Here is a 56,005-nt window from a genome sequence, read left to right as displayed (position 1 = left end):
CGCTGGACCGGGCGAAGGCCGCCGTCGCCGAGACCACGGGCACGCCCGCCGACCGGATCCGCGCCGGAGTGGCGGCCCTCATCGTCGAACTCACCGACGATCCGCGACGCGCGAAAGTGGCGTTCGCCCAGACCTACGGCGACGAGGCGCTCATGCGCAGCCGGTTCGCGGGCATGCGCCAGGTCGCCGACGTCATCATCGAGCAGACCCGCCTGGTGCTCGAGCTGCCCGAAGGGCAGGACACCGCGATCGCCGCGACTTCCCAGCTGATCACCGGCGGCGCGGCGGAGCTGGTTCTCGTCTGGCTGGACGGGGGGCTCGACGTCGACCGCGACGGGCTGATCACGCTGCTGGCCGATTTCACCGTGGCGATGCTGGATCGGCTGCCCGCGGTCGCCGGACGACTGTCCGGCCGCACACCAGATTCCTGATCAGCGACGACATCAGCGGCTCGCGCAATCCGGCCAGCGCGGCGAAGTCCCCTGCGACGACGCGGTTGGTCGCCAGCGAGACGACCGCGCCGATCACCGCCTCGCCCGCCAGCTGCTGATGCGGGCGCGTCGCGCCGAGCGCCTCGGCGAAACCGTCCACCAAAGCCGCCTGGGTCGCCAACCGCCGCTCCAGCACCGGCCTTCCCGCCGCGTACACCTCCACCAGGAAGACCTTCGCCACCTGTGGTTCTTGCGCGAGGGTGGAGAAGTAGGCGTCGAGTGCCCGATCGATCCGCTCGAGCGGCGTGCCGTCAGCGGCGAGCGCGCCCGTGATCCTGGTCATCACGATCTCCACGGCCATGTCGTAGGCGGCGAGGAAGCACGCCTCCTTGTTCGCGAAGTGCTGGTAGAAGGTCATCCTGGACACCTCGGCCCGCTTCAGCACGTCCGCCACCGTCGCCGCCGCGTAGCCCTTGTCCGCGGCCGCTTCGATCATCGCCACCAGCATGCGGGCCCGCTGCGCGGCCACCACCTCTTCCGGCGCGATCCCGTGATTGCCGCCGTGCAGTTTCCCGCCGGCCCGAGCCTTCAGCAACGATCCTCGCTCCACAATCCGATGCTATGCGTGCGTGCGCCGCTCGCGTGCCGGGTCGACACGCGACGCCGTGCCGCGCGATCGAACCGCGAACGCCGACGAACGGGGCACAATGACCGTCCGAGAGTGCTCGATTCGACGAAGAAGGAGCGTGATCGGCAGTGCGAAACAGGCAGTTGGTCGGACGAAGCGCCCTGATCGCGGCGCTGTGCGTCGGCGGGTTCGCGGCGTCGGCGGGTCCCGCGACCGCGGACGAACCCGCATTCGTGAACATCGGAGTCATCCGCACCTTCGGCGACACCTGCTACGGCGAAGGCCGAGCGGGCGTCTCCTCGCCCGCCGGAATGCCCGGGGCGGCCCGTTTCGGCATCAGCTTCGTCAGCGACACGCCGATGGGCATGCCGTGCACCTTCACGGCGTTCGCCAATTGGCGCAACCTCGACACCGGCGCGGCAGGCACGGTGGCCGTGCCCGTCAGCGACAAGACCGCTCGGAATCAGCCGGCCGCGACCGTCTTCGCCGCCCTGCCCACCGGCCCGGGTCGAGTGCGGGTCGACGTGACCACCGACTATCCGCATGTAGCGGCTCCGCCGGTCGAGATACGGATCAGCTGAGCGGCGGTTGCGCCCGCCACGTCCCCGCTTCACCGCCGCGTCCGATATCGCGACAAGATCAGCCTCGGAGCCCTGCGCAGCAAGACCCTCGGACTCTGCCGTCTGCCCGGCTGATCAGCACCCTGCGCCCGCTTTTCCTGCCTCCATGTTCCGTGAACCGAGGCGGAAGATGCCGATGCGCGGGCGGTGCCCGGCTCCTAGACTGGGGAACTGCGGCACGGTCGACCGTAGAAGCGCCAGGGCGATTCCGCGATCGGCACACCACGAAGTCCCGATCCAGCAAAGGGCCGTCTACTCACGGCCCGTCCCGATGGAGGAGGGCCGCATGCCCGATTCGTTCCACATGCGTGTCTGTCTGCTCGGCCAGGGCTGCGTCTGCCCGACGGTCACCCTGTTCCTCGCCCCGGAGCCACTGATTCCCGGCGGCAACATGCTGCACCTGCTCGAACAAACCCCGATCGCCGAGGACACCGGAACACCGAGCGTCGATCCCGAACTGATCGACGTGGTCGAGAGCGAGCCCGCCGGTCCAGCGCTGCGCGCCGAAGTCCACCGATTCCGCTCCGGCCGCCCCGACCCGCACCGGATCCACGACATCCTGCACGACCACCACATCACCGACGCCGCACCGATGGGCCTGGAAGTCACCGATCCCACCGAACTCACCCGCCTGGAGCTGCTGCCCGAGCACCCGATCGGGTACCGCCGCATCGACGACTTCCAGCAGGAAGCGACCGCCCGCGCCATGCTCGCGGTCTATCGCCTCTTCGAAGTCGATCAGCGAGTGCGCCTGATGTACCACGGCTACGCCGACCCCGGCACGGGATGGTTCGCACTGCGAACCGCCACCGCCTGAGACGGCAGGCAGGCGCGGGATTCCTCGGCGCGAGCAGGCTGCCCGGTATCAGAACCACCTCGTCCACGAGCGCGCCTTCTTGGGCGCTTCCCTCGGACGAGTCGCGGCGGAAGGTGGTTCGCGGTGCGGGCGGCGGGTCACCAACCGGTCCAAGTCGGCGCTGATCGAGTCGCAGAAGGTACCGGGTGCTACCGGGTCGTATCCGCGATCGCCCCGTTCCATCGCCACCACGTGCTCGACGGCTCGACTCTGGCGCACGAGGTCAGCATGCCTTCGTTCCAGGCCGTGAATTCCCAGCCGCGTCCTCGGACAAGTGGTCCCTGGCCGTTTCCAACGACTTCCGCAACACTCCGGCCTGCACGACAACGGTTCCCGCGACGCGATCGACCAGGGAGCGGCGACTCGAACCGAAGACGCACACCGCGTTGATCACCAAGACGACGATCGCGATCAGCCACAGCACGAAGGACAGAAGGAACCGGCCCGCCAATAGCGCGATGCACGCGCACGAGTACAGCCCGACGTCGGTCATCGTGCCCACGAAAGCGCGCCGCGCCGCCTGCCCCCGCCCCAGTCGGTCCTCGCCGCCGCGCACCGACCCCACTCGGAGATCGAGCAGGGCTTTGCCCAAAGTCCGTCCTTGCCAAGCCAATCCAGCGAACTGATAAGCGAACGTTGCCACGATCAACGCGCCGAATGCTTCGATGATGAAGACGAGCACCGTATGCACGACTTCCATACCGAACGTCTTGCCTGCCCCACCCCAGTTCCCATTCGACTGAATCACATCCCACACGCCGGTCCCAGCGAGATCCGCCCAGCCCGAAAGGTAATCGGCGGTCCGATAGTGCGTCACCGCTCCCAACAACACCGCCAACCCCAGCACGAGACCGAAATCCACCCACCAAGCCGCCGCCCGCCGCCCTGCCGGAACCAGGTCCCCAGCCCCCTGCCCGTCGGCCATCCCGAGCACCTCCATCCCGAATCGACACGGCACCCGCTCCGGGGCGACTCCGGCACGAATCGTCGCAGCTCACAACGTTGTTCCGGTATCCATCGTTCGACCGACGGTCAGCGAGCCGCCCCGGTTCGATCGCGTTTCGACCTGCCGCCCATGGGGCCCGACGGCGGCTCCCGACGCACTGCGCATCTCCGAGAACGACAAGCGCCGAACGTTATTCGTGCGCAGACTGTCGGCCGACCTCGGTGAGTGATCTCGATTCCGACGCCGGTGAGACCTGCGGACGGCACTTTGTGGAGCGGATCACCAAGGCCCGTCTCGAGTGGTACCCCGACGTACCCCTTGGTAGGTTTCGGCTTGTTCGCGCAGCGTCGCGCACCACCTCCAGCCTTTGACTCGCGGAACCTTCCTTCGATCCACAGTTCGCACGCCTCTTCCGTCATGGAAGGAGGCGGGAATCGTCATCCCCACGGCATGCCGTCATGCCTGCCACCCTGCCCCGCAGGCGTGGCCGTCCGTCCCATCAAGCCTTGGAGCACCGGTGATTACTGCCCTACCGCACCAGTCCGTGGAACTCGACGCGGTCATCTTCGACTACAACGGCGTCATCGGCCTGCAGCCCACTGTTCCCATGTGGAGCGAGCTCGCCGAACTCGCCGGATGGCACGCAGACCAGCTCGAGCTCTTCCAAAATGTCTTCTGGAGCGCCCGCGAACCCTACGACTCCGGCGACTTCGACGACGCGGACTTCTGGACCACCGTGCTCGGCCATCGCCCGGACCCGGAACTGCTCACCCAGTTGCGCGCCGTCGACACCGCGCTGTGGACCCGGACCGACGACCGCGTCGTAGCCCTCCTCCACCATGCCCGTCGGGCAGATCTCCCGATGGTGCTGCTCTCCAACGCACCCCACCCGGTCGGCGACGCCCTCGACGCCTCCGACTGGCGCACCCTGATGACCGACGCCCTCTACTCGGCCCGCCTCGGCATGAACAAACCCCACCCCGACACCTACCGAAACGCCCTCGCCGCGACCGGAGTTCGCGACCCCAGCCGCGTCCTGTTCGTCGACGACCGCGCCGACAACTGCCAAGCCGCCGCAAGCCTCGGCCTACGCACCCTCCACTACACCGGCTCCCCCACCGATATCGAGGCGCACCTCCGCGTCACCACCATCGCCGCGTAGGTCCTGCGGGTTCACACAGCATCGCCGGGATCGGCACAACACCGATGCCGCTCGGTGGTGGACACGAGCCCGGCCAGACGCCACACAGAAACAAAAAGGCGAGTGCTCTACCCGAGCACTCGCCTTTGGTGGGCCTAATGCTGCACAACCCGAACCTGCTGACGGTCGCAGGGCCGGCTATTCGAATCACACCAGTAGGTACTCGGCGAATGTGAGCGGTCGTGTGCCAGGGCGCGCCGCGGGCCAGGTCGTAGGCGGCAAGAAAGCACGCCATCGACCCATCAGACCTTCACCAACCGCATTCGACGCACGATACCTCGCATCGGCTGCTGCCGATGCGGCGCGGAACGAGTGGCACGAAATCCCCTTGGAAAGTACGCTTCTCGAAGTTGCAGCAATGGTTCGGCGACCGAAAACAGGGATGCGCCGAAGACCGCGTCCCCAAAACAGCACACACGAACATCTGGAGCACCATTCTTGAGTACGCCACGGTCCCGACTGGAAACCCCGGCCTGTCCAGTCGTCCACGGCTCGCCGATGGCTACCGAAGGTCCGAGGGTGTCGCTGTACTCGTCGGAATTCGCCGCGGATCCGCACCGTGTTTACGACGAAATGCGAGCACAATACGGCTCTTTGGCTCCGGTTGAGCTGGCGCCGGGCGTGCCGGCCACGTTGGTGGTCGGGTATGACACCGCGCTGCGGATCCTCAACGATCCCGAGCACTTCCCTGTCGATCCGCGCACCTGGCAGCAGAACATCCCGGCCGACTGCCCCGTCCTGCCGCTTATGGAGTGGCGCCCCACCGGGAGTCGAAGCGACGGAGCGGCCCTACAGCGCTACCGGCAGGCAATCACCACGAGTATCAACGCGGTGGATCTGTACGCTCTCGATGCCACGGTGGAGAAGATCGCCCTCCCGCTGATCAACACCTTTTGCCAGGCCGGTACAGCCGATCTGATCAGTCAGTACGCGTTGCCGCTCGCATTCGCGGTCACCGATGCTCTGCTGGGCTGCCCGCCGGAAATCGGACAGCGGGTCGCCGCGGGCATGGCCGCGATGTTCGAGGGGATCGATGCCGAGGACGGCAACAAGATGATCATCGAGGCGCTGCTGGAACTGCTGGCCCTCAAACGGACCCATCCTGGCAACGACATCACCTCGCTACTACTGCGGCATCCGGCCGAACTCGATGAACTGGAGATGATCCACCAACTGAACAGCGTCTACGGCGCCGGGATCGAACTGCAACAGAACCTGATCGGCAACACCCTGCTGCTGATCCTTACCGACGAACGCTTCGGCGGAAGTGTCGTCGGCGGGAACCTGTCCACCCGAGACGCCTTGGACGAAGTCTTGTTCAAGAACCCGCCGCTGGCGAACCTCCTCACCACCTACCCCCGTCAGCCGATCCTCATCGACGACGTCTGGCTGCCCGCGCACCAGCCGATCCTCATCAGCATGGCCGGCTGCAACAACGACCCCAAGATCCGGACCGAGACTCACACAGGCAATCGCTCCCATCTGGCGTGGGGCATCGGCCCACATGCCTGCCCCGCGCAGTCGGTGGCCTACCTGCTCGCTCAAAACGCCATCGATCAGCTTCTCGATGCGCTGCCCGAGATCCAGCTGGCCATACCGGCCGACGCACCGACCTGGCGGCCTGGCCCCTTCCACCGGTCCTTGGCGGCTCTACCGGTCACCTTTCCCCCCTCTGCTCCGTTGAACGAGTACTGAGAATCTCGCAATCTCCCACGCGCGTCGGAAGCGACTGAGCGACCGTCTCGATGGCCCGCAGTGATACCCGCCGCAGGCCAGCGACCTGAATTCCGTGGAGCGCAGTTGGAAACGACTCGTCCTGCCGCGGCTCGGTGCGGTGATCCACCACTGATCCGTGTGGAGGACGGCCGATGACTGAACCGCCGCAGGGTGTTCGCACAATGCCCAAAAACAGCGAAGCCACAGGCCAATGACCTGCGGCTTCGCCATTCAGTGGAGCTAAGGGGAATCGAACCCCTGACCTTCTCGATGCGAACGAGACGCGCTACCAACTGCGCTATAGCCCCGTGCGGTTCCGGGGAACCGCGCTGTGACACTGTATCAGGCCAGCCCCCTAGACTCCGAATCGGTATCCTGACCTGCGGAAATGCGATGCACTACGCGCCCGCCGCGCGGCGGATGTCGCCGCTGGTGCGGGTGCGCAGGGCGCGGGCGGTGGCCGGGTCGAAGGGGTCGAGGTGGGCGAACATGGGGTCTTCGTCGTCGGGCTCGATCAGGGTGGAGCGGCGACGGATGGCGCGGGCGGTGTCGCGGTCCATGGTGCCGCGCCCGGCGCGGCCCCGGCGCGCGCGTGGATCGGCTTCGTCTTGGTGGCCGCGGTTGAGGCGGGCCGCCCGGTTACGGCGGATCTCCTCCTCCATCCGCACCTGCTTGCGAAGGTAGGCCAGATAGGTCGCCAACACCGTGAGGGCGAGTCCGCAACCCCACCACAGCATGGGGGTGAACACGAACGCGAGGGCGCCGAAGAGGATGGCGGTGAGCAGCAGGCCGAGCACGGCGCGCTGCCGGAAGGTGTAGCGGGCCGCGCGGGCGATGGCGTCGGCCTCGGGATCGTAGCCGCCACGACCACGGCGGCTGGGGACGAAATCCGGCTCGTCCGGGCCCGCGTCGTCGTAGTCGTCGTACTCGTCGTAGTCCACGATGGCGGGCGCGGTGGAGCGCGCAGGCGGGATTCTGGCCGCGACCGGCTCGGGGTGGTGTGCGCCCACGCGGTCATCATCGGTCCCCGCGTCGATCTTCGCAGCGACTTCGGCGGCTTCGTCGTCGTCCGGCTCGTCGTAACGCGTCTCGCGGTCCTCCGCTTCGTCCTCCTCCGGTGTGGCGGAGGCGAAGTCGTCGATCTCGATGTCGTCCGTTTCGGCGGCAGCGATGTCGGATGCCACGGCGTCGTCGGCCGCGGGTGTGTTCTCCTCGTCGGTCTCGGTGACGGGCTCGTCGGCCGGTGTCGTCATCCGGTCCTCCGCATCATCGCTGTGGGGATACTCTCTCGGTACGCGGCGTCCATCGTGTCGCCCACGGGGCCGCCAGTTCGGATCGGTTTCGTGCCCGGCGGCCGGGCCTTTCTTGAGACGCCGTTTGCCGCCGCCGCGGTGCAGGACCCTGGTTGCCAGCGCGGCGTCGGTGGTCCGGCGGATTCTGGGGTGACGGTCGGCGAGGATCGGGAACAGGACGAAGACCCAGAGCACGACCAGACCGATCCACAGGATCGAATTCGGCATCGCGTCAACACCTCCGTCCCGCCTGGATTTCCTCCGGCTCGGCCCGCCAGCGGCGCGTCACACGCCCCGCGCTCGGCCGGCCCCCGTCCGACGCGACGGCGCGGACGCCGATCCCCTCGCAGGCTCACTGCCGATGGCACAAGACGCACCATCGACGTCCGTAGGCTAATTCCGGGTAGCACCAAGTTCCGGCAGGCGCGCCGTGCACATCCGCCACACCTGTCACATTCCCACCAATGTCACCGCGATCCGGTGGCCGGTTCTACAGCAGGGTGACGCGCCCCTCTCGCACCAGCCGGTCCAGGACCGTTCCGGCGAGTTCCTCGACGGTCATGCCGACCAGCAGGTGATCCCGCCAGGCGCCGTCCACGTCGAGGTAGCGCCGCAGCAGCCCCTCTTCCCGGAAACCGACATTGCGCAACACCGCCTGGCTGGCCAGATTCTCGGGTCGAACGGTCGCCTCCACCCGATGCAGGCCGACCGGCCCGAAGCAGTGGTCGAGACCGAGCGCCAGCGCCGCCGTCGCGACGCCTTGCCCACTGAGATCCTTGGCCACCCAATAGCCGATCCAGGCCGAGCGCAGTGCGCCGCGCACGATATTGCCAACGGTCAGCTGCCCGCCGAACGCGCCGTCGACTTCGATCACCAACGGGATCATCGCGCCGCGCCTGGCCTCCGCCTTCAGGCTCGACCACAGCGACGGCCAGTTGGAGGCGTGGTTGCGCGCCTCCCACGCCCCGCGGCCGGTGGGCTCCCACGGCTCGAGATGCGCTCTGTCCCGCAACCGGATCCGGCTCCAGGCCGCCGCGTCGCGCAGCCGCACCGGACGCAAGGTCACCTGCCCCGCCGCCACCCGAACCGGGCCGAGTCGCGCGGGCCAACCCGGATGCTGCGTGGCCCGGAAAACGTTCATAGCTTCCACGTCTCAGCCGCGCTGTGCGAGAAAGGCGACCTGGACTTCGTCACCGGTGCGGATGTCGGTGTCGTCCGGGTCTATCACGATCAGGCTGTTCGCTTCGGCGAGCGTGGCGAGCAGGTGCGAGGACGAGTTCCCGTTGCCGAGCGGCTGCACGAGGTATTCGCCGGTGGCTTCGTCTCGCATGAGCTGCGCGCGCAGGTACCCCTTGCGCCCCTCCATGGAACTGATCGGCGTGATGGTTCGCGCGCTGATGATCCGGCGCATGGGATGCCTGCGCCCCAACGCGATTCGGATCAAAGGCCGCACCATCACCTCGAACACCACCAGCGCACCCACCGGGTTGGAGGGCAGCAGGAACGTCGGCACCTCGTCGCGGCCGAGCCGCCCGAAGCCCTGCACCGAGCCGGGATGCATGGCCACGCGGGTGATTTCGAGCTCGCCGAGGCCTTCCAGCGCCTCTCGGACCTGTTCGGAAGCCCAGCCGCCGACCGCGCCCGCGATGACGACCACCTCGGAGCGCACCAGCTGCCCCTCGACCACGTCGCGCAGCCTGCGCGGATCGGAACTCACGATGCCCACACGGTTGACGTCCGCGCCCGCATCCCGCGCGGCCGCGGCCAGCGCGTAGGAGTTCACGTCGTAGACCTGGCCGGGGCCCGGGGTGCGGTCGATATCGATCAGCTCGCCGCCCACGGAGAGCACCGATAGTCGCGGACGCGGGTGCACCAGCACTTTGTCTTGACCGACCGCGGCGAGCAGCCCGACCTGCGCTGCGCCGATGATGGTTCCCGCACGCACCGCCACATCGCCCGGCTGGACGTCGTCACCGATCCGCCGCACGTAGTCGCCGGAGCGCACCGGCTCGTACACCTTGATCCTGGCCCGCCCGCCATCGGTGAAATCCAGCGGGAGCACGGCGTCGGCGAGCGTCGGCATCGGCGCGCCGGTGTCCACCCGGACGGTCTGGCGAGGCTGCAAGCGGATCGGCTGACGTGAACCGGCGACCACCTCGCCGACCACCGGAAGGGTCAGGTCGACGAGTTCGCCTTCTTCGTCCCGAATGTCGGCCCCCGCGGAGGCCACGTCCACACTGCGCACGGCATAACCGTCGATGGCCGCCTGGTCGAAGCCCGGCAACGGCCGTTCGGTGACGACGTCCTCGGCACACAGCAGGCCCTGGGCCTCGGAGATCGCGACCCGGACCGGCCGGGGCGCGACCGCCGCGGCGGTCACCTTGATCTGCTGATCCTCAACCGAGCGCATCCAGCCCTTCCTGATCCTCTCCGCACTCCATCCGATCTCGCCCGCACGCGCGATCCCGCCGCGGCGCAAGCGCATTCGCGCGCACCGCGGTGACCATCATTCGTACCCGACGGTCCACTCTCGGCGAAACCCCCGGCCGGGTCCGTCAGTCGTCGGTCGTCAGCTGCGGATCCCAGTCCGGACCGAGGCGGTGCTGCAGCCACTCCCGCAGAGCGGGGCCGTATTCCTCTCGTTCCAGTGCGAAATCGACCGCAGCACGAAGATAACCGCCCGGGTTGCCCAAATCGTGGCGCGACCCACGGTGCACCACCACATGAACCGGATGCCCCTCGGCGATCAACAGTGCGATGGCGTCGGTGAGTTGCAGTTCGCCGCCGGCGCCGGGCTCGATGCGGCGCAGCGCGTCGAAGATCGCGCGATCGAGCAGGTACCGGCCCGCGGCGGCGAACGTCGACGGCGCGTCGGCGAGCGCGGGCTTCTCCACCATGCCCTTGACGCGCAGCACATTCGGGTTCACCGCGTCGGGCACGGGCGCGACGTCGAAGACACCGTAGGCGCTGACCTCGTCCTTGGGGACGTCGATGGCGCACAGCACCGTTCCACCGCGCTTGCGGCGCACCCGGCACATCACATCCAGCACGCCGCGGGGCAGCACGAGGTCGTCGGGCAGCAGGACGGCGATGACGTCCTCGTCGGCGTCGAGGGCCCGCTCGGCCTGGGCCACGGCGTGCCCGAGCCCGAGCGGCTCCTCCTGCACCACCGAGGTGACATCGAGCAGTCCCGGCGCTTTGCGGACCTTCTCCAGCAGCTTGAACTTGCCGCGCTCCTCCAGCGTGCTCTCCAGCACCAGGTCCTCGACGAAGTGCGCGACGACGCCGTCCTTGCCCGGAGACGTGACGATCACCAGCCGCTCCGCGCCGGAACCGGCCGCCTCGGCGGCGACCAACTCGATGCCGGGTGTGTCCACCACAGGAAGAAGTTCCTTGGGCACCGTCTTGGTCGCGGGCAGGAACCGCGTTCCGAGCCCGGCAGCGGGCACCACGGCCGTGCGGAAGCACGACACCACTGCGGCGTCACCGGGCTGTCCGGCCTTTGCTGTCATACGCATACCCTATCCATCCATCACGCCGCCGGATCGGCGTCGCGCCGACCGGTCCCGGGGTGAGCCTATGGTGATCACTGTGAAGATGCCCGGCGAGCGCGACAAACATGCATGGCGCACCGAACTCCTCGCCCGCCGAGCTGTGATACCTGCCACGGAACGCGAAAAGGAAGCGTTCGCCCTGGCCGCAGCGGTCGAAGCGGTCAGCGCTCGCGGGTGGGTCTGCGCGTATGTACCGGTGGCGGGCGAACCGGGATCGACCGCGATGCTGGACGCGCTGCTGGCCGGTGGTGCGCGGGTACTGCTGCCGGTCACCGGGCCGCCGGGACCGCTGAGCTGGGCCGAATACACCGGAGCGAGCGCCATGCGCCGCGCCCGCTACGGATTGCTGGAACCCACCGGCGCCGTGCTGCCGCCGGAGACCGTCACCCGCGCCGAACTGATCCTCGTCCCCGCTCTCGCCGTGGACCTGCGCGGCGTGCGGCTCGGCCGCGGCGCCGGTTACTACGACCGCACGCTACCCGCCGCACGGCCGGACGCGCGCCTGGTCGCGGTGGTCCGGGACGACGAACTGGTCGACCGATTGCCGGAGGAACCGCACGACCTGCGCATGGGCTGGGCGCTCACGCCGCGCGGTGGCCTGCGCCGGCTGGGCGACGATTACCCTGGGGAATGAAACACCGATTGGCGGTGTTGGCACTGTCGGCTGTAGAGTGCCAGATCGACGAACACCGCGGAGGATCCTGTGCCTACTTACTCGTATGCGTGCACCCAGTGTGACAACCGCTTCGACATCGTTCAGTCGTTCACGGACGAAGCGCTGACCGTGTGCTCGGAGTGCTCCGGGAAGCTGCGCAAGCTGTTCAACTCGGTCGGCATCGTCTTCAAGGGCAGCGGCTTCTACCGCACCGACAGCCGCGGTGGCTCCTCCACCGCCAGCGAGCCCGCCAAGTCCGACAGCAGCTCGAGTTCGTCTTCCACTTCTTCCGACTCCGGCTCGTCGAGCGGGTCGACCGCGTCCACCAGCACGGCCGTAGCCAGCTGATTCGACGGTTTTCCACAGCCGGTCACCTATCCACAGCCCACCTTGATCCTGGCCGGGCGAGCGCACGTCCGGCCATAGGATCCGGCCATGACTCGCGCACTCGCCGATCTCGGCCGCGGCTGGAATGTCTCCGGGTGGCAGCGCCCGCCCTGGGCCGACGCCGTCCTCGCCCGACGATCGCTGGCCGCCGTTCTCGCCGCGCTCGCGGCGTTCCTCTTCCTTCGTGGTGATCCCGGCGCCGAACGCACCACGGTGCTCGTCGCGGGCCGGGACCTCGCGCCAGGACGACTTCTCGAGGCAGATGACCTGCGCGCCGTCCCGCGCGAGGCGGGCACGCTACCGGCGGGCGCGGTCACCGATCCCGGCGCGCTCGTCGGCGCGACGCTGACCGGCGCCATGCGCCGAGGCGAGGTATTCACCGACCTGCGCGTCGTCGGCCCGCGCTTGGCCGCGGCGGCGGCCGGTTCCCGCGAGGCGCGGATCGTGCCCGTCCGCCTCGCCGATACGGCGGTCGCCGACATCTTGCGCGCGGGCGATCGCGTCGACGTGATCGGCGCCGAAGACGCGGGTGGGCCCGGCGCCCGTCCCGCCCGCACGCTCGCCACCGATGCCGCCGTAGTGCTCGTCTCAGGCGCCGGCGCGGGGAGGGGAGCCGCCGAACGCGTGGTCTTGGTCGCGATGGACGCCGAGCACGCCACCGCCGTCGCGGGCGCGTCCCTGCGCACCGCACTCACCGTCGTCTTTCACTGACCCGCCGATCATGCTTCGCCGAATATTCGCCGATGGCTCATTAGCATCGGGCCTACCGGCGCGCGGGTACCGCCGAGCAGGACTGCCCAGCTCCACGGAAAAGAGGAGACACCGGCCATGCTCAAAGAGTTCAGAGATTTTCTGTTCCGCGGGAATGTGATCGACCTGGCGGTCGCCGTGGTCATCGGTACGGCGTTCGTCGCGATCATCACCGCGATCAGCAACGGAATCATCAATCCGCTGCTCGCCGTCATCGGCGGGCCCGGCGATATCGGCCTGGGTTTCCGATTGGTGGCCGACAAGCCGGCGACCTTTGTCCAGGTCGGTCCCATCATCACGGCCGTGATCAATTTCCTGATCATCGCCGCGGTGCTGTTCTTCGTGCTGGTGCTGCCCGCCGCGCGATTGAAGAAGCGCTTCCGGCCCGACGACACCACACTCACCGATTCGGAGGTGCTGATCCAGATCCGCGACCTGCTCGCCGAGGGCCAGACCAGCTCGGGCGGGCGGCACGAATTCTGAGTTCGACTGTGCCGCATGCGAAACGGGCCCGTCGGCGACGGGCCCGTTCGCGTGAGTATCCGCGCTCAGCCGAGGCTGAAGGGCTGACCCCACAACGTCACCCACGTGATGACATTGTCGGTCTCGACCTCGACGCTCACAAAGGCCCGCGCCTGGGCATAGCCCCCGCAGCCGTTCAAGCCGATGGTCTCATCAGCCCACGTCACCGAACCACTCGTGCCCTTGAAAGCATTACGGGTCTTGTGCGTCTCGTTACCGAAATCGTCGGCCTGCTCCAAATCGAGCACATAGAACGACTTCGCCTGACCCGGACCCAACGACAAGTTGCCACCGGAGTTGGCACCCACGCCACCGGTGACATTCTGGCCGTCGCTCCAGTCCAGATTGCCATCCACACCACCGGTGGCACCGCCACCAGCGATATTCACCTGGCAGCCCACGGTGTAACCCGGGAAGATCTTGCCCCCGGCCGTACCCGACAGGTCCACTTGCGCGCTACCGGACACCCACGCGTTGCGGTGCAACGGCGTCGCGCCCATGGACGGACTGATGTTGGCCGATTCGCCGACCAGACGGATGGTCACAACGGTGCCATCGGACAACGTCTTGGTCAGCTCCCCACCCGGCAGCGGAACGAAGGTGTCGGCATTCGCCGCACCCGTGGAGAGCAGGCCTACCGCGATGGCCGCGGACGCGCACAGCCCGGCCGCGCGTGCCGACATTTTACGATCGAACATGACGGTGATTCCCCTAAAGATTCGAGTTCGCTTCAGCGAAAAGAGATTGATGGATCCGACCGGCGTCAGCCGATGCTGAACGGCATCCCGTAGAGGGTGGTCTTCGAGTAGTGATCGCCGATGATCTCGACGACCGTGTACGAACGCGCCTGCGCGTAACCCGCGCAGCCCTGGATCTGGATCTCGGCATCCTGATACTCCACCGAGTACACACCCGGCTTCAGGATGTCCTTGTAATCGATCTGAACGAACTTGACCTCGCCGGGACCGAGGTTGACGCCGATCGAACCACCCGCGCTCGCGCCGCTGAGATTCACGCTGCCCGACACACCGGCGGAGATCGCGTCGTCGGCGATGCTGACCTGGCAGCCGACGACGTAACCGGTGCTCAACTGCGAGGCACCGTGAGTGGACGAATTATTCGTTCCCGGATTCCCGGTCGGACCGTTGTTCGGCCCGATCGTTCCTTCGGGGGTGACGGCTACATCGGCGATGGCGTTCCCCGAAACCCACACGACACGGCCGGCACCGTTCGCGGCAAGGGATGGGGAGATCAGGGCGCGCTCACCGGTGCGAGCGATGTTCACGCCAGGTCCTGCCTTGTGACCGTCCGGCAACGGCACGAAGGTATCGGCATTGGCAGCGCCGGTCGACAACAGACCGGTAGCTACGGCCGCCACGGCGGCGGCGCCCGCGACGCGGACGCCTCGAGACAGACCGTTGATGCGGTACTTGCTCATGTTTTTCCTCATCAGGTTGCATCCGCCCGCCCCAGGGTGTCGAGGCGGGACGTGTCCCTCCAAAGCCGACGGCACGCAGTGGAATGTGTTGTCCACCAGACGTTCCGCCGGCCCATCGCGTCATCGAGCGATCTCGGACGAAACAATGCTATTCGGTATCAACCAGACTTTTCCGGAAATTCAGGCAATTCGTCTCGCGAAGTAACGGATCCGACTAGGATCGCGCAGCCCTTGCGGCACATTCGAATTCATGACGAAATGGACCCGCCGCGCTGCGAGGGGTCCATTTCATCTGTCGCTATGGGCTTTTCACCCGCCGTTCACTCAGCCGAGGCTGAAAGGCTGTCCCCACAACGTCACCCACGTGATGACATTGTCGGTCTCGACCTCGACGCTCACAAAGGCCCGCGCCTGGGCGTAGCCCCCGCAGCCGTTGAGACCGATGGTCTCATCAGCCCACGTCACCGAACCACTCGTGCCCTTGAAGGCATTACGGGTCTTGTGCGTCTCGTTACCGAAATCGTCGGCCTGCTCCAGGTCCAAGACGTAGAACGACTTCGCCTGGCCGGGGCCGAGCGAGAGGTTGCCGCCGGAGTTGGCACCGACGCCACCGGTGACGTTCTGGCCGTCGCTCCAATCGACATTGCCATCCACACCACCGGTCGCACCGCCACCGGCGATATTCACCTGGCAGCCCACGGTGTAACCCGGGAAGATCTTGCCCCCGGCCGCGCCGGAGAGCTCGACCTGCGCGCTGCCCGAGACCCATGCGTTGCGGTGCAACGGCGTCGCGCCCATGGACGGACTGATGTTGGCCGATTCGCCGACCAGACGGATGGTCACAACGGTGCCATCGGACAACGTCTTGGTCAGCTCCCCACCCGGCAGCGGAACGAAGGTGTCGGCATTCGCCGCACCGGTGGAGAACAGGCCCATGGCGATGGTGGCAGCGGCGCCGAGGCCGGCCATCCGCGCCAGGTTCTTACGGTTGATCATGGTTTGGTATCCCTCGAGGGTTGAGTCCGCTTCAGCGGGAAGATGGTTCGTTGGATTCGACAGACGTCAGCCGATGCTGAACGGCATCCCGTAGAGGGTGGTCTTCGAGTAGTGATCGCCGATGATCTCGACGACCGTGTACGAACGCGCCTGCGCGTAACCCGCGCAGCCCTGAATCTGGATCTCGGCATCCTGGTATTCGACGGAGTAGACACCGGCCTTGAGGATGTCCTTGTAGTCGATCTGAACGAACTTCACTTCGCCGGGACCGAGGTTGACGCCGATCGAACCACCGGCGCTCGCGCCGCTGAGATTCACGCTGCCCGACACACCGGCGGAGATCGCGTCGTCGGCGATGCTGACCTGGCAGCCGACGATGTAACCGGTGCTCAACTGCGACGAACCATGCGTCGAGGAGTTGTTGGTTCCGGGGTTGCCCGTCGGACCGTTGTTGGGGCCGACGGTGCCTTCCGGCGTCTCGGCGACATCGGCGACGGCGTTGCCCGACACCCAGACCACCCGGCCTGCGCCGTTGGCCGCCAGCGACGGCGAAATCAGGGCCCGCTCTCCGTTCCGGGTGATCGTCACGCCCGGCCCTACCTTCTGGCCGTCCGGCAACGGCACGAAGGTATCGGCATTGGCGGCACCGGTCGAAAGCAGGCCCATGGCAACAGCCGCGGCAGCGCCTACGCCCGCGACGCGGGCACCGCGGCGCAGACCTTTGGTGCGGTTCTCGCTCATACTTCCCCTCATCAGGTTCAAACAGTCAACCTCGACCATCGAGGCTGGACAGTGGTCCTCTCAGGCCCAGCTCAGTGTGTCGCCCCTTTGTTGCCGATGTGTAACCGGTTGTTATTTCGGCGCAACGGGCAGGGAGGCAACGGAACCGAGCCGGGTTCCGCCGAGTGGGCTTTCACGCGTGCCGGCACCCACGACTGCGGGTCCCATTGTGAATGGCTCGATGGGAGATTAAACGGTTCGTAACGACCGCCGCAACGAAAAGTTTCGTAAAGTTCAAGGTGACCCGCATCACACTTGCGCACATCCGAATATGGCTTGACGTGCATAAATACCGGTTCGCTACAGCCGGTTCAGGTGAGAAAACCGAGATGGCGGCACAGAAGGGCCAGCGTACGGATACGGGACACGACCGCAAGGATCTCGTCCGGATTACTTCCGGTCAGAAATGATCACTGGCGTGTTTCGAAGCCGGGACAAGGACTACGTAGCTACTACGTAGATAACGGACTCAGCCGTGATGTGGGGGGACCTGGGCGCGCAGCCAGTCGTCAGCGGACCGGACGTCGTCGCGTTCGTCGCGCTCGTCGGCGGTGGTGTCGGGCAGCGCGTCGCCGAAGACCTTCGCCAAGCGCGCGGCATCCCTCGCCCGGCGAGCCGCCGGGCGAGGGTGTTCAGAAGGCGTGGGGGCGGTGATTACTCGACCAATCCGGAGAGTTCACCGATCACCCGGCTGGCGAGCGGGCCGAGCGTCGCCATGCCGTCGCGAACGGCGGAACGGGTGCCGGGCAGGTTGACCACCAAGGTGCTTCCGGACACGCCGGCCACACCGCGGGAGAGGCCCGCGTCCAGCGAGCCTGCCACCCGGCCGGAGGAACGAAGGGCTTCGCTGATCCCCGGCAACTCGCGGTCGAGCACCTGCGAGGTGGCCTCCGGCGTCACGTCGCGCGGGGACATGCCCGTACCGCCGACGGAGATCACCAGATCGACGCCGCCGATCACCGCCGTATTGAGCGCGTTGCGGATCTCGACCTCGTCGGCCTGCACCGACACCGACGCGTCCACGAGGAAACCCGCTTCGGTGAGCAGCTCGGTGACCAGCGGGCCGAGCGAGTCAACACCTCCATGCGCCGTCCGATCGTCCACGACCACCACCAGAGCACGCCCCGCCACAGGAGCATCGATTTCCATGGTGCTCACCGTAGCGCCTGCGTCCAGCAACTCGGCGGCCGCACCGAGAACGTCGGCGTCCACATCGATCATCGGCCCAGGCCCGCCGGGCACCGCGCGCATCACCGGCCGCCGTCCGCCGGCGCGCCGGAGAGGGTCACCTCGACGGTCTTGGCATTGTTGCCTTGATCATCGGTGTAGGTGACTTTCACCTTGTCTCCCGGTTGATGTGAGCGCACCGCGGCGACGAGCGCGTTCCCGGAATCGATCGGGCGGTCGTCGACCTTCGTCACGACCGCCCCCGGCGGGATGCTCGCGCGCGCGGCGGGGCCGTCCGCCGTGACGTCGCGAACCTTCGCGCCGGAAACCTGCTGTGCCGGGTCCTGCTGCCGCGACACCGTGATCCCGATCTGCGCGTAGGTGGCCTTGCCGGTCTTGATCAGTTCGTCGGCCACCCGGCGCGCCTGATCGACGGGGATCGCGAACCCGAGTCCGATCGATCCGGTCTGGCCGCCCGCTGTCTCGGCGGGCCCGAGCGTCGCGATGGCGGTGTTGATGCCGATCAGCTTGCCGCTGCCGTCCACCAGCGCGCCACCCGAGTTGCCCGGGTTGATCGCGGCATCGGTCTGGATGGCGTCGATCACCGGGCTGACCGCGGCGCCCGCCTCGCTTCCGTCGCCGGTGGTCACGACGGGCCGGTTCAGCGCCGACACGATGCCCGTGGTGACCGTGCCCGCAAGGCCGAGCGGCGACCCGATCGCGACGACCGGCTGGCCGACTTGCAGATTCGCCGAGCCACCCAGCTCGATGGGAGTGAGGCCGGTCTTCCCGGATACCTTGATGACGGCCAGGTCGGAAACCGGATCGGCGCCGACCAGCGTGGCGGGCGCGCTGCTGCCGTCGGAGAACACGACCTCCATCTTGGCGCTGGGCCCGCCGCCCGCGGCGACGTGGTTGTTGGTCAGGATCAGGCCGTCGGAGGACAGGATCACCCCGGAACCCTCCCCCTCGGCCTTACTGCTGGCCACCTTGATCATCACGACGCTGGGCAGCACCTTCTGCGCGACCGCCTGGGTGGAACCGGCCGGAGCGTTCACGGCGTTGCTCACGTTCGGCTTCGGAGCGTCCAGCGCGTTGGTCACCGGTGCCCGACCGTCGTCGCCGTGCGTGACCAGCGCACCGACCGCACCGCCGATACCGCCGCTGACCAGCGCGAGCGCGACCGCGCCCGCGGCGAGGCCCGCGCGGAACGGACGCCGGGCCGGTGCGGGCGGCGCGCCGTAGGGGCCGTGCGGTTGCGTGGCGTCGGCCGGTGGACCGAAGGCCGCCGGATACCCGGGGAACGGCGCGGCCGGATGCTGCGGAGGGAACTGCGCGGTGGGATGCTGCGCTGTCTGCGGGCCGTAACCGGGGGCGTGCGCCTCCCCCGGCCCGAACGCGCTCGCGTCCGGCGCTCCCGGCTCCCGGCGATCCTTCGAATCCTCGGTCATGGACTCCTCGTTTCTGCTCACGTCTCGTCCAGGTTGGCCGCGGGGACTGAGAGCGGACTGAGACCGCGCTTTCAGTTTTCCGAGAGCTGCCAAGGAGCCGGTGCTAAATAGAATCACCAGCAACTTGATGTCTCAAATCCTGCCGCAAACCAATCGGAGCATTGTCCGAAATACCTCACCGACGACGAATATTCCGCACAGAACTCGAGATTGTGTCGGAAATGGAGTTCCGCCGCTCGCTATTGCGTCAATCGGATACCGGCGCGCCCGGCTCGCCGGGCAACACGATGCGAACGACGGCGCCGCCGCGTTGCGAGGTATCAATGGCGATCGTACCGCCGTGTTTCGTCACCACCTGTTTGACGATCGCCAGGCCGAGGCCCGAGCCCGGCATCGATCGCGACGACATGACCCGATAGAAACGCTCGAACACCAGCTCGCGTTCCCCCGCCGGAATACCGGGACCGGCGTCGTCGATGGACAGCTCCAGCAACCCCGGGCCGCTCTCCCGCATCAGAATGCGCACCTGCGCGCCCGCCGGGCTCCACTTGGCCGCGTTGTCGAGCACGTTCAGCACCGCACGCTCCAAGCCCGCCTCGTGCCCGTAGACGAACCACGGCCGTAGGTCGGCGATGAACTCGATGCCGGTGCGGCGACGGCGGGCGCGCTCGAGCGCGCGTTCCACGACCTCGCCCAGATCCACGCGCTCGTAGACGGTCTCCGGCGCGTCCTCCCGCGCGAGATCGACCAGGTCGCCCACGAGCGTGGACAACTCCTCGATCTGCGCCATCACGTCGGCGCGCAGTCCGGCCATGTCCTCGTCCGGGATGCGCGGAGCGCCGGGACGGCTCGACGCGATGAGCAGTTCCATGTTGGTCCGCAGGGACGTCAGCGGCGTGCGCAGCTCGTGCCCGGCGTCGGCGACGAGCCTGCGCTGCCGGTCGCGCGACTCCGTGAGCGCGCGCAGCATCGTGTTGAAACTCTCTGTGAGCCTTGCCAGTTCGTCGTCACCGGTCACCGGGATCGGGGTCAGGTCGTCGGTCCGGGCGATGCGCTCGGTGGCCGCCGTCAGCCGCGCGATGGGCCGCAGGCCCGTGCGGCCGACCGCCGTGCCCGCCGCGGCGGCCAGTATGACGCCGCAGCCGCCGACCACGAACAACAGCCAGGCGAGCCGGTCGAGCACCTCCCTGGTGCGGTCCAGGCGCTGGGAGATGACCAGCGTCGCACCGGAGTTGGTATAGACGGCGAGCACGCGCTGATCGCCGTCGGTGCGCAGCGACGAACTGCGTTCCCCGCGGGCCACGGCCACCTCCTGCGGCCCCACCGGCGGATCGGTGGACTGCGGCGGCAGCCAGCGCCGCAGATCGGGATAGATCAGCGCGATGCCGGTGTCGTCGTAGAAGGCGGCGGCGACCATCAGATTCAGGTTGTTGAACCCGTACGGGTTGCTGGCGATCACCGCCGTGGACCGGCTGCGCAACTGGGCGTCCACGTCGGCGTACAACGCGCGCGCCACCAGCGCGTACGCCGCGATCGAGGTGACCGCCACCGCGATCGCCACCACGGAGGCGGCCAGCAGCGTCACCCGCCACCGCAGGGAGACCGACCGCGTCAACGGCATGGGCGGCCGCATGTCCACGGACTCGGACGGACGCTGGCCGAGTGCGGCGACGGCGGGACGCTTGGGAGGTGTTCGTGCCATGACCGAGGACCTACGGCGGCGTTTCACGCAGCACATAGCCGACGCCGCGCACCGTGTGGATCAGCCGCGGCTCGCCCTCGGCCTCGGTTTTGCGGCGCAGATAACCGATGTAGACCTCGAGCGCGTTTCCCGAGGTCGGGAAATCGTAGCCCCAGACTTCCTCGAGAATGCGGCTACGGGTGAGGACGCGGCGCGGGTTCGCCATCAGCATTTCCAGCAGTGAGAACTCGGTACGAGTGAGACTGATCTGCCTGGCGCCGCGGGACACCTCGCGGGTCACCGGATCCAGCGACAGGTCGGCGAACTTCATCGCCTCCGACGCGTCCCCCGGGCCCGCGGCCGTGCGCCGCAACAGCGCGCGCAACCTGGCCAGCAGTTCCTCCAGCGCGAACGGCTTCGGCAAATAGTCGTCCGCCCCGGCATCGAGCCCGGCGACCCGCTCCGATACCGAATCCCGCGCGGTGAGAACCAGTATCGGCAAATCATCGCCCGTGCTCCGGAGACGGCGGCAGACCTCGAGCCCGTCCAACCGGGGCATCATCACGTCCAGGACGAGCGCGTCGGGTCGCTGGACAGTTGCCTTCTCCAGCGCGTCCACACCGTCCACCGCGAGATCGACGGAGTAGCCGTTGAAGGTGAGCGACCGGCGCAGCGATTCCCGGACCGCCCGATCGTCATCGACCACCAGAATGCGCATGCCACCAGTTTGACCGCACCGACTGAGAGGTAACTGAGAGGGCGCTCCCGACACGCCGTGGTGAGCAGCCACGACACGCCACGGCGCGTCGCACCCGTCAACCGGGGGTGACCAGGGTCTTCCACGGCCCCGCGGAGAAGTTGACGCGTCCCTTACGCATTCCACCGCGAAACTCGTTCTCTATAGCCATATTCGGTAATTTGCGCGGCGGCTCCCCCGGATTGCCGATGACCACTCTGCACGGTATGTTCCGTGCGGTAAAAAGAAGACCTCTAGTTGGTTCTTTGCGGGTTGAATCAATACCGAACAGCCACGCGCGCCCGAGGTCACTGGTGAAGCGGAGGCGACGGAAGCGGATGGAAGCTGCACCGCGGTCCTGGCAATTCAGCCTGTCGAACTGGTCGGTCACCCGCAAGGTTGGCGTGGTGCTGGTGCTTCCGGTGCTGCTGGCGACGGTCTTCGCCGTGCTCCGAATCAACAACGAACTGCGCACCATGTCGCAGTTGGACGCGGCGACCGAACAAGCCATCATCATCCGGCCGATCGTCAAGTTCGGTTCGGCCACCGAGCAACTCGGCGTCACCGCGACCGCCACCTGGGGCAACGCCGCGGACCCGCAGACCGACGCCGCGCTGACGAAGTTCGACCAGGCACTGGCCGAACTGGAAGCCGCCTTGCAGACCACCAAGGTCAGCGGCCGGGTCACCTCCGAACTCGCCTCGGCCATCGCCACCGGCACCACGATGCGCAACAGCCTGCGCAACGGCTCGCCCGCCATGGTCGGCGAGCAGTCCGACGAGATCATGGTCCGCATCGGCAACGCGCTCGCGCTCTCGCCGTCGGTGGACGACCTGGTCATCCAGCGGTACTTCCTGCAGCTGGCTTCGGTGCAGACCGCGCGGCGCGTGCTCACCCAGCAACGCATGCTGATCGGCTCGCCGGACGCGGGCCGCAACCCGAGCGTGCGGCCCCGCGTGCTGGTCGCCGCGGGCGCCGAGATCACGATGATCTACCAGTACGCGCAGATCCTGCCGGACTACGCGGGCAACATGCGCCCGCTGCTGGACGCGGTGCAGACGCGTCTCGGCACCTTCAGCCAGAACGCCGCCGATCCGGCGACCAATCCCGCCGTCGTCGATTCGCTGCTGATCAGCTCGGACACCTATGAGAAGACCACCGCGCAGCTGATCGACACCATCGACAGCGCCTTGGCCGCGCGCACCACCGAAGCGCAGGCCGGTGCGCTGCGCGAGACGACGATCGTCATCGGCATGCTGCTCGCCGGTCTCGCCCTGGCGCTCTCGGTCGCTCGTACCCTGGTCGTCCCGGTCCGCCGCCTGCGGCGGGACGCGCTCGAGGTCGCGCACATCAAGCTGCCCGACGAACTCGCCGTGGTGCGCGCGGGCGGCACCACGCCCGAGATCACCCCGGTCGCGGTGCACTCCACCGACGAGATCGGCCAGCTGGCCCGCGCCGTGGACGAGATCCACGAGCAGGCGCTCAACCTCGCCGCCGACCAGGCCCGTCTGCGCCTGCAGATCGGGAACATGTTCGAGACCCTCTCGCGCCGCAGCCAATCGCTGGTCGAGCAGCAGCTGGCGCTGATCGAGGATCTCGAGCACGACGAGGACGACACCGACCGGTTGCAGAGCCTGTTCCGCCTCGACCACCTGGCCACCCGCATGCGCCGTAACGGCGACAACCTGCTGGTGCTCGCCGGTACCGCCTTGCGCCGCGGCCAGCTGCACCCGGTGCCGCTGTCGGACATGCTGTGGAGCGCGGTTTCCCAGGTGGAGGACTACCAGCGCGTCGAGATCGGCGCGGTGCCCGACGGCATCGTCGCTGGCGAGCCGGCCGTCGACATCGAGCACCTGCTCGCCGAGTTGATCGACAACGCGCTGCGGTACTCGCCGCCGACCACGCCGGTCACCGTGATGGTTTCGCGCGCGGTGGACGGCGGCTACCTGATCGAGATCACCGACCGCGGCCTCGGCATGTCCCTGGAAGACCTGCAGACGACCAACGACCGGCTCGCCTCCGGTGGTGAGGTCACCGTCGAGACCGCGCGCCGCATGGGCCTGTTCGTCGTGGGCCGCCTGGCCAAGCGGCACACCATCACGGTCAGCCTGCGCCGCACGTCCACGATGGCGCAGCAGCCGGGCATCACCGCAAGCGTGCACCTACCCGGCGCGCTGGTCGCGCCGCCGATGGACGTCACCGATCCGGCGGGCAAGCCGCTCGATATCACCGCCGAGCACCAGCTGCCCTCCCTGGTCACGCCGCCCACCGGCGCGCAGCCGCGCAACCTGGTTCCGGTGCCGAGCCTGCCACAGCGCGACACCGCGCGTTTCGGCGTGACGAGTTCCGGCCTGCCGCAGCGCCGTCCGGCCATCCGCGTCGCCGACACTCCCGACCAGCCCACGGTCTCCACGCCGGTCGGGCGAGCGGTCAACCCGGCGGATCAGCCCGCCACCCAGCCGTGGCCGGTGCTCACGCCGCGCGCGGACGACCGCACACCCACCGGTCCGTTCGCCGCGGTGACGCCCACCGCGGGAGAGCACGCCGTCGAGCAGCAGCCCACCCGCACCGATCTGTGGACCGAGGTCAAGGACGACGAGCCGGCGACCGGTCCCACACCCGCCGTGCCGAGTCAGCCGCCCGCGCCGCAGACCACCGCCCGCTCCGGTCTGCCCATCCGGAAGCCGGCCGCGCCCGTCGAGCCACCGCAGGAGGCGGCGCCGGAACCCGCGACGGTGACTTCCTCCCGGTTGCAGCCGGTCGCAGGCGCCTCCCCGACCCCTATCTATCAACGCATGGTCTCGGAATGGCTGGTCGAGCCCTCGACCTCGCAATCGCCGGAAAGCTCGTGGTCCTCGCCTGGTGACGCGGGCTGGCTGGCCGCCGAGGATGCCAGCCATCCGACCACCACCGCGCGCACTGTCGGCGGGCTGCCGATTCGCAGGCCGGGCGCCCAGTTGGTGCCCGGCGGCCTGGCGCCCGCGGACGACGCGGGCCCGCGCGATCCGGAAGAAATCCGCAACAATTTGACCAGGCATCTCAGTGGGGTCCGCAGCGGGCGGGCCAATGCGCAGTACAACGACGGAGGGCTTGCATGACCAACGCGAAAAACAGCACCACGGACGAGAATCTGAACTGGCTGGTCGCCCGCTTCACCCGCGATGTGCCCGGCGTGTCCCATGCGGTGCTCGTATCGGCGGACGGCTTGTTGCAGGCCACCAGTCCGCACCTGCCCAGCGACCGTGCCGAACAGCTCTCCGCCGTCACCGCCGGACTCGCCAGCCTTTCCATGGGCGCGGCGTCGCTGTTCGACGGCGGCAAGGTGATGCAGTCCATCGTGGAGATGCAGCGCGGCTACCTGCTGGTGATGAGCGTCGGAAACGGCTCGCATCTGGCCGTGCTGGCGAACAAGACGCACGACATCGGCCGGATCGGCTACGAGATGGCACTGCTGGTCGATCGGGTGGGCTCGGTGGTCACCGCCACCGCGCGCACCGCTGTCTGAGCGTGAGATGTCCAACCCATACGGTCCCGGACCACGACCCACCACGCGCGTCCGGCCTTACGCCCTGACCTCGGGGCGCACCGAACCCGCGATCGACCTGCCGTTGGAGGCGGTCATCGAAACCTTGTCGTACACTGCACATCTCGACTGGCCGACCGGCGACATCCGTACCGAGATACTGCGACTCGGCACGCATCGGTTGTCGGTCGCGGAGATCGCGGCACATCTGGACCGGCCGCTCGGCATGGTCCGTGTGGTGATCGGCGACCTGGTCGTCGACGGCACCATGCGCGTGCATTCGACCCTGACCGAAGAGGCGAGCTATGACGAGCGCCGTTCCCTGATGGAAAGGACATTGCGTGGACTCCGCGCCCTATAGGAATCCGGGGCCCAGTGGACACCCCGGGCCAAGTGGAAATCTCGGATCGGGCAACGCCCCCGGCCCGGATGGCTTCGAGAACCGGGTCGCCTCGACGAAGATCGTCGTCGCGGGTGGCTTCGGCGCGGGCAAGACCACGTTCGTCGGCGCGGTCTCGGAAATCGTTCCGCTGCGCACCGAGGCGATGGTGACCCGCTACTCCGACGGCATCGATGATCTCGCCGAGACGCCGGAGAAGGAGACCACCACGGTCGCCATGGACTTCGGCCGGATCATCCTGCCCGGCAACCTGGTGCTCTACCTGTTCGGCACGCCGGGCCAGCGGCGGTTCTGGTTCATGTGGGACGACCTGATCCGCGGCGCGATCGGCGCCGTGGTGCTGATCGACACCAGGCGGCTGGAGGACAGCTTCGCCGCGGTCGACTTCTTCGAGGCGCGCAAGCTGCCGTTCCTGATCGCGGTCAACCGCTTCCCCGACGCACCGCGTTTCCCCATCGCGGAACTGCGCGAGGCGCTCTCGGTGCGCGAGGGCGTCCCGATCGTGGACATCGACGCGCGCAACGCGATCGAGGTGCGCCAGGCGCTCGCCGCGGTCACCGAGTACGCGATCGCCCAGCTGAAGGCCAGCGAACTGGAAGGAACGGCCCGCCATGCGTGAGGTCGCGCTGCTGGCCGCGGGTAGTTCCGCCACCACGTCCGTCGACCAGTTCGCGCTCGGCTATTGGCTGGTCGGGCTGTCGGTGGGCATTTCCGTCCTCGGCGCGGTGGTCGGCCTCGCCTGCATCGTGCACGGCGCGCGCTCGGTCCAGTTCCGGCTGGTGTGGCTGGTTTCGGCGGCGATATCGCTGGGCGGCGTCGGTGCGTGGCTGGCCACCTCGGTGGCCATGCTGGGCCTGAAAGTGCCCGGCAGCGCGATGCGTTACGACCCGGGCAGGCTGGTCGCGGCGCTGGTGGTGTCCATCGTGGCCGTCTTCGCGGCACTGCTGATCATCGGGCGCACGCCCCGGCTCGCGCTGCTGCTGCCCGGCGGCTTGGTACTTGGCCTCGGCATCGGCGTCACGCACTACCTCGGCATCGGCTCACTGGAGATCCAGGGTTCGGTGGGCGTGACGACCTGGCTGGCCGTCGTCTCCGCCGTGATCGGGGTGATCACCGCGACGGCGACGTTGTGGCTGTTCCAGACCTTGCGCTTCCCGATGGCCCGCGCCGCGACGGTGCTGTTGTTCGGCGTCGGCGTGGCCGCCACCTACTACACGGCGGTGGCCGCGTTGCATTTCGACGTCAATCGGTCGGCGAAGGTGCCCGACGGCGTGGAGCTGTTCGACTTCGTGTTCCCGATGTTCGTCATCGGCTTGCTCGCGCTGACCGTGCCGATCTCCGCGGTGCTGATCGCACCGGATCGCCGCGAGTTGGCCGCACCACCGAAGCCGCGCAGGCCGAAGCTGGAGCCAGCCCGCTGATCCGGTTTCGCGGCGCGATTCGGGGCGGATCGACCGTTTTCCGCTGACCGATCCCCGTGGGCGGGCTGGATTCGGCGATGCCACGGATTCACCCGCCCGGCCCACTTACAGTGGAAGCCATGCGTTTCGGTCTCGATTACGCCGCGGGTCGTCCAGGGGGCGCGGCGATTCGGGCGGCAGGGTACGACTTCGTGGTGCGGTATCTGTCCGACGGCGGCCCGAGTCTGCCCGGCAAGCTGCTCACTCCGTCCGAAGCGAACGATCTGCGGGCGCATGGTATCTCGCTCGTCTCGAACTGGGAGACCACGGCCGCGCGGATGCTGGACGGCTACGGCGCTGGCATCGTCGACGCGCGTGCGGCCCTCGCCCAGGTGCTGCGCTGCGGCGGCCGGGTGGACCGGCCGATCTATTTCTCCGCGGATTTCGACGCGACGCAACAGGACCAGTTGCGCGTCAACGCCTATCTGGACGGTGCCGCGACCGTGCTCGGCCGCGCGAACGTCGGTATCTACGGCGGGTATTGGGTGGTCAGCCGCGCACTGGACGCCGGGTACGCGACCTGGGCGTGGCAGACCGACGCCTGGTCCGGCACGAACGTGGAGACCAGGCGTGCCATTCATCAGACGCGCCGCCAGGTGACGGTCGGCGGCGTGCGCTGTGACGTGAACGAGGCCGAGACGATCGATTTCGGCCAGTGGGATTTCGTGGAACAGGAGGAGCCGGACGTGACGCCGGAACAAGAGGCAGTGCTGCGCGACATCCAGATTCAGCTGCGCGGACCCGACTTGTCCGGCTGGCCGCAGCTGGGCGCCGACGCGGACGGCCGGAATCGGACGCTGGTGGACGGACTGGCCGCGGCGCTGACCCGAATAGCCGCGCTGGAGCGCGAATCCGTCGAGTTGCGAACGCAAGTAGGCGAATTGCGCACCGAGATCAGCGAACTGGAGGCGACGACGGCCGAGCTGACCGAGCAGGTGGAGCGCTGGAACGGACGACACTGGCCGTGGCCGCTGTCGCTGATCGAGGGTCCCGCGGCGCTTGTCGGTGAACAGCTGGCCCGCCTCGAGGCTCTGCTGCCGGACTTTCCCGGCCTGCCCGGGCACGACGGCGAGCGGCGCACACCGGGCGGCGACGCCGGGCCTACGGCGTTGACCTCGAAAGACCGAACCCACACCGGCGCGATCGACGAACGCGCGCGGCTCGGTGAGCGGGAGTGACGGGGCGAGCGAAACCGGCTGAACGGCCCCGAAATTGGCGATGAGCGGGTTCTCTCGGAAACCAAGAGAACCCGCCCTCGACGACGAGGGTACCGGTATCGGGCTGCGCGCGCATCATTTTCGGCGAACTTTTCCTCGGCCGAAAACCGACCGATAGTCCGGGATTCCGCGTATGGCTATCCAGCCGCAATCACTTCTGGCGCAATAGTGCGACGTGATGCGGGCCACATTGATAGCTAGAAGATAGCTACGCTGACAATAACCGACCGGAAATTTTTTTCCGAAGGGCACCGACGTGCCCGTTTCCGGACAGTAGACCAGCATCCGGCCCGTTCGAGGCGAAGTCGGCATCGGTCGAGCAATCGGCCGTCGCTCGCGGCCTCGGGCACGGAAGCTCCTACGATCTCCGTGCGGGCCTACCGCTCAGAGTTTCTCGACGTCGATCAAGCCGCGCCGCACGGCCGCGACCAACCTGCGCGGCACCCGACACACGACGCCTCCGACGGTCACCGCCACCAGATCCACCGGTGCGGCCTTCCAGTTCGACCGGCGGCTACGGGTGTTCGACCGCGACATCTTCCGCTTCGGTACCGCCATCTCAGGCCTCCTTCCGCACGCGCTTACCGTATTTGCGTTCGAACTTCTCCACCCGCCCCTGGGCGTCCAGCACGCGGTGCGCACCGGTCCAGAACGGGTGCGAATCGGCGGTGACGTCCACCGTCAGCAACGGATAGGTGTTGCCGTCGGCCCACTCCACGGTGCGCGTACCGGTTGCCGTGGACCGGGTGAGAAACCGCTTGCCGGTGCTCACGTCCTCGAAGACCACCGGGTGGTAGTCCGGATGGATACCCTTCTTCATTTCGCCTCTCCTTTAGGGGTTTTCAGGTCCTGCACGGGCTGCTGCGCCTCCCCGTCACTCGCGCAAGGATCGGCGTGCCACTCGCCGAACGGGTCCTCCCACCGGGCAACCCGCTCCGGCGCGCGCTCGACCAGGCGCAGTTCGTCGTCGTCCACCAGCGCCCAGTGCAGCGCCTCCCGGATCTGTGCCGGATCGGCGTCGTGGACCAGGATCGACAGCGAGACGTCCCGGTCGCCGAATCGCTCGTCCCAGCGCAGGGCGGCCATGGCGAGACGCTCCGGGTCCGCCTCGGCCCGTTCCGCTTCCGGCATCGCGGCCAGCCAGCGCCCCGCACCGCCCACCCGCAGGCCACCGCCGGCGGATTCGAGCCACACCACCTCGTCGGGCTGGGTGGCCAGCCACAGGCGGCCGCGCGCGGTCACGACGCCGTCGAACAATACGTCGAGCGCCTCGTGCAGGCGGGCGGGATGGAACGGCCGCGCCGCGGCGAACTCCACGAGTTCGATGCCGTAGTCACTGGTCAAGGGCGGTCGGCCACGCAGAAGCGGTGCGTGCGCGTCGAAGACCCGCCCACGGCGCGAATCGGCGGGGACGCGCGCGAGCAGCGTTTCGACCAGCGCGGGCGTGACGGAACCCGGCTCGTCCACCCAGGCGATCGGCGCGCCGGGAACCAGCCTGGCCAGGACCGCGGCGAGCTTGCCTCGCTCGACCGCCGCGTCGACGAGCAGCGCTCCGTCCGCGGCGGCGCCGAGGACGAGGACGGCATCGGCGAAATCGACCTGCCCGACCGCGACCTGCGCCACCGTCCGGTCGTCCTCGGCGGCCGCGAGACCGCGTTCGGCGAGCGTCTCGTCGCCGGTCGCGTCGGCGAGCCAGACGCCGGCGTCCAGGCAGGTCAGGACCGCGTCCACCCGGACGTCGCGCCCGGCCGGGCCGTCGATGCGACCGTGCACGCCGGTGACCACTACGTGCTCGATGGCTCGGCACACCGCCTCGGCCTCGAACGCGGGGTCGAGCGCGAGCACGATGCGATTCACCGACTGCCGCTGGGAAAGGGTGCACAGCAGCGGAAGCAGATCCATCCGCAGGGTGCAGGAGACACAGCCGTGCGCGAGCTCGAGCACGGCCGAGGTCTCCTGCGTCGCGGTGCGCACCGTGCGACGCACGACGCCCTCCCGCAGCTGGGTCAGATCGTGGCGGACCACGACGGTGCCCGCGGCCGCACCCAGCACCGCGGCCGCGCGATCCACGCCCGCCGCGGCGAGTCCGGCGAAACCGGCGAGCACCAGCACGGGCGTTCTGCGGTCGGAGCCGGGTGGGACCAGGGTGGAATCCGCAGCCACCGGGAACCCCTTTCAGTAACGATTTTCATTTGCTGTACGGCAACGGTACATTGTCGAGCAGTCGTTGTCGAAAATGATTATCATCTACTGGAGGGAGTCCGGATGTCGGCCCACTGCCAGGTCACCGGGCGCAAGCCCGGATTCGGCAAGTCCGTGTCGCACTCGCACAAGCGGACCGGCCGCCGCTGGAACCCGAACATCCAGCGCAAGACCTACTACCTGCCCAGCGAAGACCGGCGCATCACGCTGACCGTCTCCGCCAAGGGCATCAAGACCATCGATCGGGACGGGATCGAGGCCGTGGTGGCGCGGCTCCGGGCCCGTGGCGACAAGATCTGAGGAGCGACCCATGGCGTCGAAATCGACCGACATCCGCCCGATCGTCAAGCTGAAGTCCACGGCAGGCACCGGGTACACCTACGTGACCCGCAAGAATCGCCGCAACGACCCCGACCGCCTCGTGCTGCGCAAATACGATCCGGTGGTGCGCAGGCACGTCGACTTCCGTGAGGAGCGCTGAGATGGCCAAGAAGTCGAAGATCGCGCGCGATCAGCAGCGCCGGACGATCGTGGCGCGATACGCGGGCCGCCGCGCCGAACTCGAGGAGCTCATCCGGAAGCCGGGTACACCGGAGGCCGAACGCACGGCCGCCCAGGCCGAACTGCGGCGGCAGCCGCGCGACGCCAGTCCGGTACGATTGCGCAATCGGGACGCCGCCGACGGACGACCGCGCGGTCACCTCCGGAAGTTCGGACTCTCCCGTGTGCGTGTGCGCGAGATGGCCCACCGGGGCGAGTTGCCCGGTGTGCACAAATCGAGCTGGTAGACAACCACTGATCTCGTGAGAAGGAACTCGTCATATGGCAGTCAAGCGAGCACCGTCGAAGAAGGTTCGCGCAGAGCAGGCCCGCCGTCCGAAGAAGAACCCGCTCATCGCCGCCGGCATCGAGACGGTCGACTACAAAGACGTGAACCTGCTGCGTACGTTCATCTCCGATCGCGGCAAGATCCGCAGCCGCCGGGTCACCGGGCTCACCCCGCAGCAGCAGCGCCAGGTCGCCGTCGCGGTGAAGAACGCCCGTGAGATGGCGCTGCTGCCGTTCACCAGCCGCTAGGCGCACTCCGCGACACGAGCGAACCGGAAAGACCCCCGATGCGCGAGCACCGGGGGTCTTTGTCGTCGTCGCTACCGAACCGGCCGGGTCACGGGATGGTCAGGACCTGGCCGGGGTTGATCGCGTCCGGGTTCGGGATGCCACTGGCGTCCGCGATCTCCTGGTAGCGGTTGCCGTCGCCGTAGAAACGCTCGGCGATGGCCCACAGGGTGTCGCCCGGCTCGACGGTGTAGGTGCGCGGCTCCGGCGCGGGCGGCGGAGGCGGCACCTCCTCGGCGGCGGGAGTCGCGACCTGCTCTTGCACCGGTTCCGCTTCCGGCTCCGGGGCGGGCAGCGGAGTGTCGGTGTCGGTGCCGGAAGCCCACAGCGCGCTGCCGTCGGTGCCGTACAGCACGACATTGCGATCCGCTTGCACGACCAGCCGATCGGCGGCCTGGTCGTTGGTCTCCGTCGCCCAGACCGCGCCGTCGCTCTTGTAGAGGACGAAGTTGCCGTCGTGCTGCAGCACGGCCCGCTCCACGCCTTGGTCGTGCGTCTGGGTGGCCCACACGACATTCCCGCCCGGCTCGGACAGCACTAGATTGCCGTCGTCCTGGAGGGTGAGGGTGTAAGCCCCGCCCTGGAGGGACTGCCCTCGCCCGAGTTCTTCGCCTACGCGCAGCGTGTCGACCACGATACTTCCTTTCCGGAAAAAGCTGGTAGAGCATCCGACATGATGAGCGCCGCAACGGCTCCGGCGCGCATCCCCGCAGAACTTACTGCCCCCGAACGACTTTGGGAGCTATTACGCGCAGGGTTCGCGGAACGTTCACTGTGGGGTTCGTCCCAGTGCACGACGCACCCGCTGTGCGGTAGGTGAACCGACGCCGGGACTAGGGTGTCGGTATGGATCGGATCCAGGCCGGACGCGCCGCCACAGCTGTCGCCGTAGTGCTCGCCTGTCTTGCCGCCGCGGGCTGCGGCGGCTCGGACGACGAAGGGAAAACGCCGAGCACGAGCGCCTCTTCGAGCGCGGCGGCGCGCACGCCCACCGAGGACCCGCGCGGGAACCAGGGCAACGAATTCACCGCCGACCCGTCCATCGTCGGCGCGCATCCGATCCCATTCCAATCGTGGACACGATTGGGAGACAACAAGATAGCCGTGAACTTCGAAACCGGTTCGCCGGAGTGCTACGGCGTGGACGCCACGGTCACCGAGACCGCGTCGACGGTCACGGTCGAACTGCGCTCCGGCAGCCGCGCCGAGGCGGTGGGCCGGATGTGCGCGATGATCGCGATCTTCGGCACCCTCGAGGTACCGCTGAAAGAGCCACTCGGAAACCGCACGGTGCTCAGCGCGGTCTAGCGCTCGATGCGCACGACAGGCTGGTCCAGCACTGTTCACTCGTAACCGAATAGCTGCCGGCTTGCGACGGGCCGCCTCGCACGACTCCTGATGCGCCCGAGCACAGTTCTCGGAGGGGGCCACCGAAACCCTTGCCCGACCGCGCGATACGGGCGGGAATCGAACGAAGAACGCCGCGCCGGATCCTCGATCCGACGCGGCGTCGCGGAACCATCGAACTCAGTGGGCGAAGTGGCGGGCCCCGGTGAGATAGAGGGTGACGCCCGCCTCGCGGGCGACGTCGATGGTCTCCCGGTCGCGCACCGAACCGCCGGGCTGCACGATGGCGCGGACACCGGCCGCGATCAAGGTCTGCGGACCGTCCGGGAACGGGAAGTAGGCGTCGGAGGCCGCCACCGACCCCTTGGCCCGGTCCCCGGCCCGCTGGACCGCGAGACCCACCGCGTCCACGCGGTTGACCTGGCCCATGCCGACACCGACCGAAGCGCCGTCGTGCGCGAGCAGAATGGCGTTGGACTTCACGGCCCGGCAAGCGCGCCAGGCGAACGCCAGATCGGCGAGCGTTTCCGCGTCGGCGGCCTCGCCAGCGGCCAAGGTCCAATGAGCCGGGTCGTCGCCCGGCGCGTCCAGCACGTCACGCTGTTGCAGCAGGGCGCCGCCGCTGATCGGACGCAGTTCGGCGCCCGCGCGCGTCGGCGGCTCGGCCACGAGGATGCGCACGTTCTTCTTGCGCTGCAACACCTCCACCGCGCCGTCGGCGTAGGACGGCGCGACGATCACCTCGGTGAAGATCTCGGCGACCTGCTCGGCCAGTTCCACGGTGACCTCGCGGTTCGCCGCGATCACCCCGCCGTACGCGCTCACCGGATCGCAGGCGTGCGCCTTGCGGTGCGCCTCCGCGATGTCGGCGCCGAGCGCGATGCCGCACGGGTTGGCGTGCTTGATGATCGCCACGGCCGGAGCCTCGTGGTCGTAGGCGGCGCGCCAGGCCGCGTCGGCGTCGACGTAGTTGTTGTACGACATCTCCTTGCCGTGCAACTGCCGCGCCTGCGCCAGCCCAGGGCTGCCGTCGCCGTTGGTGTACAGGGCCGCGGACTGATGCGGGTTCTCGCCGTAACGCAGCACCGCCGACCGCTCCCAGGTGCCGCCGAGCCACTCGGGGAACCGGACCGCCGTGTCCTCGGCCGCGTCGCCCGCGCTCAGCACGTTGGTCATCCAGCTCGCGACCGCCACGTCATAACTCGCGGTGTGCTGGAAAGCCTTGGCCGCCAGAGCTGTGCGTTCGGCCAAGGTGAAGCCGCCGGACTTCACCGCGGCCAGCACGTCGTCGTAGTCGCCGCTGTCCACGACCACCGCCACCGACGGGTGGTTCTTCGCCGCGGCGCGCACCATGGACGGGCCACCGATATCGATCTGCTCCACGCACTCGTCCGGCGTCGCACCACTGGCCACGGTCTGCGTGAACGGGTAGAGGTTCACCACCACCAGCTGGAACGCCTCGACACCGAGCTCGACCAGCTGATCGACGTGCTCCTGCTTGCGCGAGTCCGCCAGGATGCCCGCGTGCACCCGCGGGTGCAGGGTCTTGACCCGGCCGTCGAGGGTCTCCGGGAACCCGGTCAGGTCCTCGACCTTGGTCACCGGGATGCCCGCGTCCGCGATCCTGCCCGCGGTGGACCCGGTCGAGACCAGCTCGATGCCCGCCGCGTGCAGACCGGTCGCGAGCTCCACGAGACCCGTCTTGTCGTAGACGCTCACCAGCGCCCTGCTGATCGGCTTGCGTTCACTCACCGGAGAACTCGCTCATCTGGGATAACTGCCTTTCGTCCATCGGAGACAATGCCTCGCGTCGCGACGGCGGCGACGACCTCCGCCAGCAACCGTCGCTCGACGATCTTGATGCGCTCGTGCAGGGTGGCCTCGTCGTCACCCGGCAGCACCGGCACCGCCTCCTGCGCGAGGATCGGCCCGGTGTCCACGCCCTCGTCGACCAGGTGCACGGTGCAGCCGGTGACCCGCGCACCGTAGGCGAGCGCGTCCCGCACGCCGTGCGCGCCGGGGAACGCGGGCAGCAGGGCGGGGTGGGTGTTTATGATCCGTCCGCCGAACCGGTCCAGGAAAGTGGGACCGAGCAACTTCATGAAGCCCGCCGACACCACCAGATCCGGCTGGTGCTCGGCGACCGCCTCGGTGAGCTCGGCATCCCACGCGGCGCGGTCCGGAAAGTCCTTCAGCGCCACCCGGAAATGCGGTACGCCCGCGGCGTCCGCATGGGTGGTGGCCGCGCACAGCCGGTCGACGCCGACCGCGACGACCTTCGCCGGATAGCCGGGCGCGGCCGCGGCGTCCAGCAGGGCGTGCAGCAGCGAACCGGTGCCCGACGCCAGGACGACGACGGTGGCCGGCGTCGTCACGGGCTTCCACGAGGCATACGGGGACGTCAGCGCTCTACTCCCTGATCGATCGGATAGCGGACGGATGCGGCACCGCCGGGTTAGAGCCTAACGACCGTCCACCCGGTCACTATCCGGCAGGTCCGCCTCGACCACTTCGGCGTCGACGATGTCGCCCGCGGCGTGGTCGTGAGACCGACCGACGGTCTCGATCGCGGGCGGCTCGTCGACGAGTTCGGCGTCCAGCGGGGCCTCCAGCTCGGGCCGGTCGTAGTCGTCGTAGTAGTCGTCGTCCTCGTAGTAGTCGTCGTCGGTCTCGTAGTAGTCGTCGTAGTCGTCGTCGGGGTAATCGTCGTACGGATCGGTGTAGTCCGCCGGTGGGACGCCGACCGGCACGAGGAACCAGCGGGCGAACACCAGGCCCGCGTAGCCGGGGATCGCCAGCCAGGCGAACGTGACCGAGGCGAAGATCGGCAGGTGCAGGCCGACCCGGCCCACCTCGCCGAGTTCGCCGCCCGCGACCGCGCCCGCCACGGTCAGCGCGAGCGCGGCGAGCGCGGCGGAGACGAGCGTGGCCCACGGCGCGCCGATCCGGTCGGTGGAAGTGCGCGCGATGTCCAGCCCGCCGAGCACGCCGACCGCCGCGGGGATCAGCAGCACCACCGGCCACCAACCCGCCGCCGGACCGGTCGGCACCGCCGCGAGCAACGGAAACGCCGGTATCGGTCCGCCGACGACGGAGAACACCCCGAACGAGGCGACGCCGATCTGCGCGCTGGAACCGACCAGCACACCGACGGTGTGGATCACCAGGTTCGGCAGATACGCCAGCGAGAGCAGCGTCAGGCCGAGGACGCCGCCGACATTGCCCGCCGACTGATACATGTCACCGAACCGCGAAATGTGGGCGAGGAACGAAACCACCACCACAGCGCTCGCGCAACCCAGCAGGCGCAGGACGGACCGGCCCGCGCCGTAGAGGCCGGAGACCGCCCAATCGGGCAGCCGCAGCAGCACGAACAGCTCGCGCCGGAGACGGACGGCGATGCCGATGGCGGCGGCGAACAGATACAACGCGGCGACCCACACGAAGGCGGCGAGGGTGTTCGGCGGTTGCAGCGCGATGACACCGGAAGCGTCTTCGGTGACCGCGAGGCAGACGATGGTGACCAGCAGCGGACCACCCACCGCAGCGCCGACGATCCACCCGAGATCCGCTCGAGTGCATTGCGGCTCCACGGCGCGCGCGCATTCCCGCGCGGCCAGCCAGACCAGCAGGGCGGTGGGCAACAGCGGAAGCAAGCCGAGCGAGGTCTTGCCGATCACCAGCGGAACCTGGTGCACGCCCAACCAGGAGGCGGCGATCGCGCCGGAGGCGCCGTCCAGATCGCTGCCCGCCGCCAGGAGCGTGGCGAGCACGAGGACGACGAGGGTGGTCAGCCCGAAGGCGGACGGGCGGCCCGCTACGGCGATGAGCACCCTGGACCGCTCCGGGGTGAGGGACAGAAACCCGGCTTCGTCCGCGTCGGGGTGCGGCTGCGACGAGCGCGGCCCGCCGATCCGGCGGGCCGAGGAGTTTCTGGAGGAGCTCATGGCATTTCAGCGTGGCATCCTCCCCGGCGCGAACGGGTCAGGCGCGCCGCAGGCACGCGATCGCCGCACCGGGGAGGACGCCGCTGAGTTCTCTACTTGTTCTTGTCGTCCGAAGGACGGAATGCCTGGGTGGCGTCCGAGGATGGGTCGCCGCTCTGCTCGCCGCCGAACGGACCGCTCTGCTGGCTCGGCTGGCTCGGCTGGCTGGTCTGAGCCTGCTGCTGGCCGTAGCTCGGGGAACCGTAGGGCGACTGCTGACCGGACTGCTGCTGGCCGCCGAAGTGCTGAGTCACGCTCTCGTCGGGGCGCGGCTGCGCGCCGTACGGCGAACCCGGCTGCTGGGGCGCGCCGTAGGCCGTGGTCGGCTGGCTCTGCCCGTAAGGCGACTGCGGCTGTCCGTACGCCTGGCCCTGCTGGCTCTGTCCGTAGCTCGGCTGGCTCTGCCCGTAAGGCGACGGCTGCCCCTGCTGGGACGGGAACTGCGGCGGCGCGGACTGCGCGCCGTACCCGGCTTGCCCGTAGGGGCTCGCGCCGTAGCCGGGCTGCTGACCCGGCTGCCCGTAGGACTGCTGACCCGGTCCGTACGACGGCTGCTGGCCGTAGCCGCCCTGACCGAACCCGCTCGGCGCGGCAGCGGGGCGCGGCGCGGGCGCCTTGAGGATGCCCACCTCGAACAGCGTCGCGGCGATCGCCACCGCTGCCTGCACGAAGGACAGCACGAGCAGGACGAACGCACCGACCTTCAGCTCGCTGCCCGAACCGAAGTTGAACGACTGGAACAGCAACGCGACGAAGCCGGCGGTCGAAGCCGCCGCGGCCGCACCGGTCCAGTTCTGCTTGGGCAGCAGCGACAGTCCGGCGAGCAGACCGCCGAGCAGCAGCAGGCCGAGCAGCGGCGAGCCGGACGCGACCTCGAAGAGGTTGGCCGTCTCCGTCGTGCTGACCGTGCGGCCGCCGATATCGATCGGTTTCCTGCCCAGGAACGGCAGGAAGCCGAGCAGGAAGTTGATCACGCCGAGCGCCGCTACGCCGACCACCAGGAAGAACGGCAGACCTTTGGCATCGGAACCGGTAGCGCTCGAACCTGAAGTGGCACCACCCGCGGCCGAACTCTGGCTGGATGGCGCTGAGGGCGAGGGTGTGTTGTACCCAGAGCCCCCGGTCGGGTAGGACATGTCGTCGTCTCCTAAATCGAGTCGTACATGGTCTTCACGGCTGGATTACTTCTGACGCTACTGCACTCCCTCGCCGAGGTCATCCCGCCGCGACGGCCGCGGCGAGCGGATTCGCCCGCATCACGGCAGGTCGCGGCGGTGTCCGGCGCGAAGCTCCTAGCGAGACCACCTACCGCTCCTTGAAACTGTTGCCCGCGATGGCGCTTTTCACACCACACGGATTCTCAATAGCGGGGAATTCCCGGTGACAACGAGATGAACCATCCGCCCGGCTGCCTCGTGATGGATAGCGAGGAGAACCGCGAGTGGCTGGACCGGACGCTCGGCTTCTGCCCAAGCCTGAGCCCCCGCCACACATGACGAAGGCCGCCCCCCGAATTCGGAGGCGGCCTTCGTGCACGGCGTGGAGATCAGGCGCTGATGCTGGCCTTCTCCAGGATCTCGCGAGCCAGCGCGGCGGTCTCGGACGGCGTCTTGCCGACCTTCACGCCCGCGGCCTCCAGCGCGTCCTTCTTCGCCTGGGCGGTGCCCGAGGAGCCGGACACGATGGCGCCCGCGTGGCCCATCGTCTTGCCCTCGGGGGCGGTGAAGCCTGCCACGTAGCCGACGACCGGCTTGGTGACGTTGGCCTTGATATAGGCCGCGGCCCGCTCCTCGGCGTCGCCGCCGATCTCGCCGATCATCACGATCAGCTTGGTCTCCGGGTCCTTCTCGAACGCCTCGATGGCGTCGATGTGGGTGGTGCCGATGACCGGGTCGCCGCCGATGCCGATGGAGGTCGAGAAGCCGAAGTCGCGCAGCTCGTACATCATCTGGTAGGTCAGCGTGCCCGACTTGGACACCAGGCCGATCGGGCCCTTGCCGGTGATGTTGGCCGGGGTGATGCCGACCAGCGACTCGCCGGGGGTGATGATGCCGGGGCAGTTCGGGCCGATGATCCGGGTCTTGCCGCCCTTCTCCACGTTGTAGGCCCACGCGTAGGCGGTGTCCTGCACCGGGATGCCCTCGGTGATGACCACCAGCAGCGGGATCTCCGCGTCGATGGCCTCGATGATGGCGTCCTTGGCGAACTTCGGCGGCACGAACGCGATGGACACGTCGGCGCCGGTCTCCTTGATGGCCTCGGCGACGGTGCCGAACACCGGCAGCTCGACCGCGTTGCCGTCCTTGTCGGTGTGCGCGACGGTGGTGCCCGCCTTGCGCGCGTTCACACCGCCGACGATCTGGGTGCCCGCCTTCAGCATCAGCGCGGTGTGCTTGGTGCCCTCGCCGCCGGTGATGCCCTGGACGATGACCTTGGAGTCCTTGTTCAGGAAGATAGACATTTCTTTTCGTCCTTACTCGGCCGTCGTTATCGGGCGGCTGCCAGTTCGGCGGCCTTGTCGGCGCCTTCGTCCATTGTCTGCGCCAGCGTCACCAGCGGGTGGTCGGCGTCGGCCAGGATCTTGCGGCCCTCTTCGACGCGGTTGCCGTCCAGGCGGACGACCAGCGGCTTGTTGGCCTCGTCGCCCAGGATCTCCAGCGCCTTCACGATGCCGTTGGCGACCGCGTCACACGCGGTGATGCCGCCGAACACGTTGACGAACACGCTCTTGACCTGGCTGTCGTTCAGGATGACGTCCAGACCCGCTGCCATCACCTCGGCCGAGGCGCCGCCGCCGATGTCCAGGAAGTTGGCCGGCTTCACGCCGCCGTGGCCCTCGCCCGCGTAGGCGACGACGTCCAGGGTGGACATGACCAGGCCTGCGCCGTTGCCGATGATGCCGACCTCGCCGTCGAGCTTGACGTAGTTGAGGTCGTTCTCCTTGGCCTTGAGCTCGAGCGGGTCGGTCGCGTCCTTGTCCGCGAACGCCTCGTGCTCCGGGTGGCGGAATCCGGCGTTCTCGTCGAGGGTGACCTTGCCGTCCAGCGCGAGGATCTCGTCCTGCGGGGTGCGCACCAGCGGGTTGACCTCGACCAGGGTGGCGTCCTCCGCGACGAACACCTCCCACAGCTTCTGGATGGTCACGGCCGCGGCGTCCAGCACGTCGGCGGGCAGGTGGCCCTGCTCGGCGATCGAGCGCGCGAACGCCAGGTCGACGCCCTTGACCGCGTCGACCGGAACCTTCGCCAGCCGCTCCGGCTTGGTCGCGGCGACCTCTTCGATCTCCATGCCGCCCTCGACCGAGCACATGGCCAGGTAGGTCCGGTTGGCCCGGTCCAGCAGGAAGGAGATGTAGTACTCCTCCGCGATGTCCTTGGCCTCGGCCACCAGGATCTTCTTGGTGATGTGGCCCTTGATGTCCAGGCCGATGATGTTCTGCGCGTGCGTGAGCGCGTCGTCCGGGGTCGCGGCGTACTTGACGCCACCGGCCTTGCCACGGCCACCGGCCTTCACCTGGGCCTTGATCATCACCGGCTTGCCGATTTCCTCCGCGATGGCGCGGGCGTCCTCGGCCGTGTCCGTGACGCGGCCCTCGGACGAAGGCACTCCGTGCTTAACGAAGAGCTCCTTCGCCTGATATTCGAAGAGATCCATGTACTCACCGTCTCGTCTGCGTTGTGATGACAACGTCTTTGTTGGCGGCCCGACGTCGGAAGCGGGTCGGGTCGGACTCTAACCAGTCACATGGAGGGCCAATCGGCCACGTTCATCCTAAGTGGCGCAGGTCACCCGGCGTCGTTCGGAGCGGCAAAACCGCTGGCCAACACTACTGGCGAGTAGGTTGCTGACACCGCGCCAGGTAGAGGACGGAACCCGGGAGCGCGCCGGAATCTACTACAACTTGTCGTTGAACGACCTCTCAGGGGTGCCCATACCGCAGTGAGATATTCCGCGGGCCGAGCGTGATGAATCTCACATGTTTGTTACGGAAGCGGCGCACCGCTTGTCGCGGCTCAATCGTTTCGTTACCGTCAATGCGGTCGATGTCACAACACGGTCACGACTAGGAGGACGGCAAGCTTTGACGCAGCACAGCGCTCCGCAGACGGAGAGCCGCTCCGCATTCGACCGATCGACGCCGCTGGTCAAGCGGCTTTCGAGTTCCACCAGCTTCACGATGTGGCACCGCCGATGAACCACAGTTCCACCTTCGCTCCCACTGATCGCTCGCGGACGGGACATCGTTACCGCCCCGACGACGAGTCCTTCGCCCCGGCGAGCTACGCCGAGCCATCGTTCGACCCGCACTACGCCGGGTACGAGGCTCCGCAGGGCGAGTACGACTTGCAGGCCGCCGGCGCCGGATACGGCTTCGAGACCGAGTCGCCCGTCCACGACGGGGGCTACGACCAGCCGGTCCACGCGAACGCGGCCTCCGACAACTCCTGGGCCACGAACAACGCCTGGCCGCAACAAGATTGGGCCCAGCAAGAGGCCTGGTCCGATGGTGCGGCATGGAACTCCGGCCAGGCGTGGAACTCCGGCCAGGCGTGGAACTCCGGCCAGGCGTGGAACTCCGGCCAGGCGTGGGCCGAAGAGGAGACCTGGGCGCCCGACGAGCGAGCCTGGGTGTCCGACACCGGCTGCTGGGCTCCCGAGGAGTCCTGGGCGACCGAGACCGCCGAGCCCGAACCCGAGTCCGACGAGGAGCCGGGCGCACGTGCTCTTCCGACCGTCATCCCGGGGCGCCGTGCCACGAACAAGCGCGGTGGCGCGCACCGGGTGGCCGCGCCGCCCGCCGCGCTCAAGGGACGCGCCGCGGTGGCGGCCGTCGCCGCTGGCGCTGTCGTAGCGGCCGGACAGGCCGCGTTCGCCTCGCCCGACCAGCCCTCGCAGGCGGTCGACTACGAAGCCGCCGGACAGATCCACGAGATCGCCGCGCAGTCGATGAACGTTGCCGACCCGACGGCGGCGCCGGACTCACCGCAGGTGCTGAGCGTCTCCGCGCCGGCCAACCTCGATCAGTTCAACGACATCCTGCAAAAGGGCCAGAAGTACGCCGAGGACCTCGCCGCCCAGGAGGCCTCGAAGCTTCGGCCCCTGTTCACCAGGTTCGCCGCGGGCACTTTCACCTCCGGCTTCGGCGCCCGCTGGGGCGTGCAACACCTCGGCATCGACATCGCGGGCCCGATCGGCACCCCGATCTACGCCGTCGCCGACGCCACCGTGATCGAGGCCGGTCCCGCGTCGGGCTTCGGCATGTGGGTCCGCCTGCTGCACGACGACGGCACCGTCACCATCTACGGCCACATCGACACCGCCACGGTGTCGGCGGGCCAGCGTGTGCTCGCCGGTGACCAGATCGCCACGATCGGCAACCGCGGGTTCTCCACCGGCCCGCACTGCCACTTCGAGGTCTGGTTGAACGGCACCGACAAGGTCGACCCGCTGCCCTGGCTGGCCACCCGTGGCATCAGCCTCGGCCCGCAGCGCGACTGAGCGACGCCTTGACGCGTGCCTGACGCGCCTTCCCAGTCGGCTGGCAGCAACCCGGCGGACCATGGATCGCACAAGCCAGAGATGGATGTACGCTCCTCCGCTGTGTTCGCGCACGATGAATGCGGGTGCGAAACCGGTTACAGCACATAGCTGCTCGCAGCAGTCCGGCCAGCCCGTGCTCGCCCATCGCAGCGGGCTGCTCACCATGAACGCGGGCGCGCGGCCCGGCTTCGGGTGCGAAACTTCGCCGCGTGCGCGGTCGCCTCATCCGCTCGGTAATTGCAAGTCGCGAATCCGTAATGGCCCGGCGCGACCCCCTCTAGCGCGAGACTTCGCCCGCGCAGCCTGGCCAGCGCATTGTCGTTGAGTCGAGGTGTGTCGCGGTACATGACGATGCACACGATTCCCCCGCGGCAGACATCGGGTTAGCGTCGAGCCCATGGCACGACGTACAACGACGTACACACAATTCATCGCGTTGCCTGCTGAACGGATCTGGGAGGTACTCGCCGATCCGCCGCGATGGCCGGAATGGAACCCGGGGATCGCGTCGGTGCGGCTCGACAGTCCGATCGCAGTGGGCAGTACGGGAAGCTATGTGCCGCAGGGGCAGGCGCACCGCGCTTTGCACGGGCGCGCCGTGCTGCCGTTCATCGTCGCCGCTGTCCGGCCGGAACGGGAGCTGCGGATCGAGCAACCCGAACCGCTCGGGCGGATGCGGCTGACCTGGACGCTGACGCCGCGCGACGGCGGCGCCGAAATCACCCAGCGGTTGACCTTCCTCGGCGCGTCGGCCGGTATGGCCCGGCTGCTCGACGCCGCGTTCCTGGAAACCGATGTGCGGGTGTGTTTCGCCCGCTTGGCCCGCTCAGCCGGACTCGAGCCCGCCGCCGACGCGCTCACGGTGGTCATCCCGGGCGGCACCGGCGGGCTGGGCAGGCATGTCGCCGCCGACCTCACCTGTCGTGGGCATCGCGCCGTCATACTCACCCGCCGTCGCGATCCCCAGCTGCCGTTCGATCAAGCGGAGTGGGACGGCAAGTCGGTCGGCGAATGGGTTGCGGCACTCCGTAATCCAGGACGGACCGCGATCGTCAACCTCGCCGGGAAGCTGGTCGACTGCCGACCGACGCCGGAGGACATCGCCGAATTACGGGCCAGCCGAGTGGATTCCACCCGCGCTCTGGTTACCGCCGCCGCGACGCTGGACGCGCCGATCGACTACTGGGTGCAGGCGAGCACTACCGCGATCTGGTCCGATGCGGGCGAAACCCATTGCACCGAAAGCACTCCCCTGCCGATCGGGCTGCCGCAGATGACCGGCGTCGCCGAACCGTGGGAGCGCGCCTTCGACTCCGCCCGCGCGGCGCACTGGACGATTCTGCGCACCTCGATCGTGCTCGACGCACAAGCGCCCGCCCTGAAACGTCTCACTCAACTCACCAGAGCCGGGCTCGGCGGTCGAGTCGGGCCCGGCCAACAATGGTTCAGCTGGATCCACATCGAGGATTGGCTCGCGATCGTTCGCGCCGCACTCGGCCTCGATCCGGCGCTCGAACTGCCGAACGGAATCCTGGTAGCCGCCACCGATACACCGGTTCGCAACCGCGAGCTGATGCGCGTCCTCCGCAAGCGCCTGCACCGGCCGCCCGCGCCGCCGACCCCGGAATTCGTGCTGAAGCTAGGCGCGCTCCTCCTGCGCTCCGATCCGGCCCTCGGTCTGACCGGCCGTCACGCCAGATCGGAGGTACTGAAGGAGAAGGCAGGTTTCACCTTCCGCTACCCCACCCTCGACAAGGCGTTGGCAGACCTGCTGCCGCATTGACACCGCGAAACGGACCGGTCATGCGGCCTCTCCGGCAGGATGGTCCACGCCAGGGAAGTACGGACCGTATCGCTCACGTCTACGCAGCGTCGGAGCCCCCGGACTGCTCGCCTACGATGCGTCCCGGGGAGCCCACTTGGACCGGACAGCGGAAACGAACGCAGCCGCTCCGCCCCAGCCCGGATCGATGACGATTTCGTATTCGGTGCTGTCGAACGCGTCCAACTGAACCACAGTGGTGTGGTTCTCATCGGTCGCGACAATCCGGCCATCGATCATTTGATCAACACCGTGCGCGAACTGTTGGACTCCATCCCAATCGAATGCCACTGCACCGGCGGACACCATCTCCTGGAACTGTGCCCAGGCGGGACGAGTGATTCCGGTGGACATTCGACCGAACGTCCCGTCGAACTCCTCGACCACCCACCGCCAGTTGTTCGGCGGGAACAACTCGAGCAAATCACGCAGGGGGACCAGTGTGCGCTGGGAGGTCCACATGGGAATCGTTTCGCTGATCATCAGGCGTCCTCGACGGTACAAGCGGGCTACGTCGCGAAGGCTACGACCATACGAGCAAGCCGTCACCCGATTTACTGGCGCGGCAGTTCTGGGTGCCGCACCCAGTTCGGCATGCCGACGTGCGCCGAACCCATCCGGGCGGAGTTCACGGCCACTGGTCTGGGCTGGAGAGCGTTGAGCAACGGGCCGCTAGCAACGTACTGCGCGCTGTCACGTTGCCCTGCTGGCGAACAATTCCGGAGCGACCTTCCGCACCTTCCGCACAACCTTCGATGCGCGGTCCGAGGACACGGTGGACAGAATCGGCAGTGCGGGACGCCATAGCTTCGCCGCGTCCTCATGCCGTCCGAGACGCCACCGGATCAGCCCCGTCTCCGCGGCGGAAAGCGCGTGGATTCGCGTGTGCGTAACAGCGCTCCACATCGAATGCGACAGGAACAGGTACCGCTCGGCTTCAGCGTGGTCGCCCAAAGCGGCGAACGCTTTCGATGTCTGCCTGGCTACGCTCGCCTTATTCGGGCACCAGAGGGCTGCCCAGCGAGGCAACTCGGTGGTGATTTCCGCATCTATCCACGGCTCGGCCTCCCGCAACGTATTCCGCGCTGCTCGATGCTGCCCCGTTTCGGCATAGCAGCGCGCCAGCCCGACCAGGAACAAGGACATGGTGTCCGGGCCTACTTTGTCGCGCGCCACTGCCACTCCACGTTCGGCAAGCTCAGCGGCGTGCTGCGGCTGTCGTACATCGGTGGCATGTAACCCGAGCATGCGGAAGCAGAAACCGTCCTGCCCCGGAACTCCGGATTCCTCCGCGAGCCGCAACGCCGCGAGGAAATAGCGCTGCGCGATGCCGTCCTCACCGGCATCGTGCGCCTTGAAGCCTGCCAGGTAGGCCAACTCGGCGGCGGAACTGAACGCGGCGGAACGGACTGTCGAATCGGCGAACCTCGATCGCAGCAGGGACGCGACGTCGGTGCTCAGGAACTCCGCGACGGCGGTTCGGCCGATGCCGCCGCCCTTGACTTCGTCCATGCGCAAGAAGGCATCCGTGATTCCCTGGACGGCACGGACTTCCGGCATGCCTACGTGCGCGGATTCGTAGATGCGCATCAACCGGGCCACATCGGACTGTGACGCCAGCGCGGTCGCGGACAGCGCGGCGCTGTAGACGGATGTGCGCAGGAACGACCGCCGGTCGACGTCCCCTCGGCCCAACATACTGACCAGTGTGACAGGGTCGCATGTCATTTCGCCGCATGCGCGCAGGTAGGCGGCGACCACATCGGCTGAGGCGGCGCGCGTTCCGGTCTCCACATGACCCAGGTAGCTGCGCGAGAACGGTATGCGGGCAGCCAGTTCGGCCAGTGAGAGCCCCGCCGCCTGCCTGGCTGCTCGCAGACGTTCCCCGATGTCAGGAGCAAATCCCCCGTCCGTCCCCATGCGTGGATCGTATGCGGATCGGTAGACGCGCTGTAGCCATTTTCCCAGTCCAGAGCGAAGTTTTTCGCGCGACGCTGGCAGCCGCACCCACCCGGCGGGCGCGTCCCTCCGTTCCGAACGGACGCATCGCGAGCTGTGAGCGGCTCCGCGGTGACCATCACCCCGCCGGGTGGCGTGCGTCCACATGACGAGCGAGAACAGCAGGGGTGAACGCGATGGGGTTCAACTGGTGGCGAGACGGCGAGCAGGACGACATGTCGGCGCAAGCGATCATCGATCGCGTAGCCGCCGAGTGGCGCGCCGCACGCGAACGCGAACGGATCAGCGCCGAGCGGCCCGACGCCGGGCTGTGGCCTACCGGTTGGCCGCACGAAGCTCCCGAAACGCCGTTGAGCGTTCCGGAAGCGCATCAGACCATGCAACGGCACAGGGCATGCCGAGCCGATCAATGCCCGCGTAAGGCAGCGGCCCGGCAGACGCTCATCGAGGCCGGGCGGATGAAGCCGGACACCTCGCGAGAGCCGCGCTGACACGATCTCGAGGCGGGTCGTGCCGAGCTGTCGGGCTGGCGAATTTCGGCTGACTGGTGCGCGCTCCGCTCATCCCACGAGGAGCGCGGTATGGACGGAATGCCCGGACCACGGCGACGACAAGCGAAGTCCCTGGCTGAGCTACGGCGGCGGAAATCGACGCACCTGCTCCGTCGATGATCGGCGTTGCCTACGGCGCCGCCGTGATCGCGAGGGCGACCAACGCGACGACCTTGACGACCTCCAGGCCGATGTACCAATAGTGCGCGTGGGAGCGCGGCAGTTCCTCGCCCGCCAGCACGCGATCGGAGCGGCGTGAGAGCGGCGGGCGCACCACCACGATTTGAACGGCCAGCACTGCCGCGGCGACGCCCAGCCACGCCCACGTCGCCGCGCCGGGGCCGACGATCACTGCGGCGAGCACCAGCAGCACCGCGAGCACAGCCTCCACGGTGTTCAGCGCGCGGAACACGAGGCGGCCGATGCCGAGCCCCAGCGGCAGCGTGACCCCTGGGGCGCGGAACTTCAGCGGCGCTTCCAGGAACGAGATGGCCAGCACCATGCCGAGCCAGAGCATGGGCAGGAACCACAGGAGATGCTGTGCGATCGTATCCACGCGGCGGACGCTACCGGCGCGACACCGGCAAGGGCAGGGTCGAAAGGCCTACGCGGCTCATAGCTTGACCAACGTCCGGCTGTACTGCGGGATCAACCGGATCTTGCCCGCGGTGCCGAAGTCGATGGTCACCGTGGCCAGTGGGCCGAAGCCCTCCGCCGCGATCACGCGGCCGAGACCGTACTTGTCGTCGCTGACCCGATCCCCCACGGCGAGGACCAAATTCGTGTTGTTGCGGGTCGCGCCGCCGGGAGCGGGCCTGCGCGGACCGCGATCACGCAAGCCTGGACGCGGCTCCGCCCAGCCGTCGCCGCGGGTCCAGTCCCGATCCAGCCCGTCGTCGTCCCCGCCACGCCGCCGCAGACCCCTCGTCGCGGGTGAACCGGCGGGCTCGAGCCGGCGCCAATCGATGAGATGACCCGGAATTTCCTGCAGAAAACGCGATTCCGGGTTCGACACCGGCTGGCCCCAGCCGGAACGCACCACCGCCCGCGTCAGATACAGCCGCCGCCGGGCCCTGGTGATGCCGACGTAGGCGAGGCGGCGTTCCTCGGCCAGCTCGGTCGGATCACCGAGTGCGCGCATGTGCGGGAACTGCCCGTCTTCCCAACCCGTCACGAACACCACCGGGAATTCCAGCCCCTTGGCGGTGTGCAGCGTCATCATCGTGACCACCCCGGAGCCCTCGTCCGGAATCTGGTCGGTATCGGCCACCAGCGAGACCCGCTCGAGGAACGCGGCGAGCGAACCGGGATCCGGCTCGCCTTCGCCCACCTCGGGCAACAGCCCCTCCTGCCGGGCGGCCTCCGCGTTGTTGTGCGCCTCGGAGCTGAACTCGCGCGCGACGCTGACCAACTCGTTGAGGTTGTCCAGCCGGGCGCCGTCCTGCGGGTCGTCGGACGCCTCCAGCTCGGCGCGATAACCGGTGCGCTCGAGCACCGCGTCGACGACGTTGCCCAGGTCGGGGAAGTCGGACTCCGCTTGTTCGCCCGCGGCCCTGATGTCGTCGAGCAATTCCAGGAAGCCGGCGATGGCGCGCTGAGCGCGCGTGTTCAGCAGCGCCACTTTGCCTTCGGCGGCGTCGCGCAGGGCGGCGGCGAAACCGATCCCGCGTTGTTCGGCATGGACAGCCACGCAGGCTTCGGCTCGGTCACCGATGCCGCGGCGGGGCGTATTGAGGATGCGGCGCATGCTCACCGCGTCCTCCGGGTTCTCCAGCACGCGCAGGTAGGCGACCACGTCACGCACCTCTTTGCGCTCGTAGAAGCGGACACCGCCGACCACCTTGTAGGGCAGGCCCATCCGGATGAAGATCTCTTCCAGCGCGCGAGAGTTGTTGTTGGTGCGGTAGAACACCGCGACGTCGCCGTAGTTGGCCTCGCCCTGGTCGACCAGCCGGTCGATCTCGCGGGCGACGAAGGACGCCTCGTCGTGCTCGTTGTCGGCGACGTAACCGGTGATCAGGTCGCCTTCGCCGGAATCGGTCCACAGCTTCTTCTCGCGCCGGTTCTCGTTGCGCGAGATCACCGCGTTGGCGGCGGAGAGGATGTGCTGGGTGGAGCGGTAGTTCTGCTCCAGCAGAATGGTTTCGGCGTCGGGGAAGTCGCGCTCGAACTCCTCGATATTGCGGATCGTCGCGCCGCGGAAGGCGTAGATGGACTGATCGGCGTCACCCACCACACACAGTTCGCTCGGCGGCACCCGGTCCTCGTCGCCGCCTTCCACGTGGTGGCCGACCAGCTCGCGGACCAAGACGTACTGCGCGTGGTTGGTGTCCTGGTACTCGTCCACCAGCACGTGCCGGAACCGGCGGCGGTAGTACTCGGCGACCTGCGGGTGGTGCTGCAGCAGCGCCACGGTCTCGCCGATCAGGTCGTCGAAGTCCAGCGCGTTCGCCGAGCGCAGCCTGCGCTGATATTCGGTGTAGACCTTGGCCACCAGGCCGGGCAGCTCCGTGTCGTCCGATTCCGCGTCGGCGGTGGCGCGGGCCGGGTCGATGAGTTCGTTCTTGAGGTTCGAGATCGCCGTCGCGAGCAGGCGCGCCGAGTACTTCTTGGCGTCGATGTCCAGGTCGCGGCTGATCATGGTGAGCAGGCGCCGGGAATCGTCCGCGTCGTAGATCGAGAAGTTCGAGTTCAGGCCGGGCAGCAGCGCCGCCTGGGTCCGCAGGATGCGGACGCAACTGGAGTGGAACGTCGACACCCACATGGCGTTCGCCCGCGGGCCGACCAGCCCGGTCACCCGCTCCCGCATCTCCGCGGCGGCTTTGTTGGTGAATGTGATGGCCAGCACCTGGCCCGGCGTGACACCGCGGGCGGCCAGCAGGTAGGCGATGCGGCGGGTGAGCACGGCCGTCTTGCCCGAGCCCGCGCCCGCCACGATGAGCAGCGGGGATCCGGTGTGCACCACCGCCGCGCGCTGCTGTGGATTGAGGCTGTCGAGCAGGCGCTCGGCCTCCTCGGCGCGCCGCTGTTCCCGCTCGACGCGCTGCCGTTCGCGCTCGGCGTCCGTTGGCGGCGCCTCGGGAACGGAGGCAGGCTGCCGCCCCTCCGCCGCGTTACCGCCGGCGAGCTGCGGTTTCGATGTCGGATCCGGGTGCACGACCCGACCGCCCTGCGTCTTGGGAGCCACCGTGATGTCCATCGTCCATCCACGCTACCGGCGGGCACCGACAGAGATGAAGCCCCGGGTGACATCGGTATCGGTTCGGCGCCGGTCGACTGAACGGCGGGTGAACTCCCCCTGGTGGGAAGGGCGGGCGAAACGACCTGCGTTTCTCGCGACATTGCCAAACGTATACGTTTTGCATACCCCCCTACCCGTGGCACACTGGCGACATGCTCAGCGCTTTCGCAAGACATCCGATTCGGCTGCCAGCCGAACGCCGGGATCGCGGAGCCTGTACCTGAGCACGCCTTCTGGGGGGACAATACAAGGCCCCACCAGGTCTGTTTCACGGTGAAAGAACTGATCGGTAACGAGCCTTCGGCACCCGCCGATCCATGTTCTGACACGAGGAGATGAATGATGAGCACCCCTGCCACGACGACCGGGTCCGAATCCGCGCTGCCGCAGACCGAGGCCGAGATCGACAAGCTCCGCAAGGAGATCGACCGTCTCGACGCGGAGATCCTGGCCGCGATCAAGCGCCGGACGGAGATCTCCCGGATCATCGGCCGGACGCGCATGGCGTCAGGCGGGCCGCGCCTCGTGCACAGTCGCGAGATGAAGGTGCTGGAGCGCTTCAGCGAGCTCGGCCAAGAGGGCCACACCCTCGCCATGCTGCTGCTTCGCCTCGGCCGCGGTCGTCTCGGCCACTGATCTGACCCCAACGCGGCGCTCGCGAGACCGTCGCTTTCGAATAGACCGCCCCGGGCTATGCCACCCGGGGCGGTCACTTCATGTCCGCCCCCAGAGGAGCGCGGAAGGTTTTCAGACCGTCGGCTTGGTGGAAGGCGTCCACCGACGCTATCCGGGTTCGGCGGCCGGTCCATCACCTGAGGTGGAATCGTTCAGCGCCCGCAGGTCGGCCCTCAGCTCTGCTTCGAGCGGTTCGGCATGCGAGCGCATAACGGGATGCACATGGCGAAGATGCTCGAGGTCTTGACTCGTCCGTTCGATCGCGGCCGCTCGTTCCGCGGGGCTGCCCTCCGCCGCGATCGTGCGATTGGTCAGGACACGCCAATCCACTCCGGATTGGTCCAGCGCCTGTCGCAACGCCGGACTGGGTGACTGGTGCAACCCGATGAAATCTATGTCCGCGGTTGTGAGATCGAACATCTGGGCTTCGATGAAATGGCTGGCGCGAAAATCTGCTCCGAGATAGTCGCGGCCGATAGGAGCGAGATCGCGCACTCCGACGCCATAGGAATATTCCGACGGGTTGTCCAGGGGGGAGGGTATCGCCCGTTCCCTTTCCACCAGCGAGTCACCGAACGTGATGGTCGTTCGTGACCGGACCTCCGGCTTCAGGTAGATCTGATTGTCGCCGTAGTTCAGCTCCGACAACCCATCGATCATGCCGTCTTGGGAAGGACGCACTCCGTCCACGGCAACGTAGCCGTAGACGGGCGGGTTGTCGTGGACGTGCGGGCCGAACCACTCTTCTTCGGCATGAGCGCGAACGCCCACGGGGTTGCGGCTGCCCCTGATTCGCCCTTCCTCGAGAAGTGCCACGAGTTTGTCGTCGCGGACGCGGATGGCGAGCGGTTTCCCGTCGAGCGCGTCCTTCAGTTCACGCCGCATCTGCTCGCGTAGGTCGGCGCTGTCCCGGCCGAGAGAAGCCGCTGTTTCCTCGATTCTCCGGTCGATGATGGCGTATTGCTCCAGCCGGGACAGCCGACGGTTGGCTATGAAGTCATACAGGTCCTCGTCGGTCGGTCCGTTCTCGCCGAAACGTCGATTCAGTTCGGCTTCGAGTCTCTGTCCGGCCCGGCTCAGCGACGCTCGGTCCGGCGGCGGGGGGCACAGATCCCGCAAGGGACCGGCATCGCCACCTGCCGCGCGTCGGATCGCGAGCGCACCGTCGGCGTCCCCGTGCGTGTGCACATCGACGACTTCCCGGGAAGCGCGGGCCGCGCCTGTTTTCATGTCCGCGAGGCCCTCGGCTTCCCTCTTGGTCAGCCGTTTCAGATCGTCCACGGCCCGCAAGAAGGCTCTGACGATGCCGTTGCTCAATCAGGCGTCACCGGCACCCGCACCTTCTCACAATCAGCCCCTTCGCCGCCTCCTCGGACCTCAGGTAGAGGCTAGTGTCGATGATCGACGAAGTCGTCCCCCGGAAAGCAGGGGGGCTGCGCGGGTCGGCGCCGACAGGCCGGATTCGACCCTCAGCTGCGCGATCGATCGCCTTCAGTGGCGCGGAATCCGCGGCACGCTCTCACGTGAGCGCGATGTATTTGGTGGAGAGGTATTCCTCGATGCCCTCGGTGCCGCCCTCCCGGCCGAAGCCGGACTCCTTGACGCCGCCGAAGGGGGCGGCGGGGTCGGAGATGACGCCGCGGTTGACGCCCACCATGCCGGATTCCAAACCCTCGGCGATCCGCAGCGCGCGATCGAGGTCGCGGGTGTAGACGTAGCTGACCAGCCCGAATTCGGTGTCGTTGGCGGCGGCGAGCCCCTCTTCCTCGGTGTCGAAGCCGACGATCGGCGCGACCGGGCCGAAGACCTCCTCGCGCAGGATCCTGGCTTGCGGCGGGACGTCGCGCAGCACGGTGGCCGGGTAGTACCAGCCGGGGCCGTCGGGCGCCTTGCCGCCGATCAGCACCTGTGCGCCCTTCGCGACGGCGTCGTCGACCAATTCGCCGACCGTGCGCAGTTGCTCCTCGTTGATCAGCGGGCCCAGCGTCGTGTCCGGGTCGGCGCCCGGCCCGAGCCGCACACTGCTGGATATCGCCTCGACCAGCTTGGTGGTGAACTCCTCGAGCACGCTGTTGTGCACGTGGAAGCGATTGGCGGCGGTGCACGCCTCGCCGCCGTTGCGCAGTTTCGCCAACATCGCGCCCTGCACCGCGGCATCGACGTCGGCGTCGGCGAACACCACGAACGGCGCGTTCCCGCCGAGTTCCATCGAGGTGCGCAGCAACCGGTTCGCGGATTTCTCCACCAGCTTCTTGCCCACCTCGGTGGAGCCGGTGAAGGTGAGTTTGCGCAGCCGGGCGTCGTCGATCAACGGTTGGGTCACCGCGCCGGAGTGGCTGGAGGTGAGCACCGAAAGCACGCCGTCGGGCAGTCCCGCCTCGCTGCACAGCTTGCCGAGCAGCAGCATGGTCAGCGGCGTCGCCGAGGCGGGCTTGACGATCATCGTGCAGCCCGCCGCCAGCGCGGGGCCGATCTTGCGCGTCCCCATCGCGAGCGGAAAATTCCAGGGCGTGATCGCCAGACATGGGCCGACCGGCTGCTTGTGCACCATGATCCGGCCGGTGCCCGAAGGCGCGTGCAGATAGCGCCCGTGCACGCGGGCGGCCTCCTCGCTGAACCAGCGGAAGAATTCGGCGCCGTAGCGCACCTCGTTGCGGCTCTCCGGCAGCGCCTTGCCCATTTCCAGGGTCATCAGCAGGGCGAACTCCTCCGCGCTGGCGGTGATCCGCTCGAACACCGCGCGCAGGACCTCCCCGCGCTCCCTGGCGGGCGTGGCCGCCCACTCGTCCTGCACCGCGACGGCCGCGTCGAGCGCGCGCAGCGCGTCCTCCGGCGTCGCGTCCGCGACGTTCGCCAGCACCTCCCCGGTCGCCGGATTGTGCACCGGGAAGGTACCCGCACCGGTGGCGTCGACGGCCCGCCCTCCGATCCACAACTGCGTCGGCACGGATTCGAGAAGTTCACGTTCGGACACCATGCGGCCAGCCTATGCCGCGAGACCTCATCCTGGAACGGACGCGGACCCCGGATCGGACCCACGTCCACCGCATGGGCTCGCGCGTTGCGCCCTCGTGTGCACGGTCGGGGTAAGTCCGGTGTGGCAACGGGTGTCCACCTTCGACGCCGATTCGACCGACTTCCGCGCCCGCAGCCGTGCGCGCGGCGGTGCCTGCTTGTAGTCTCGGCGAACGTGAGCAGCGACATCACCGCGACGGCGGCATGGCGGAAACTGCACGATCACCACGGCACCGTCGCGGGACGACACCTGAGGGAGTTCTTCGCCGACGACCCGGCCCGGGGCAGCGAGCTGACCGTCCAGGTGGCGGACCTGCGCATCGACTACAGCAAGCACCGCGTGAACCGCGAAACCCTGCATCTGCTGGTGGAATTGGCGCGCGAGGCGGGCGTGCCCGATCGTCGCGACGCGATGTTCCGTGGCGAGCACATCAACACCTCCGAGGACCGCGCGGTCGGCCACGTCGCGCTGCGGTTGCCCGAAGGCGAGACCATGGTCATCGACGGCGTCGACGCGGGCGCCGAGGTGCACGAGGTGCTGCGGCGGATGGGCGAGTTCACCGACGCGCTGCGCTCCGGCGCGTGGCGGGGAGCGACCGGCGAGCGCATCACGACGGTGGTCAACATCGGCATCGGCGGATCGGATCTGGGTCCGGTCATGGTGCACCAGGCGCTGCGGCACTACGAGGACGCGGGCATCGGCGCCAGGTTCGTCTCCAACGTCGATCCCGCCGACCTGGTCGCGAAGCTGGCCGGGCTCGACCCGGCCACCACCCTGTTCATCGTCGCGTCCAAGACCTTCTCCACCCTGGAGACGCTCACCAACGCGACCGCGGCCCGGCGCTGGCTGGTCGCCGCGCTCGGTGAGGACGCCGTGGCCAAGCACTTCGTCGCGGTGTCCACCAATGCCGAGCGGGTCGCGAGGTTCGGGATCGACACCGCGAACATGTTCGGTTTCTGGGACTGGGTCGGCGGCCGCTACTCGGTGGACTCCGCGATCGGCCTGTCGGTGATGGCGACCGTCGGCAAGGAGCGCTTCGCGGAGTTCCTCGCCGGTATGCACGCGGTGGATCGGCACTTCGCCCAGGCGCCGCTGGAGGCGAACGCTCCGGTGCTGCTCGGCCTGCTCGGTGTCTGGTACTCGAATTTCTTCGGGGCGGAATCGCATGCGGTGCTGCCGTACTCGAACGATCTGGCCCGCTTTCCCGCCTACCTCCAGCAGTTGACCATGGAGTCGAACGGGAAGTCGGTCCGCGCCGACGGCACCCCGGTCTCCACCTCCACCGGCGAGATCTTCTGGGGCGAGCCGGGCACCAACGGCCAGCACGCCTTCTACCAATTGCTGCACCAGGGCACCCGCCTCATTCCGGCGGATTTCATCGGATTCGCCCAGCCCACCGACGATCTGGCGACCAGCGACGGCACCGGCAGCATGCACGACATCCTGATGAGCAATCTGTTCGCGCAGACCAAAGTGCTCGCCTTCGGGAAGACCGCGGAGGAGATCGCCGCCGAGGGCACCGATCCGGCGATCGTGCCGCACAAGGTGATGCCGGGCAACCGTCCCTCCACCACCATCCTCGCGCCGCGCCTCACCCCGTCGGTCGTCGGTCAGCTGATCGCGCTCTACGAGCATCAGGTGTTCGTGGAGGGCACGATCTGGGGCATCGACAGTTTCGACCAGTGGGGTGTCGAACTCGGCAAACAGCAGGCGCTCGCCTTGGCGCCGCTGCTCACGTCGGCGGAAGACCCCGAACCGCAGGACGACTCGTCGACCGATTCGCTCATTCGCTGGTACCGCGCCAATCGCTGATCGCGTGCGACGCTCGGCGCTAGTCGCCGCCGCCCGTCGGACGGTTGCGCTGCGCCTCGTTCAACTGCTGGATGATGTGTGAGGTCGATATCGCGATCAGGATGCCGATGACGCCCAGGTCGAAGGCGACCTGCACCATGGTGGCCACCTTCGCGGCGTCCCCCACCGCGTGCACGTCGCCGTAGCCGATCGTGCCCAGCGTGACCACCGTGTAGTAGAGCGCGTCGGTCCGCGTGTGCAGGCCCTCGAACTGGCCGGGTGCGCGCGATTCCAGCACGTAGTAGTACAGGGCGAAGAACGTGACGACGACACAGACCACGAGCAGCACGT

Annotated in this window: 57 protein-coding genes and 1 tRNA gene (2 of these 58 only partly in view); 25 read left to right on the top strand and 33 right to left on the bottom strand. The window is 68.1% G+C overall.

The features are described 5' to 3' along the window. Nucleotides 1-431: the 3' portion of a TetR/AcrR family transcriptional regulator gene (locus tag AB0L97_RS13710; protein WP_364428846.1), read on the top strand. The gene continues 235 nt to the left of window position 1, outside the view; the window shows 431 of its 666 coding nt (coding positions 236-666); its start codon lies beyond the left edge, outside the window; it ends in the stop codon at nt 429-431. On the opposite strand, the gene AB0L97_RS13705 is transcribed toward AB0L97_RS13710, so the two are convergent. Further along, a complete protein-coding gene (locus tag AB0L97_RS13705) occupies nt 361-1,041 on the bottom strand; it encodes a TetR/AcrR family transcriptional regulator (protein ID WP_364428843.1) in 681 nt (226 codons plus the stop codon). The two genes, AB0L97_RS13710 and AB0L97_RS13705, sit on opposite strands and share 71 nt — an antisense overlap. A gap of 146 nt (nt 1,042-1,187) precedes the next feature. Here AB0L97_RS13705 and AB0L97_RS13700 point away from each other — a divergent pair, with 146 nt between their 5' ends. Together AB0L97_RS13700 and AB0L97_RS13695 are read left to right on the top strand one after the other, a co-directional pair. Continuing rightward, on the top strand, nt 1,188-1,640 hold the full coding sequence (locus AB0L97_RS13700) for a hypothetical protein (RefSeq protein WP_355074583.1): 453 nt from the start codon (nt 1,188-1,190) through the stop codon (nt 1,638-1,640). A gap of 325 nt (nt 1,641-1,965) precedes the next feature. Continuing rightward, nucleotides 1,966-2,496: a hypothetical protein gene (locus tag AB0L97_RS13695; RefSeq protein WP_355074585.1), complete on the top strand. Its 531-nt coding sequence runs from the start codon at nt 1,966-1,968 to the stop codon at nt 2,494-2,496. A gap of 48 nt (nt 2,497-2,544) precedes the next feature. Here AB0L97_RS13695 and AB0L97_RS13690 read toward each other — a convergent pair whose 3' ends face one another. Together AB0L97_RS13690 and AB0L97_RS13685 are read right to left on the bottom strand one after the other, a co-directional pair. Continuing rightward, complete coding sequence (locus tag AB0L97_RS13690) at nt 2,545-2,754, bottom strand: hypothetical protein (protein WP_364428838.1); 210 nt, start codon at nt 2,752-2,754, stop codon at nt 2,545-2,547. A 4-nt stretch (nt 2,755-2,758) separates the two neighbouring features. Next, entirely contained in the window at nt 2,759-3,460 is a 702-nt protein-coding gene (locus AB0L97_RS13685; protein ID WP_364428835.1) for an RDD family protein, read from the bottom strand. 538 nt (nt 3,461-3,998) lie between these two features. Here AB0L97_RS13685 and AB0L97_RS13680 point away from each other — a divergent pair. Together AB0L97_RS13680 and AB0L97_RS13675 are read left to right on the top strand one after the other, a co-directional pair. Next, on the top strand, nt 3,999-4,643 hold the full coding sequence (locus tag AB0L97_RS13680) for an HAD family phosphatase (RefSeq protein WP_364428832.1): 645 nt from the start codon (nt 3,999-4,001) through the stop codon (nt 4,641-4,643). A gap of 537 nt (nt 4,644-5,180) precedes the next feature. After that, nucleotides 5,181-6,377, top strand: coding sequence for a cytochrome P450 (locus AB0L97_RS13675; protein ID WP_364429111.1), 1,197 nt, complete (start codon nt 5,181-5,183; stop codon nt 6,375-6,377). A 256-nt stretch (nt 6,378-6,633) separates the two neighbouring features. Here AB0L97_RS13675 and AB0L97_RS13670 read toward each other — a convergent pair. From AB0L97_RS13670 to AB0L97_RS13650, 5 genes are all read right to left on the bottom strand, one after another. Further along, a tRNA-Ala gene (locus AB0L97_RS13670) sits at nt 6,634-6,706 on the bottom strand. Nucleotides 6,707-6,796: 90 nt separating this feature from the next. Continuing rightward, a complete protein-coding gene (gene glpR, locus AB0L97_RS13665; protein ID WP_364428829.1) occupies nt 6,797-7,918 on the bottom strand; it encodes a gephyrin-like molybdotransferase receptor GlpR in 1,122 nt (373 codons plus the stop codon). 262 nt (nt 7,919-8,180) lie between these two features. After that, nucleotides 8,181-8,831 carry a GNAT family protein gene (locus tag AB0L97_RS13660; RefSeq protein ID WP_355074593.1) on the bottom strand — a complete coding sequence of 217 codons (651 nt, stop codon included), beginning with the start codon at nt 8,829-8,831 and terminating at the stop codon, nt 8,181-8,183. Between the two features lie 12 nt (nt 8,832-8,843). Next, entirely contained in the window at nt 8,844-10,100 is a 1,257-nt protein-coding gene (gene glp, locus AB0L97_RS13655; RefSeq protein ID WP_356963844.1) for a gephyrin-like molybdotransferase Glp, read from the bottom strand. Nucleotides 10,101-10,245: 145 nt separating this feature from the next. Continuing rightward, nucleotides 10,246-11,202: a UTP--glucose-1-phosphate uridylyltransferase gene (locus AB0L97_RS13650; RefSeq protein WP_355074597.1), complete on the bottom strand. Its 957-nt coding sequence runs from the start codon at nt 11,200-11,202 to the stop codon at nt 10,246-10,248. Nucleotides 11,203-11,269: 67 nt separating this feature from the next. Here AB0L97_RS13650 and AB0L97_RS13645 point away from each other — a divergent pair, with 67 nt between their 5' ends. The 4 genes from AB0L97_RS13645 (at nt 11,270) to mscL (ending at nt 13,519) form a co-directional block, all read left to right on the top strand. Beyond that, on the top strand, nt 11,270-11,878 hold the full coding sequence (locus tag AB0L97_RS13645) for a 5-formyltetrahydrofolate cyclo-ligase (RefSeq protein WP_364428823.1): 609 nt from the start codon (nt 11,270-11,272) through the stop codon (nt 11,876-11,878). 69 nt (nt 11,879-11,947) lie between these two features. After that, nucleotides 11,948-12,247 carry an FmdB family zinc ribbon protein gene (locus AB0L97_RS13640; RefSeq protein WP_355074600.1) on the top strand — a complete coding sequence of 100 codons (300 nt, stop codon included), beginning with the start codon at nt 11,948-11,950 and terminating at the stop codon, nt 12,245-12,247. A gap of 87 nt (nt 12,248-12,334) precedes the next feature. Next, on the top strand, nt 12,335-12,997 hold the full coding sequence (locus tag AB0L97_RS13635; RefSeq protein WP_355074602.1) for an SAF domain-containing protein: 663 nt from the start codon (nt 12,335-12,337) through the stop codon (nt 12,995-12,997). 117 nt (nt 12,998-13,114) lie between these two features. Next, nucleotides 13,115-13,519, top strand: coding sequence for a large conductance mechanosensitive channel protein MscL (gene mscL / locus AB0L97_RS13630; protein WP_355074604.1), 405 nt, complete (start codon nt 13,115-13,117; stop codon nt 13,517-13,519). Nucleotides 13,520-13,584: 65 nt separating this feature from the next. Here the strand turns inward: mscL and AB0L97_RS13625 are convergent, their stop codons facing one another. The 8 genes from AB0L97_RS13625 to AB0L97_RS13590 form a co-directional block, all read right to left on the bottom strand. Next, entirely contained in the window at nt 13,585-14,256 is a 672-nt protein-coding gene (locus AB0L97_RS13625) for an MspA family porin (RefSeq protein ID WP_356963840.1), read from the bottom strand. 65 nt (nt 14,257-14,321) lie between these two features. Further along, nucleotides 14,322-14,996: an MspA family porin gene (locus AB0L97_RS13620; protein WP_355074608.1), complete on the bottom strand. Its 675-nt coding sequence runs from the start codon at nt 14,994-14,996 to the stop codon at nt 14,322-14,324. 324 nt (nt 14,997-15,320) lie between these two features. Next, the gene (locus tag AB0L97_RS13615) at nt 15,321-15,992 is read right to left on the bottom strand and encodes an MspA family porin (RefSeq protein WP_364428815.1); all 672 of its coding nucleotides are present in this window, start codon (nt 15,990-15,992) and stop codon (nt 15,321-15,323) included. 66 nt (nt 15,993-16,058) lie between these two features. Beyond that, a complete protein-coding gene (locus AB0L97_RS13610; protein ID WP_355074612.1) occupies nt 16,059-16,733 on the bottom strand; it encodes an MspA family porin in 675 nt (224 codons plus the stop codon). A gap of 693 nt (nt 16,734-17,426) precedes the next feature. Beyond that, the gene (locus AB0L97_RS13605; protein WP_355074614.1) at nt 17,427-17,993 is read right to left on the bottom strand and encodes a MogA/MoaB family molybdenum cofactor biosynthesis protein; all 567 of its coding nucleotides are present in this window, start codon (nt 17,991-17,993) and stop codon (nt 17,427-17,429) included. A gap of 29 nt (nt 17,994-18,022) precedes the next feature. After that, entirely contained in the window at nt 18,023-19,390 is a 1,368-nt protein-coding gene (locus tag AB0L97_RS13600; protein WP_364428812.1) for a trypsin-like peptidase domain-containing protein, read from the bottom strand. 247 nt (nt 19,391-19,637) lie between these two features. Next, a complete protein-coding gene (locus AB0L97_RS13595) occupies nt 19,638-21,023 on the bottom strand; it encodes a HAMP domain-containing sensor histidine kinase (protein WP_355075036.1) in 1,386 nt (461 codons plus the stop codon). Between the two features lie 79 nt (nt 21,024-21,102). Next, nucleotides 21,103-21,789, bottom strand: a complete 687-nt coding sequence (locus AB0L97_RS13590; protein ID WP_355074618.1) for a response regulator transcription factor — start codon at nt 21,787-21,789, stop codon at nt 21,103-21,105. Between the two features lie 356 nt (nt 21,790-22,145). Here AB0L97_RS13590 and AB0L97_RS13585 point away from each other — a divergent pair, with 356 nt between their 5' ends. The 6 genes from AB0L97_RS13585 to AB0L97_RS13560 all read left to right on the top strand — a co-directional run bounded on the left by AB0L97_RS13585 (nt 22,146) and on the right by AB0L97_RS13560 (nt 28,368). After that, entirely contained in the window at nt 22,146-24,905 is a 2,760-nt protein-coding gene (locus tag AB0L97_RS13585) for an ATP-binding protein (protein ID WP_364428809.1), read from the top strand. After that, on the top strand, nt 24,902-25,312 hold the full coding sequence (locus AB0L97_RS13580) for a roadblock/LC7 domain-containing protein (RefSeq protein WP_355074622.1): 411 nt from the start codon (nt 24,902-24,904) through the stop codon (nt 25,310-25,312). Before AB0L97_RS13585 ends, AB0L97_RS13580 begins: the two co-directional genes overlap by 4 nt. A 7-nt stretch (nt 25,313-25,319) precedes the next feature. After that, on the top strand, nt 25,320-25,691 hold the full coding sequence (locus tag AB0L97_RS13575) for a DUF742 domain-containing protein (RefSeq protein ID WP_040782732.1): 372 nt from the start codon (nt 25,320-25,322) through the stop codon (nt 25,689-25,691). Nucleotides 25,692-25,791: 100 nt separating this feature from the next. Beyond that, nucleotides 25,792-26,349: an ATP/GTP-binding protein gene (locus tag AB0L97_RS13570; RefSeq protein WP_039801302.1), complete on the top strand. Its 558-nt coding sequence runs from the start codon at nt 25,792-25,794 to the stop codon at nt 26,347-26,349. Further along, the gene (locus AB0L97_RS13565) at nt 26,342-27,151 is read left to right on the top strand and encodes an MHYT domain-containing protein (RefSeq protein WP_364428804.1); all 810 of its coding nucleotides are present in this window, start codon (nt 26,342-26,344) and stop codon (nt 27,149-27,151) included. Before AB0L97_RS13570 ends, AB0L97_RS13565 begins: the two co-directional genes overlap by 8 nt. A 119-nt stretch (nt 27,152-27,270) precedes the next feature. Next, a complete protein-coding gene (locus AB0L97_RS13560) occupies nt 27,271-28,368 on the top strand; it encodes a glycoside hydrolase domain-containing protein (RefSeq protein WP_364428801.1) in 1,098 nt (365 codons plus the stop codon). A 423-nt stretch (nt 28,369-28,791) separates the two neighbouring features. Here the strand turns inward: AB0L97_RS13560 and rpmF are convergent, their stop codons facing one another. Genes rpmF through AB0L97_RS13545 form a run of 3 tightly spaced genes read right to left on the bottom strand, consistent with a single transcriptional unit; the run spans nt 28,792 to nt 30,570 of the window. Beyond that, a complete protein-coding gene (gene rpmF / locus AB0L97_RS13555; protein ID WP_364428798.1) occupies nt 28,792-28,965 on the bottom strand; it encodes a 50S ribosomal protein L32 in 174 nt (57 codons plus the stop codon). Between the two features lies 1 nt (nt 28,966). Next, nucleotides 28,967-29,227 carry a type B 50S ribosomal protein L31 gene (locus tag AB0L97_RS13550; protein ID WP_356963833.1) on the bottom strand — a complete coding sequence of 87 codons (261 nt, stop codon included), beginning with the start codon at nt 29,225-29,227 and terminating at the stop codon, nt 28,967-28,969. Continuing rightward, a complete protein-coding gene (locus AB0L97_RS13545; RefSeq protein ID WP_364428793.1) occupies nt 29,224-30,570 on the bottom strand; it encodes a GTP-binding protein in 1,347 nt (448 codons plus the stop codon). The genes AB0L97_RS13550 and AB0L97_RS13545 overlap by 4 nt, the downstream gene beginning before the upstream one ends. A gap of 102 nt (nt 30,571-30,672) precedes the next feature. Between AB0L97_RS13545 and rpmB the strand changes: the two genes are divergently transcribed. From rpmB to rpsR, 4 genes are read left to right on the top strand one after another with little or no spacing between them, the layout of a single operon-like run. Then, nucleotides 30,673-30,909, top strand: coding sequence for a 50S ribosomal protein L28 (gene rpmB, locus AB0L97_RS13540; protein ID WP_355074634.1), 237 nt, complete (start codon nt 30,673-30,675; stop codon nt 30,907-30,909). Between the two features lie 10 nt (nt 30,910-30,919). After that, complete coding sequence (rpmG, locus tag AB0L97_RS13535; RefSeq protein WP_327110225.1) at nt 30,920-31,090, top strand: 50S ribosomal protein L33; 171 nt, start codon at nt 30,920-30,922, stop codon at nt 31,088-31,090. A 1-nt stretch (nt 31,091) separates the two neighbouring features. Further along, a complete protein-coding gene (gene rpsN / locus AB0L97_RS13530) occupies nt 31,092-31,397 on the top strand; it encodes a 30S ribosomal protein S14 (RefSeq protein WP_364428788.1) in 306 nt (101 codons plus the stop codon). Between the two features lie 34 nt (nt 31,398-31,431). Then, nucleotides 31,432-31,686 carry a 30S ribosomal protein S18 gene (rpsR, locus tag AB0L97_RS13525; RefSeq protein ID WP_011211513.1) on the top strand — a complete coding sequence of 85 codons (255 nt, stop codon included), beginning with the start codon at nt 31,432-31,434 and terminating at the stop codon, nt 31,684-31,686. 88 nt (nt 31,687-31,774) lie between these two features. Here the strand turns inward: rpsR and AB0L97_RS13520 are convergent, their stop codons facing one another. Further along, nucleotides 31,775-32,359 carry a LysM peptidoglycan-binding domain-containing protein gene (locus AB0L97_RS13520; protein WP_355074638.1) on the bottom strand — a complete coding sequence of 195 codons (585 nt, stop codon included), beginning with the start codon at nt 32,357-32,359 and terminating at the stop codon, nt 31,775-31,777. 212 nt (nt 32,360-32,571) lie between these two features. Between AB0L97_RS13520 and AB0L97_RS13515 the strand changes: the two genes are divergently transcribed. After that, entirely contained in the window at nt 32,572-33,033 is a 462-nt protein-coding gene (locus AB0L97_RS13515; RefSeq protein WP_356963830.1) for a hypothetical protein, read from the top strand. 219 nt (nt 33,034-33,252) lie between these two features. Here AB0L97_RS13515 and purH read toward each other — a convergent pair whose 3' ends face one another. The 6 genes from purH to sucC all read right to left on the bottom strand — a co-directional run bounded on the left by purH (nt 33,253) and on the right by sucC (nt 40,712). Then, on the bottom strand, nt 33,253-34,824 hold the full coding sequence (gene purH, locus AB0L97_RS13510; protein ID WP_364428783.1) for a bifunctional phosphoribosylaminoimidazolecarboxamide formyltransferase/IMP cyclohydrolase: 1,572 nt from the start codon (nt 34,822-34,824) through the stop codon (nt 33,253-33,255). Next, nucleotides 34,821-35,447 (bottom strand): phosphoribosylglycinamide formyltransferase, encoded by a 627-nt coding sequence (gene purN, locus AB0L97_RS13505; RefSeq protein WP_355074644.1) that lies wholly within the window; start codon nt 35,445-35,447, stop codon nt 34,821-34,823. Before purN ends, purH begins: the two co-directional genes overlap by 4 nt. Nucleotides 35,448-35,534: 87 nt before the next feature. Next, nucleotides 35,535-37,019 (bottom strand): DUF6350 family protein, encoded by a 1,485-nt coding sequence (locus AB0L97_RS13500; protein WP_364428779.1) that lies wholly within the window; start codon nt 37,017-37,019, stop codon nt 35,535-35,537. A 92-nt stretch (nt 37,020-37,111) separates the two neighbouring features. Next, nucleotides 37,112-38,194, bottom strand: a complete 1,083-nt coding sequence (locus AB0L97_RS13495) for a DUF5336 domain-containing protein (RefSeq protein ID WP_355074648.1) — start codon at nt 38,192-38,194, stop codon at nt 37,112-37,114. A 410-nt stretch (nt 38,195-38,604) separates the two neighbouring features. Beyond that, nucleotides 38,605-39,519 (bottom strand): succinate--CoA ligase subunit alpha, encoded by a 915-nt coding sequence (gene sucD / locus AB0L97_RS13490; RefSeq protein ID WP_355074650.1) that lies wholly within the window; start codon nt 39,517-39,519, stop codon nt 38,605-38,607. A gap of 26 nt (nt 39,520-39,545) precedes the next feature. Beyond that, entirely contained in the window at nt 39,546-40,712 is a 1,167-nt protein-coding gene (sucC, locus tag AB0L97_RS13485) for an ADP-forming succinate--CoA ligase subunit beta (RefSeq protein WP_355074652.1), read from the bottom strand. 537 nt (nt 40,713-41,249) lie between these two features. Here sucC and AB0L97_RS13480 point away from each other — a divergent pair. Further along, complete coding sequence (locus AB0L97_RS13480) at nt 41,250-42,557, top strand: M23 family metallopeptidase (RefSeq protein ID WP_364428773.1); 1,308 nt, start codon at nt 41,250-41,252, stop codon at nt 42,555-42,557. Nucleotides 42,558-42,996: 439 nt separating this feature from the next. Next, nucleotides 42,997-44,382 (top strand): DUF1731 domain-containing protein, encoded by a 1,386-nt coding sequence (locus AB0L97_RS13475; RefSeq protein ID WP_364428770.1) that lies wholly within the window; start codon nt 42,997-42,999, stop codon nt 44,380-44,382. Nucleotides 44,383-44,493: 111 nt separating this feature from the next. On the opposite strand, the gene AB0L97_RS13470 is transcribed toward AB0L97_RS13475, so the two are convergent. Next, nucleotides 44,494-44,775 carry a hypothetical protein gene (locus tag AB0L97_RS13470; protein ID WP_364428767.1) on the bottom strand — a complete coding sequence of 94 codons (282 nt, stop codon included), beginning with the start codon at nt 44,773-44,775 and terminating at the stop codon, nt 44,494-44,496. Between the two features lie 339 nt (nt 44,776-45,114). Beyond that, a complete protein-coding gene (locus AB0L97_RS13465; RefSeq protein WP_364428764.1) occupies nt 45,115-46,341 on the bottom strand; it encodes a helix-turn-helix transcriptional regulator in 1,227 nt (408 codons plus the stop codon). A 215-nt stretch (nt 46,342-46,556) separates the two neighbouring features. Between AB0L97_RS13465 and AB0L97_RS13460 the strand changes: the two genes are divergently transcribed. Further along, nucleotides 46,557-46,871 (top strand): hypothetical protein, encoded by a 315-nt coding sequence (locus AB0L97_RS13460; RefSeq protein ID WP_364428761.1) that lies wholly within the window; start codon nt 46,557-46,559, stop codon nt 46,869-46,871. A gap of 190 nt (nt 46,872-47,061) precedes the next feature. Here the strand turns inward: AB0L97_RS13460 and AB0L97_RS13455 are convergent, their stop codons facing one another. Beyond that, nucleotides 47,062-47,487, bottom strand: a complete 426-nt coding sequence (locus AB0L97_RS13455) for a hypothetical protein (protein ID WP_356963821.1) — start codon at nt 47,485-47,487, stop codon at nt 47,062-47,064. 57 nt (nt 47,488-47,544) lie between these two features. Beyond that, a complete protein-coding gene (pcrA, locus tag AB0L97_RS13450) occupies nt 47,545-50,130 on the bottom strand; it encodes a DNA helicase PcrA (RefSeq protein ID WP_364428757.1) in 2,586 nt (861 codons plus the stop codon). A 384-nt stretch (nt 50,131-50,514) separates the two neighbouring features. Between pcrA and AB0L97_RS13445 the strand changes: the two genes are divergently transcribed. Then, on the top strand, nt 50,515-50,808 hold the full coding sequence (locus AB0L97_RS13445; protein ID WP_062977356.1) for a chorismate mutase: 294 nt from the start codon (nt 50,515-50,517) through the stop codon (nt 50,806-50,808). A gap of 147 nt (nt 50,809-50,955) precedes the next feature. Here AB0L97_RS13445 and AB0L97_RS13440 read toward each other — a convergent pair whose 3' ends face one another. Both AB0L97_RS13440 and AB0L97_RS13435 read right to left on the bottom strand, forming a co-directional pair. Further along, entirely contained in the window at nt 50,956-52,164 is a 1,209-nt protein-coding gene (locus AB0L97_RS13440) for a hypothetical protein (protein WP_364428752.1), read from the bottom strand. A gap of 202 nt (nt 52,165-52,366) precedes the next feature. Beyond that, on the bottom strand, nt 52,367-53,824 hold the full coding sequence (locus AB0L97_RS13435) for an NAD-dependent succinate-semialdehyde dehydrogenase (protein WP_364428749.1): 1,458 nt from the start codon (nt 53,822-53,824) through the stop codon (nt 52,367-52,369). 213 nt (nt 53,825-54,037) lie between these two features. On the opposite strand from AB0L97_RS13435, the gene pgi reads away from it, so the two are divergent. After that, the gene (gene pgi, locus AB0L97_RS13430) at nt 54,038-55,675 is read left to right on the top strand and encodes a glucose-6-phosphate isomerase (RefSeq protein WP_364428746.1); all 1,638 of its coding nucleotides are present in this window, start codon (nt 54,038-54,040) and stop codon (nt 55,673-55,675) included. A gap of 19 nt (nt 55,676-55,694) precedes the next feature. Here pgi and AB0L97_RS13425 read toward each other — a convergent pair whose 3' ends face one another. Next, nucleotides 55,695-56,005: the 3' portion of a potassium channel family protein gene (locus tag AB0L97_RS13425; protein WP_364428743.1), read on the bottom strand. Its footprint extends 238 nt past the window's final position; 311 of the gene's 549 nt are visible here — the last part of the coding sequence; its start codon lies off the right edge, out of view — the gene reads right to left on this strand; it ends in the stop codon at nt 55,695-55,697.

The organism is Nocardia sp. NPDC051911 (genome assembly GCF_040681035.1).
Classification (GTDB): Bacteria; Actinomycetota; Actinomycetes; order Mycobacteriales; family Mycobacteriaceae; genus Nocardia; species Nocardia sichangensis.
The sequence above is the reverse complement of the archived record's forward strand: the minus strand, read 5'-3'. Positions and strand labels throughout refer to the sequence as shown.

Coding starts and splice junctions, on each gene's coding strand:
- AB0L97_RS13695 (WP_355074585.1), top strand. CDS start 1,966: ATGCCCGATTCGTTCCACATGCGTGTCTGTCTGCTCGGCCAGGGCTGC.
- AB0L97_RS13685 (WP_364428835.1), bottom strand. CDS start 3,460: ATGGCCGACGGGCAGGGGGCTGGGGACCTGGTTCCGGCAGGGCGGCGG.
- AB0L97_RS13675 (WP_364429111.1), top strand. CDS start 5,181: ATGGCTACCGAAGGTCCGAGGGTGTCGCTGTACTCGTCGGAATTCGCC.
- glpR (WP_364428829.1), bottom strand. CDS start 7,918: ATGCCGAATTCGATCCTGTGGATCGGTCTGGTCGTGCTCTGGGTCTTC.
- AB0L97_RS13660 (WP_355074593.1), bottom strand. CDS start 8,831: ATGAACGTTTTCCGGGCCACGCAGCATCCGGGTTGGCCCGCGCGACTC.
- glp (WP_356963844.1), bottom strand. CDS start 10,100: ATGCGCTCGGTTGAGGATCAGCAGATCAAGGTGACCGCCGCGGCGGTC.
- AB0L97_RS13650 (WP_355074597.1), bottom strand. CDS start 11,202: ATGACAGCAAAGGCCGGACAGCCCGGTGACGCCGCAGTGGTGTCGTGC.
- AB0L97_RS13645 (WP_364428823.1), top strand. CDS start 11,270: ATGGTGATCACTGTGAAGATGCCCGGCGAGCGCGACAAACATGCATGG.
- AB0L97_RS13635 (WP_355074602.1), top strand. CDS start 12,335: ATGACTCGCGCACTCGCCGATCTCGGCCGCGGCTGGAATGTCTCCGGG.
- mscL (WP_355074604.1), top strand. CDS start 13,115: ATGCTCAAAGAGTTCAGAGATTTTCTGTTCCGCGGGAATGTGATCGAC.
- AB0L97_RS13625 (WP_356963840.1), bottom strand. CDS start 14,256: ATGTTCGATCGTAAAATGTCGGCACGCGCGGCCGGGCTGTGCGCGTCC.
- AB0L97_RS13620 (WP_355074608.1), bottom strand. CDS start 14,996: ATGAGCAAGTACCGCATCAACGGTCTGTCTCGAGGCGTCCGCGTCGCG.
- AB0L97_RS13615 (WP_364428815.1), bottom strand. CDS start 15,992: ATGATCAACCGTAAGAACCTGGCGCGGATGGCCGGCCTCGGCGCCGCT.
- AB0L97_RS13610 (WP_355074612.1), bottom strand. CDS start 16,733: ATGAGCGAGAACCGCACCAAAGGTCTGCGCCGCGGTGCCCGCGTCGCG.
- AB0L97_RS13605 (WP_355074614.1), bottom strand. CDS start 17,993: ATGATCGATGTGGACGCCGACGTTCTCGGTGCGGCCGCCGAGTTGCTG.
- AB0L97_RS13600 (WP_364428812.1), bottom strand. CDS start 19,390: ATGACCGAGGATTCGAAGGATCGCCGGGAGCCGGGAGCGCCGGACGCG.
- AB0L97_RS13595 (WP_355075036.1), bottom strand. CDS start 21,023: ATGCGGCCGCCCATGCCGTTGACGCGGTCGGTCTCCCTGCGGTGGCGG.
- AB0L97_RS13590 (WP_355074618.1), bottom strand. CDS start 21,789: ATGCGCATTCTGGTGGTCGATGACGATCGGGCGGTCCGGGAATCGCTG.
- AB0L97_RS13585 (WP_364428809.1), top strand. CDS start 22,146: ATGGAAGCTGCACCGCGGTCCTGGCAATTCAGCCTGTCGAACTGGTCG.
- AB0L97_RS13580 (WP_355074622.1), top strand. CDS start 24,902: ATGACCAACGCGAAAAACAGCACCACGGACGAGAATCTGAACTGGCTG.
- AB0L97_RS13575 (WP_040782732.1), top strand. CDS start 25,320: ATGTCCAACCCATACGGTCCCGGACCACGACCCACCACGCGCGTCCGG.
- AB0L97_RS13565 (WP_364428804.1), top strand. CDS start 26,342: ATGCGTGAGGTCGCGCTGCTGGCCGCGGGTAGTTCCGCCACCACGTCC.
- AB0L97_RS13560 (WP_364428801.1), top strand. CDS start 27,271: ATGCGTTTCGGTCTCGATTACGCCGCGGGTCGTCCAGGGGGCGCGGCG.
- rpmF (WP_364428798.1), bottom strand. CDS start 28,965: ATGGCGGTACCGAAGCGGAAGATGTCGCGGTCGAACACCCGTAGCCGC.
- AB0L97_RS13550 (WP_356963833.1), bottom strand. CDS start 29,227: ATGAAGAAGGGTATCCATCCGGACTACCACCCGGTGGTCTTCGAGGAC.
- rpmB (WP_355074634.1), top strand. CDS start 30,673: ATGTCGGCCCACTGCCAGGTCACCGGGCGCAAGCCCGGATTCGGCAAG.
- rpmG (WP_327110225.1), top strand. CDS start 30,920: ATGGCGTCGAAATCGACCGACATCCGCCCGATCGTCAAGCTGAAGTCC.
- rpsN (WP_364428788.1), top strand. CDS start 31,092: ATGGCCAAGAAGTCGAAGATCGCGCGCGATCAGCAGCGCCGGACGATC.
- rpsR (WP_011211513.1), top strand. CDS start 31,432: ATGGCAGTCAAGCGAGCACCGTCGAAGAAGGTTCGCGCAGAGCAGGCC.
- AB0L97_RS13515 (WP_356963830.1), top strand. CDS start 32,572: ATGGATCGGATCCAGGCCGGACGCGCCGCCACAGCTGTCGCCGTAGTG.
- AB0L97_RS13500 (WP_364428779.1), bottom strand. CDS start 37,019: ATGAGCTCCTCCAGAAACTCCTCGGCCCGCCGGATCGGCGGGCCGCGC.
- AB0L97_RS13495 (WP_355074648.1), bottom strand. CDS start 38,194: ATGTCCTACCCGACCGGGGGCTCTGGGTACAACACACCCTCGCCCTCA.
- sucD (WP_355074650.1), bottom strand. CDS start 39,519: ATGTCTATCTTCCTGAACAAGGACTCCAAGGTCATCGTCCAGGGCATC.
- sucC (WP_355074652.1), bottom strand. CDS start 40,712: ATGGATCTCTTCGAATATCAGGCGAAGGAGCTCTTCGTTAAGCACGGA.
- AB0L97_RS13480 (WP_364428773.1), top strand. CDS start 41,250: ATGAACCACAGTTCCACCTTCGCTCCCACTGATCGCTCGCGGACGGGA.
- AB0L97_RS13475 (WP_364428770.1), top strand. CDS start 42,997: ATGGCACGACGTACAACGACGTACACACAATTCATCGCGTTGCCTGCT.
- AB0L97_RS13470 (WP_364428767.1), bottom strand. CDS start 44,775: ATGTCCACCGGAATCACTCGTCCCGCCTGGGCACAGTTCCAGGAGATG.
- AB0L97_RS13465 (WP_364428764.1), bottom strand. CDS start 46,341: ATGGGGACGGACGGGGGATTTGCTCCTGACATCGGGGAACGTCTGCGA.
- AB0L97_RS13460 (WP_364428761.1), top strand. CDS start 46,557: ATGGGGTTCAACTGGTGGCGAGACGGCGAGCAGGACGACATGTCGGCG.
- pcrA (WP_364428757.1), bottom strand. CDS start 50,130: ATGGACATCACGGTGGCTCCCAAGACGCAGGGCGGTCGGGTCGTGCAC.
- AB0L97_RS13445 (WP_062977356.1), top strand. CDS start 50,515: ATGAGCACCCCTGCCACGACGACCGGGTCCGAATCCGCGCTGCCGCAG.
- AB0L97_RS13435 (WP_364428749.1), bottom strand. CDS start 53,824: ATGGTGTCCGAACGTGAACTTCTCGAATCCGTGCCGACGCAGTTGTGG.